The organism is Kitasatospora sp. NPDC127035 (genome assembly GCF_042726075.1).
GTDB lineage: Bacteria > Actinomycetota > Actinomycetes > Streptomycetales > Streptomycetaceae > Kitasatospora.
Map to the genome: position 1 here is coordinate 1 of NZ_JBHXDN010000039.1, position 57,198 is coordinate 57,198.

Consider the following 57,198-nt stretch of genomic DNA (forward strand, 5'->3'; position numbering starts at 1 on the left):
CGGCTTGGATTTCGTGGGCGTCGGGGTGGGGGGGGGCGGGGGGGGGGGCGGCGCCGCGGTGGGCGGGGGGGGCGCCCCCGGCCGCCCAGGACCGGGGGGACCGGGCGGGCCGGACCTCCCGTCAGACGTCGGCGGCGACGGGAGCGGGGGAGGCGGGGGCGGCGTGCTGCTCGTCCTCGGGGCGGCCCTTCGCGGGCAGCAGGAAGGTGATGGCGAGGAACGCGGCCAGCAGGCACATCTGGACGACGAGGGCGTTCCGGAAGCCGCCGGTGAAGTCACCCTCCCCGGCGCGGTCGAAGAAGACCGAGCCGAAGACCGCGACGCCGACGGAGCCGCCCACGGACTGCACCGCGGAGAGGACACCGGAGGCGGAGCCGATCTCGTGGTCGTCGACGGCGGCGAGGAGGAAGCTGAACAGGGCGGCGATCACCATGCCCGATCCGATGCCGGCCACGACCACGCCCGGGGCGATGTCCAGGACGGAGAAGGAGTCGGTGCCCCGGCCGTCGAGCTCGAACCAGAGCAGGACCGCGCCGAGGAACTGGACGAGCGGGCCGATCTGGAGCACCTTGCGCCCGATCCTGTCGGCGAGGAACGCTCCGCTGACCGCGCCGCCGATCGCGGTGCCGAGGGCGAGCGGCAGGTTGCCGACACCGGCCTCCCCGGCGGTGAAGTGCCGGCCGATCTGGAGGTAGAGGGTCAGGACGAGCTGGGTGCCGACGAGCCCGGCGAAGAACAGGGCGATGCCGCCGAGCCCGACGGTGAAGGCGGGCTTGCGCAGGAGGCCGGGGGTCACCAGCGGCTCGCGGCCGGCGGCGGCCGTCCGGCGCTGGTGGAGGGCGAACAGCGCGAAGCCCAGGGCGGACCCGGCCATCGACAGCCAGGTCCAGAGCGGCCAGCCGTCCTCCTGCCCCTGGTTGAGCGGCAGGACCAGCAGGGCGCAGGACGCGACGATCAGCCCGGCGCCGACCAGGTCGACCCGGAGGGTCCGGTCGCCGGGCTTCGTCGGGATGAACCGGGCCGCGACGACCAGGGCGGCGATGCCGATCGGCAGGTTGACGAGGAAGACCGACCGCCAGCCCAGTCCGAAGAGGTCGCTCTCGATGAGCCCGCCGCCCAGGACGGGGCCGATGATGCCGCCCAGGCCGAGGACGGGGCCGAAGATCCCGAAGACCTTGGTGAGCTCCGCGCCGGAGAAGTTCTCCCGCAGCAGGCCCAGGCCCTGGGGGAGGAGCAGCGCTCCGGCGGTGCCCTGGAGCAGGCGGAAGGCGATCAGTGAGCCGATGTTCGGCGCGAGTGCGCAGAGCAGCGAGGTGGCGGTGAAGGCGGCCAGGCCGAGCAGGAACATCCGGCGGCGTCCGTAGCGGTCGCCGAGCCGGCCGCCGAGGACCAGCCCGGCCCCCAGGGTCAGGGCGTAGCCGCCGATCACCCACTGCAGGCCGACGGGGGTCGCGCCGAGGGACTCCTCCAGGGCGGGCCCCGCGACGTTGACGATCGAGGCGTCCAGGAGATCCATGATCTCCGCGACGAGCATGACCACGAGGATCAGCCACCGCCACCGGTAGGGCCCGGTTCCCTCGCGGGTGGTGGGGGACGGGTCGAGCATCGCGATACCTCCATGGTGAAGTAATTCCATGATGAAGGTAAAGTGAGGGCGGTAGGTTGTCAAAGCGACCGCCGACGCGGACCGTGCGACGGGAGAGGAAGGGTGGCTGGCCGATGGCGGAACCGGCACGCGAGGAGAAGACGGCGCAGCACGAGCGACTGATGGAGGGGCTGCGGATCTACGGCGGCCACTACGCGGAGCTGAGCCGGCGCTTCGCCGCCTGGCTGGGCCTGCACTCCACCGACGCGACCGCGGTCCTGGAGATCGCCGCGGCCGAGGAGCGGGGCGTCCCGCTCTCGCCGGCCCGCCTGAGCGAGCGCATCTCGCTGTCCACGGGCGCCACGACCGCGCTGCTGAACCGCCTCGAAGCGGCCGGCCACATCACCCGCACCCGGGAACACACCGATCGGCGCGTCGTGACCCTGCGCGGCGGCGACCACATCCAGGACCGGGCCGACGAGTTCTTCGGCCCGCTCGCCCACCGGATGGGCGCCGCCATGGACCGGTACCCGCCGGACCTCCTGGACCGGTTCGAGTCCTTCGTGGCGGACCTGAACGCCACCATGGACGCCCACCTCGCCGAGCCGGGCGGCGACGTCTGACGGCCGCCCGCCCCTCGGCGGACACGGCGGACACGGCGGGCACGATGGGCACGGCGAACACGATGGACGCGGCGGCCCGGTGAACGACACGGGCCCGGTGCACCGGGCCCGCGACCCGGTGTGCGGGATCAGCCGGGGTAGGGGTCGTAGCAGTCGGGCACGGGGTTGTAGAGGGCGTTCCAGGTGGCCGGGCCGACGATCCCGTCCCTGGCGAGGCCGTGACAGCCCTGGATCCACTTGATCTTGGTGCGGGTCGCGGGGCCGAAGACGCCGTCCACCACCAGCTTCGGGACGCCGCCCCAGACGTTGGTCAGGCACTGCGCCTGCTTGACGGCGGCGCCGGTCGAGCCCTGGCTGAGCACCGGGCGGTGGCTCGACGAGGTGTGGGCGCAGCCTCCGGGGACGGCGGCGGCTGCGCCCTGGGGCGCGATGAGACCGGCCGTGCCCAGGGCGAGCACGGCGGTGAGGGCGGCGGCGACGGTTCGGCGTTGCACGGGCGGTTCCCCTTCGTCGGCGCGGGCCGCGACGGACCGTCACGGCCATGCGCTCCCACCCTAGGAACCGAGGCGCCGGCCGGGCAGGGCGTGAAAGGACGCGCACGGAGCGTGCCCCGGGCGCGGGACCACCGGACCGCCTGCCCCGCCGTCGACCGCCCCGCCGTCGACCACCCCGCCTCGAACGCCGCCCGCCACCGGGTCGGGGCCGGGCGAGGGTCAGGTGGGTGACGCCGCTCGGGCCGGCACCCGATCCGGACCGCACCCGCGCTCCGGGCGACTCCGACCTCGGACCCCGCCTCCCTCCGGGCACTCCGCGCGGGTACGCCCCGGGCCGCCGCGGTACGGGTGCGGTGTCACTCGTCCTCCTGCTCCGGGCCGCGGGGGCGCAGGTGCAGGCGCCACGGGTCGGTCGGCTCCGACGTCCTCAGGACCAGCAGGCCGGGACGGGGCACCGCGACGGTCCGCATGGCCTCGCCGCTCGCACTCGCGAACGTCGAACCCCTGCTGGTCCAGCCCGGCGGAAGCGGGCACTTGCAGGTGCCGTACCGGTCCGCCCGCCAGCAGCCGCAGACGAACCTCACCTGCCAGGAGGAGGAGTTGACGTGGACGACGAGCTCGGCGGGGGCGTCCGGGCGGACCATGAGGACGGCGTCGCCGGAGCCGTCGCGCTCGCGGAGCAGCTCGTCGATCTCGGAGGGCCCGAACAGCCGGACGGACCACTCGCAGTCGCCGCTGCTCTCGACCTTGAGGTGGGTGACGTCCCGCGACACCACCGTGCGCGCCGTGCCGCGCTCGGTCGCGGAGTAGTGGAACAGCAGGTTCGCATGGGTCTCCACCCGGGTCGGGGTGCGCGTCATCGGGGTGATGGTGACGTGCCCGTGCTCGGCGGAGGCCTCGACCAGGGCGATCGTCACGGCCTCGGGTTCGGGCCGTTCGATGGGGAACTCCCGTTCGGTCGGCTTGTCCCACACCCCGGAGTAGTGGTGCCGTTCCCCCTCCCGGCGCCGGGGCACCGGGCCCGGCCGGTCCCGCGGGACGGGGACGCGGTCGAGCCGGGGCAGCCCGTCGTCCGTGACCGGGGAGTCCTCGGGGGGCGGTGACTCCGCCGCCGGCTCGCTGCTCCCGGCCCGCGCGGGCCTGGGTTCGGAGGCGGGCGCGGGCGCGGGCTTGGGGGCCTTCGCGGGCGCGGCTTTGGACGCAGGTTCGGAGGTGGGCTTGGAGGTCGGCCTGGTCGTCGGGCTCACCGCCTTGCCCGGCGGGGTCCTGCGACCCTTCACCGGCGCGGGCTGCTGCGCCGCAGCGGCTGCGGCGGCCGACTCGGCGGCCGAACGGGCGGCTGCGTCGGCCGACTCGCCGGCCCGCCGGGCAGCGCCGACGGCCTGGTTCCGCAGCACCGCCGCCGCGACCAGACACCCCAGGGCGAACCCCAGGATCCCGACAGTGGCAACCGTCATCGTCCCCCCAGAGATACCTGCACCCTCGGGGTGAGGTTATGCCCCGCCTGCCGCGACAACCAGTGGTCGTGCGGGAGGAGTCGTGGCGGTGGCCGTCGCCCTCACCGCCGGATCAGTCCGGTCAGGAGGCTCCACCAGCCGCGTCGCTGCCGCGGGACGGGGGCCGACGCGGTGGACGCCGGTGACAGCCCGTCCCCGGCCGGCGAGGCCGGCTGCACGGGCACCCCGACGTGCGCCCGGACGTCCGCCGTCGCGCCCTCGGTGCCCCCGGTGCCCCCGGTGCTCTCTTCGCTCCCCGTGCCGGTGGGCGACGCAACCCCGGCGGCGGTCCCGGCGGCGGTGGCGGTCGTCACGGGCGCGGTCACGGGCGTGGGGGCCAGCGGCTCGGGCAGGTCGGTCCGCGGGGTGAACTCCACGGGCAGCGCGACCAGATGGCGGGAGAGCCACGCCGAGGTCCACGTCAGCTCGGACTCGTCGACGGCGAGCTGGAGGTCCGGCAGACGGGTCAGCAGGATGTCGATCCCGGTGTCGGCGATGGCCCGGCCGACGTCCTGTCCGGGGCACTCGTGCGGGCCGCTGCCGAACGCCAGGTGGGAGCGGTTGCCGTGCAGCGGCTTGGCCAGGTCGGGGCGGACGACAGGGTCGACGTTCCCGGCGGCGAGGCCCAGCAGCAGCATGTCGCCGGCCTTGATCCGCTGGCCGCCGAGCTCCGTGTCGCCGGTGGCCCAGCGGCCCGCGACGAGCGACATCGGGGCCGAGTCCCAGAGGACCTGGTCCAGGGCGTCCGGGACGGTCATGTGTCCGCCGGACAGGTGGGCGCGGAACCGCTCGTCGGTCAGGATGAGCTTCAGGGTGTCCGCGATCAGGTTGACGGTCGTCTCGTTCGCCGCGAGCAGGACCACCCGCAGGTGTTCCAGCACCTCGTCGTCGGTGAGCCCGGCGGGGTGGGCCATCAGCCGTGAGACGAGGTCGGGGCCGGGGGTGATGCGTTTGCGCTCCATCGTCCGGCGCAGCGAGGCCACGACGTAGTCGTTGCTGGCGATGGCCGTCTCGGTGCCCTTCATCAGGTCCCGGGCGGCGTCGACCAGACGCGGTCCGTACTCCTCGGGCATCCCGACCAGCTGGGTCAACACCAGCATCGGCAGGTGCTCGGCGAACCGGGTGACGAGTTCGGCGTGCCCGGCCGGGCCGAACTCCCGGACCAGTTGGTCGGTGAACCGGGTGACGTAGCGGCGGATGCCGCGCCGGTCGAAGCCGTTGAGGCCGTCGTTGAGGGCCTCGCGCAGGCGCCGGTGCTCCGCGCCGTCAGCGAACACGCAGAGCGGTTGCCAGGCGATCACCGGCATCAGCGGGGAGTCGGGTGCGACCAGGCCCTCCTGGAACGCCGTCCAGCGGCGGGAGTCCCGGGAGAACCGGGAGGGGGTGCGCATGACGGTGAGGTTGGCGGAGTGGCCGAGGACCAGCCAGGCCGGGAGGTCGCCGTGGAGGAGGACGGGAGCGACCTCGCCGTGTTCGGCGCGCAGCCGCTCGTACAGGCCCGCGGGGTCCGCCTCGGCCTCCGGGCCGTAGAGCCGCCGGAGGCCGGCGGGGGCGAACGCCCGGAGCCCGAGGTCCCGCAGTCCGCGGTCCGGCGGTCCGGTCTGCTGCAGCCCGAGGCTCTCGATCCCGAGGTCCTGAAGGCCCTGGGAGCCCTGGACGCCCTGGGGGTCCGGGACGTCCAGGACGCCCGGGAGGTCGGAGCCGGGCCGGTGGGCGGGGCAGCCGCTCGGCGGGGCGAGGGCGGCGTCGTCGGGGAACGGGCTGGTCACGGTGGCTCCGGGAGTGGTCGGCAGACGAGGAGGGGGCGGTGGCGGGGAGCCGGCGACGACGGGCGGCGGTCCGGCCGGTCCGGGCGGTGAGCACCCGGCCGGACCGGCGCGGTCATCGCACCGGCGACGGGCCCGCGAGGTCGTACAGGTAGTGCATCAGGGCGAGCAGCACGTCCCGGCCGGATTCGCGGACCCGCGCGTCGCAGGCCACGATCGGCACGTCGACCGGCAGGTCGAGTGCGAGCCTCAGCTCCTCCTGCGCGTACGTGGGCGACTCGGGGAAGACGTTGGCCGCGACCACGAAGGGCACGCCGCGGTCCTCCAACCGCCCGATCACGTCGAAGCTGATCTCCAGTCGCCGGGTGTCGACCAGGACGACGGCGCCGAGCGCACCCTCGAACAGGCCGTTCCACAGGAACCAGAACCGTTCCTGGCCCGGGGTGCCGAACAGGTACAGCACCAGTTCCTCGCTGATGCTGATGCGGCCGAAGTCCATCGCGACCGTGGTGGAGGACTTGCGCTCGACGCCGGCGATGTCGTCGACGTCCGCGCCGGCCTCGGTCATGGTCTCCTCGGTGGTCAGCGGGCGGATCTCGCTCACCGAGCCGACCAGGGTGGTCTTGCCGACGCCGAAGCCGCCGACGACCACCACCTTGACCGCCGCGGCGGCCGAGTCCGGGAGCAGATCGGCGCTCGCCGGCCCCAGCACCGTCTCAGAGCCTCTGAAGTCCATGCATCACCGCCTCCAAGAGGGCACGGTCGGGGAGAAGCGCGGCCGGGACGGAGGCGCGGGCCTCGATCCTCTCCTCGTCGAGGAGGTCCGCCAGCAGCACGGTGACCGCGCTGACCGGCAGCCGCAGGTAGGCGGAGATCTCGGCGACGGACAGCGGCGACCCGCAGATCCGCAGGATCGCGGCGTGCTCCGGCGGCATGGTCGGCGTCGGCTCCGAGCGGGAGACGATCAGGGTGACCAGGTCGAACGCGGTACGTCCGGCCGGACCACCGCGGCCGCGCGTGATCACGTAGAGGCGTTCCGGGGCCTCGTCGCCCCAGTCCTGGTCGGCTGTGCTCATACGACGGGCTCACCCCTGCGCGGAGGCGTACTGAGATGCTCGCCGATCCGGGCGACCAGGTCCCGCATCCGCTGGCCCATGAGGCCGGCGTCGACGCCCTCGTCAGCCAGCACCGCCAGGTACGCCCGGGCGCCGGCCGCCATCAGGTAGAAGAACCCGCCGCCCATCTCGATCACGACGAGCCGCATCCGGCCGTCGCCGTGCGGGAACTCGTGCCCCACGGCGGCGGCGAGGCTCTGCAGACCCGCGCAGGCGGCGGCGAGGCGGTCGGCGGTGTCGGTCTCGGTCCCGTGCTGGGCCATCCGCAGACCGTCGGCGGAGAGCACGACGACGTTGCGGACGTGCGGCACCTCCTCCGCCAGTTGCTTCAGCATCCAGTCCATGTTGGTTCGTTGGCTGATCACCGCTCGTCCCTCCCCGCCGACTCGTCGCTGCTGTGGCCCGCCGGTCCGGCGGACGGTGAGGTCCCGTTCACTCCGTCGTGGAAGGCGGCGAGCCACAGGCCGGGCTGCACCGCCCCGCCCGGGGGTTCGGCGGCCGCCCGGGGAGGTGGTGGGGGAGCGCCGCCGGTGCGGGAGGCCGCGGGGACCCCGTTCCGGGACGGTGCGGGGGCGGCGCCCCGGACGGGGGCGGGGGTGACGGTCCGGGAGGGAGCGGCGTGGCGTCGCCGCCTGGGCAGGCCGTTCGCGGTCCGCTCGCTCACCACCGGGGCCTCGTCCCCCGCCGGGTACGCTCCGGACCCGGCCCGCCGGGCCGGCCCGGTGTGCGGCCGGCGGTCGTCCACCGGCGGCGGCCCGGAGGAGCCCGTGACGCCGATGCCGTGGGCGCGCCCGGTGGCGGGTGCGGTGGTGATCAGCTCCTGCGGCACGATCAGCACGGCGCGCACCCCGCCGTACGCGGACGGGCGCAGCGAGACCTGGAAGCCGTAGGCCCGCGAGAGCCGGCCGACCACGGCCAGGCCGAGCCGGGGGGTTTCGCCGAGGTCGTTGAGGTCGATGCCGGCCTGTGCCTCCCGGAGCATCCGTTCGGCGCGGGCGCGGCCCTCCTCGCTCAGGCTGAGGCCGCCGTCCTCGATCTCGATCGCGATGCCGGTCTGCACCTCGACGGCGGTCAGGTGCACGTTGGTGTGCGGCGGGGAGTAGCGGGTGGCGTTGTCCAGCAGTTCGGCGACCGCGTGGATGAGCGGTTCGACGGCCGGTCCGACGACGGCGACGTCGGACACCGGGTGCAGCTCCACCCGCTGGTAGTCGAGGATCCGGGACATGCCGCCGCGCAGCAGGCTGTACAGCGGAACCGCCTTGTTCCACTGGCGGCCGGGGCGCGCGCCGCCGAGGACGGCGATGCTGTCCGCGAGGCGGCCGATCAGCGCGTTGCCGTGGTCCAGGAGGAGCAGGTCGTCGAAGACGGCGGGGTCGTTGCCGTGCCGGTGCTCCATGCCGCGCAGCTCGTGGGCCTGCCGGTGGACGATCGCCTGGACCCGGCGGGCGATGTTGACGAAGGCCCGCTGGGCGGACTCGCGCATGCCCTCCTCGGTGTCGACGGTCTCCAGCACGGCGCGCAGGAGCGTCTGTTGGGCGACCCGGAACTCCGGCCCGACGAGGATGTCCTGCGGTTCGTTCGCGGTGACGACGTCGTCCAGGGACTCGCCGCGCTGGAGGCGGACCACCGCGTCGGGCAGGCCGATCCGGGCCAGCCGGACGGTCTCGGCCTCCTGCCGGGACAGCCGGCGGCGCAGCTCGTCCTCCCGCTGGGCGCACCGTTCGCGCAGGGCCTCCGTCGCCCGGCCCCGGCGGACGGCCTCGGCGGCCACCAGGGCCACGGACAGCGTGCCCACCGCCGCGCACCAGCCGACCGCGATGCGGGAGCCGGGGGAGGCCGTGGACACGGCGAGGACGGCGACGGTCGCCGTCACGAGGGCGGGGACGAGCCAGACGAGTACGGGAGCGGAGCGCCGGCCTCCGGGTGACGATCCAGCACCAAGCATTCGGCATCCTCTAAACGGTCGGAAGGGTAGGGGGCGGGACGTGCGGGGCCGGCGCACCGCGGACCGGCCCGGGTTCCGGCGTCCGGGGCGGTGTTGGCACCAGGTTTACCGTGCCCCGGCCCCACCGAACCGCAGGCCGCGCGCAGTTCGCCAATGCGGGCGGTATCCCGGAGAACCCGTCACGCGGAGGGGGAGGTTCGTGCTAACGCGGCTGCCGCCGAGAGGTCTCCGGGCCGTGACCGCGGGCCCCGTCGGGGCGTCCCGCCGCCGCTCCCGTCGCCGCTCCCGCACCCGCTGACGCGGCGGAACTGCCGGTCCGGGTGTCTCGTCGCGGAGGCCGCTCGTCCGTATGATCGGGCTTCCTGCCGTCGGGGCTTGTGGGGGACGGGAGTTGTGCTGCCCGGCAATCGTGGGCGGTACCGGTGGAACGGGCGGTCTCCAGCAGTCATCAGCAGTCACCGGGAGCCTCGCCGGGCCGGGTGGACCGGTCCGGCGAGGCCCGAGGGAGGGGCGGGAGCATGCGATTCGCGGGTGTGGGTCTGACGCGGGACGGCTATCGGATCGCCGTGCTGGACACGGCGGTCAGCCGTCCGGCGACGGTCGAGGTGTACGAACACTGCGTCCTGGAGAGGCCGGTGGCGCGGCTGGTCGAGCTGGCGCAGCTCGCGCCGGACGGTTTCGCGGTGGTCGTCGACAGTGGCAACGGGATCTTCGACGGTTCCCTCGCCGCCGCCGGGGTCACGGTGTTCCGGGCCGACCCGCCGGTCCTGACGGACGGTCGGGTGACGGCGGAGGCACTCGCCGAACTCGGCCGCTCCCGGCCGGAGGCGCTCGTGGCGCTGGGATCCGGGGGCTGGACGATGAGCGGGCGCGAGGAGGGGATCACCGCCGCGGAGAGGGCGTCCGGTCCGGTCGAGCGGCGGCTCGCGGCGGAGGGCCGGCTCCTGCTGGGCGGACCGGTCCGCCGGACGGAGGCGGACGGTGGGGCCGCCGGGACCGGGGCCGGGTCCGCGCCGATGGTGGCGCTGACCTTCGACGACGGCCCGGACCCGGAGTTCACCCCGCAGGTGCTGGACGTGCTCCGCCGGTACGACGCCCCGGCGGCGTTCTTCTGCATCGGCCTGCACGTGCTGGCCCACCCGGGCGTGGTGCGCCGGACCGCCGCCGAGGGCCACACCCTCGGCAACCACTCCTGGTCGCACGCCTACCTGCCCGACCTCGGCCCGATCGGGCTCCGTGAGCAGCTCGGCCACACCTCCGAGGCGCTCGCCGAGGCGGCCGGTCTGGACGGGCCGGTGGGCTGGCTGCGCCCCCCGTACGGCGGCCGGAGTCCCGAACTGCTGGACACGGTGGCGGATCTGGGCCTCACCACGGTGCTGTGGGACGTGGAGACCAACGACTGGGCGCTGCCCGGGCCCGAGGTGATCGCCGAGCGGGTGTTCCGGCAGGTCCGTCCCGGTTCGGTGGTGCTGATGCACGACGGCGGCGGGGACCGCGCGCAGACCGTGGCGGCGCTCCCCACGGTGATCACCGGGCTGCGCGAGCGCGGCTACCGGCTGGTGGGTCTGGGCGAGTTGCTCGCCGCCCGGGTGCCGGCCGGGCGCGGCGTCGGGACGTAGGGCGGCGGGTAGACGTTCGCGGACGGCCCGGACCGGTCCCTCCGGTCCGGGCCCCCGGCGGGTGCCGGGCGGGTGCTAGAAGAGGGACGAACGGGTGCCCGCCCGTCGCCGATCCAGCCGAAGGGTTCCGTGATGGCAGAGTCCACGTCCTCCAGGTTCTCCCGTGCCGCCGGCCGCACCGCGCTGGCGGCCGCAGCCGCCCTCGCCCCCGTGCTCGCCGCCGCCCCGGTCGCGTCCGCCACCGCCTCGGGGCTGGACGACACCTGGTCCTGTTCCGTGCCGACCGGCTACGTCTACGACCAGATCGTCGCCTCGTCCTCCTGCGGGACCCGGCCGCTGTACCACCTGCGCACCCCGGTGGACGGGCTCGTCTCGTGCGTCACCGAGCGTGGTTTCGTCTACGACACCGCCTCGCAGACGTCCAACTGCAGCATGGTGAAGAGCTCCAAGTCGGCCTCCTACCGGCTGCGGATCCCCGGGGACCTGGTCACCTCCTGCGTGACCGCCACGGGCTTCGTCCACGACCTGGTCACCGCGCGCGCGGAGTGCAGCATGAGCCCCGGGTCGACCAACCCGGCCTACCGGCTCCGCACTCCGGTCGACGGCCTCTGGGCGTGCAAGGTGCCGGCCGGGTGGACCTACTCGGCCACCGTGACCGACCGGGACTGCAGCCACAGCATCACCTCCACCGCCACCAAGTACCGCCTGAAGGCCTGACGGTCCGCCGCCCGTCGCGGGCCGCCCGCGGCTCCGGTCAGCCGCAGGTCGGACAGGGCTGGCAGGCCTGGACCTGGACGTTGTCCACGACGGGTCCGGCGCTGCTGCCGGCGGTGGTGCTCCGGAAGGCCAGCGTGGTCGAGGCGTTGGTCGCCACGAAGGTGAACTGCCGGGTCACGTACCCCATGGCGGCGCGCGTCTTCCCGGTGACGTCGAAGGAGAACGCCTGGAACTCCTGGCCGTCCACGCGCGCCTGACCGGTCTTCAGGACGGGGGCGCCGTCCGGGTTGCCGGCGATGGAGTAGGTCACCGTGTAGGCCGTGCCGGGCGTCGTCGTGAAGGTCTGCGAGACGGTCCCCGCGTTGGACCCGTTGAGGTCCACCGACTGGTCGCCCTCGGCGGCCTGCCAGAACCCGGCGCCGATCAGGTCCACCGAACCGGCGGTGACCTGCCACGGCCCGATGGTCTGTCCGGCCGAGAGGGTCTGGAAGGTGTTCGCCGCGACCTTGGGCGTCTCGAAGCTGCCGTCGTCGAAACGGCTGAGCGCGCGGGTGGCGCCGGAGGCGGTCCCGCTTCCGGCGAGGAGGGCGGCGACGGCGGCGGTGGCGACGGCGGTGACGGCGGTCGTGCGGAAACGCTTGATCGACATGGGGTTCTCCCAGGTGCGGGCCCTGCTGCGGGCCGGTGATCGGCCGGACACCTGAGATCGTCCGGGGCCGGTGGGGTCGGCGCCAAGGGTGGGGCACCGGCGCCCCGTGGTACGGGCCTCCGTCGTCGGGCCCCCGCACGCCGGTTTGACGGGGCGGTTCTCCGGTGCCGGGCGTGCAGGTCCACCGGCTGAGCCTGTGACCTGGTCGTTTCTTCGTGGGATCGGGCCGGCGGCGGGCGGGTGCCGGGCCGGCCGGGCCGGTGGGCAGCGGTCGCGGGGTGACGGTTCCGTGGTGCACGAAGCTTCGTGCGCCGTCGATCGGCTTCGTGGGCGCCCCGGCGTGCGCGGACGGCGCGGGCGGGACGCGGCGCCGTCCCGCCGGGCGGTCGGGCGACCGGTCGGGCGGGTGTGCTTCGAGCCGGGGCAACTTGGGGATTCGGCGCCGAACCGTCCGTGCGCGCCGGTAGCCTCTCGACGGGTGTCCGGCAGGTGCCCCGCGCATCCGCACAGGTTCGAGGAGGCGTCCGTGGAGAGGACTTCGGCAGGGCGGGTGGACCCCCGGCCTCGGTCGGCCGCGCAGTCGGGCGCGCCCGGCACTCCGAGGCCGTTCACCGTCCCGAGGCGGGCCGGCACTTGGCGGGACATGCGGTCCGACGCACGGAAGGACGCCCTCCGATGACTCTCCCCTCCCCCCGCAATCCCTCCTCCCCGGCCGGCGGCGACCCGCGCCGGGGCGTGCTCGACGCCGCCCTGGTCGACCGCGTCACGGACGCGGTCCTGTTCGCCGGCCTGCCGGTCGCGTTCGGCGACCAGGGCCCCGGTGTCCGCATCCGTCCCGCGGAGGCGGTCGACGCCGCCGACCGGTGCGAGGGCCTGGCGGCCCTCGACTGGCTGCCGTCCCGGCGCCTGGCCGACGCGGCCGCCATGGAGGATCCGCAGCACGCGGCGGGTTCGGCCCGGCAGGTGGTCGGGGTGAGCATGGTGAACGCGCTCGCCGAGTTCCTCCCCGCCTTCGGGCTGGACGTGAGCCGGGACCGCTCCGGCCGCGAGCTGCGGGTGGGCGGAGCGGCGGACAGCGGACTGCGCGTGCCGCCGGACGTCCTGGTCCGGCGTCCTGCGGGGGCCACACCGGCCGAGCTCGGACTCGACGCGGAGCTCGTCGACGCCGTCCGCCGCAGCGCCGCACTGGCGGGGCTCCCCGTCGCCGGGCACCTCGGCGCCGCCGGTGTCACCCTCGGCCCGTGGCCGACGGGGGAGGACGGAACCGGTGGCGACGGGGGTGCGGACATCGGCTGGAACCCTTCGCGCCGGCTCTCCGACCTTGCCGACAGCGGCTCCCCGGCCGCCGGGCTCGCGGCGGTCGCCCGCACGTCCGTCCACGCGGCGATGCTCCACGCACTCGGCACGATCCTCGGGGCCTGCGGGACGGAACTTCGCTGGTTCCACGCCCGCAACCGGCTGCGGGCCCTCGGCGAGTCCACCCCCGCCATCCGGCACTGACACCGGCCCCGGGGAGCGGCCCGGCGCGGCCCGGAGCCGCCCGGAGCACCCCGGAGCCGGTTCCGCAGGGCCGGCCACCGCGTGTCGGCGGGCTCCTGCGGCGGGGTGCTGGTCCAGACCACAGGTGAATCTGGTCCAGACCATTGACGGTCGGCGGGGCGATGCCTACGGTATGGGGCACTTACCTGGCGCAGGCATGCCAAGATCCGCACGGCTGGCGCACCCCCCCACACGCGCTTTCCTGCGTCGGGCGCACTCCCCACCCCCCACGGAGGAGAACCATGCGCAAACGCCACATGGTGGGCGCGGCCCTGGCCGCCCTCGCCGTCCCGCTCGCGATGGCCGTTCCGGCCCAGTCGCACGGGTTCATCAACCTGCCGCCGAGCCGCGCCGCGCTCTGCGGTGCGGGCGTCGTCACCAACTGCGGTGACATCCAGTGGGAGCCCCAGAGCGTCGAGGGCCCGAAGGGCTTCCCGACCAGGGGACCCGCCGACGGCACCATCTGCGCGGGCGCCGACTCGCGCTGGGCGCCCCTGGACAACCCGCGCAACGGCGCCTGGCCGACCACGAAGGTGACGGCCGGCCAGCAGCTCACGTTCACCTGGGAGATCGAGGCCAGGCACTCGACCACCAACTTCCGGTACTTCCTCACCAAGCCCGGTTACAGCGCGACCCAGAAGATCACCCGGGCCGGTCTGGACCTCACCCCGTTCCTGACCGTCCCGTACAACGGACGGCAGCCGGCCGCCACCACCACGCACACCGCGACCCTCCCCACCGGTCGCACCGGACACCACGTGATCGTCGCGGTCTGGGACGTCGCCGACACGGCGAACGCGTTCTACTCCTGCACCGACGTGCTGTTCTGATCCAACCTGCACCACCGGGCCCGCCGACCTCCTCCCCGGGGCCGGCGGGCCCGCCGGCCGCTCAACTCCCGGACAGCAGCGCCGCCAGGGCGAGGGCCGTGTCCGGGTGGCGGCCGAGCAGCGCCGCGCCCGCCGGGCCGGACTCCGCGGGCGCCCACCCCCCGTCGCAGCCCAGCAGGCCGGCCAGCGCGTCACACGTCCCGGGGTGCGCCGCGAGCAGCGCGGCGCCGACCGGGCCGCCGCGCCGGGAGAGCCCGGCCGCGGGCGGCACCGGCTGCGCCCGCCACGGCGGGACCCAGGTGTCCAGCGCCCCCGGCCGGCCGGGGAAGATCCGCCCGGCCTCCCGGATCAGCAGCGGTGCGAGGTCGGCGCCGTCGGCGCGCAACGTGCCGATCAGGGTCGGCAGCCAGGGCAGCAGCACCGGGTCGGGCAGTCGTGCGAAGGCGTTGGAGACCGCCTCCACCACGAAGTCGGCCAGTCCGGGGGCCGGCTCCAACGCGTGCAGGAACCCGCTGAGGTACCGCGGATAGGAGGGCAGCACCAGCGGGTTGGCGAGCAGTTCGTCACACCGCTCCCGCAGCTCGGCCCGCGTCAGCCCGCCGAGCTGCACCCGGGCCGCCCAGAGCAGCGCCGTCCTGGACGGGTCCTGCGGGTGCGACTGCGCGACGGCGAGTTCCAGCTGCGTCCGGTCGCAGCCCAGGGACAGGGCCAGGTCCTCCATGCTGAGCAGGAAGCCCAGCATCGCCGCGACCTGGCGGACGGTCGCGTCCTCGTCGACGAACGCCGTCGGCAGCAGCGTGCAGTAGTGCGCGTACCCGGTCCTGACGAAGGACTCGATCCACCCGGGCAGGACCGGCTCGGCGGTCCGGTAGTGCGCCAGCAGCCGCCGGACCCGGCGCAGCACCTCCGGTGCGCCGTCGACCCCGCGCTCGGTGGCCAGCACCTCCAGGGCGCGGGTGCCCAGCTCCTCGGCGAGGCGCCGGCTGCGCAGGTAGAGGGTGGCGTCCTCGACCGTCCGCAGGACGGTCCCCGCCGTGGCCTGCGGCGCGTTGGCGGCGCGCCGCAGGCGCTGTTCCAGGACCTGTTCGACGCTGACGCCCTCGTAGCCGAGCTCGATGAGCGCCCGCTGGTGGGTGCCGATCGCCACGTCCCAGGACTCCTGGATGGGCCGTTCGCCGAGCCGGCGCTCGCCCATGATCGGTCGGGCGGCCTCGTGCGGCAGCAGTTGGCGCAGGATCCAGAGGAGGTCGGAACACCGCTCCAGCTCGGGGCGGGACGCGACGTCGAGCAGGGCCCGCTTCACGCCCCGCTGCTCCAGGTTGAGGCCGAGCGGGGCGAGGCGGTCGTGGACGTCCCGGGCGAGGGGCGGCAGCGCGTCGTAGCCGACCTGGCCGACCCGGTCGCCGCCCATCATGATCTCGACCAGCCGGGCGACGTCGCGCCGGCCCGGCACGGTGTCCTTCTCGATGCAGGTGACCGCCGCGTCCTGGAAGTCGTACGGCGTGGGCCTGGCCCGGTCGCGCAACCCGGCCAGCAGGATCGACGTCTCGAACACCGCGATCGCGTCGGCGGTGGAGGCGAGGTAGCCGTTGCGGCGGGCCGCGCGCACGATCTCCACGGACCAGCCGAGGAGTTCGGCCTCGTCCAGGGCGTCGAGGACGGGCGGGCGCTGCAGGAAGCCGGACAGCTGGTCGGAGGCCGGTGCCGAAACGGCGGGCGCGGGTGCGACCCCGCGGGCCTTGGCGGTCGACTTCCTCGCGCCGGGCCCGCCCGCCAGGCGGTACGGCTGCACCCGGGTGCGCTTGAGGTTCTTCGTCCACACCGTCGCGGCGATCGACACCGAGCCTGCGGCCAGGCCGAACTGGGCCTCGATCGCCGCGTGGCTGGAGGGGATGAGGCCGTGCCGCCACGTGGTGGCCGTGCGCGGGCCGATCTCGAACCCGGCACTGCCGTGGACGCCGAACTCGGCCACGCGGCTGGCCGCGTGGAACGCGCCGCAGACGTACAGGCAGTCGGCGGGGTCGGTGCCGGTGGCGGCCAGGTGCTCGCGCATCCTGGTCCACATGTAGCGCTCGCGGTCCTCGTCCACCCGCACCCGCCGGACGTCGCCCGGGGCGAGGCGCCGGAACAGGCTGCCGATCAGCAGCATGACCTGCCGGTACGTGTCGTGGTCGGCGTCGCCGAGCGGCAGCTCGACGTACTGGTGCCACCACTCCGACCAGTGCCGGACCTTGCCGTGGCGCAGCAGGTGCTCCTCCAGCTCGGCGAACCGGGGCCGCAGGTCGCCGATCTCCACGCCGACCGCGTCGCCGTGCAGTGCGGCTTCCGGTTCGGCCGCCGGCGCGTCCGGGTCGGCCGGCCCGTCGGCGGCGGCGTCGCGCGGCTCCCACTGGAAGACGTGGTCGCTGGAGCGGTCGACGAGGACGAGTTCGACACCGGGGGTGTCGAGGGCGTAGGCGATGGCCTGGTACTCGGCGGACGCCTCGGTGATCGGGGCGACCACCGACAGCGGCGCCCAGTCGGCGGGGAAGCCCTCGATCTCGCTCGCGAACGCCTGCACCGCCACCGGGAGCCGGCAGTTGCGCAGTTCGGCGAGGAGCGGCGCCATGTCCTCACACAGCTCCAGGTAGACCACCTTGGGCTGCTTCTCCCGGAGCCGCCGCGCCATCGCGACGGCCGAGGCGGGGGAGTGGTGGCAGACCGGGAAGATCTCCAGGGGTTCGCGCACCGCGCGGTCGATGTCGTCGACGAGGCCGAGCAGGATGCCCTCCAGGGCGTCCGGTCCGCCGGCGAACGACGCCGCGGCGTCCTGGAGTTGGGAGCGCAGTGCGTCGAAGGTCCCTTCGTCCGCGGAGCCCCCGCCCCGGGCGGGCGTGCCGGCCCCCGCCCCGGCCCTGGTCGTCGCGGCGGTCTTCGCGGCGCTCACGCGAGCGTGGCGATCGTGTCGCGGCCGCCTTCGAGGAACTCGGGCCAGGCCCCGCCCTCCGCCTTGCTGCGCGGCTCGACGACACCGTGCAGGTACTTGTTGAGGATGGCGAGGTCCTCCGGCTCGCGCCGGGCGAGCGACCCGACGAGCGAGGAGGCGAGGGTGCGGGCGGTCAGGGTGCGCTCGCCGAAGAAGGTGCCGTGCAGGACGGCGTCCTCCAGCACACCGATCTGCTCGGCGGTGGACAGCGCGGACTCCAGCTTCTCGTCGTCACTGCCTGCCGCAGCCGCGGAGGCGCGCAGGTCCGCGAAGGACTGCAGCAGGACGTCGAGCAGGGTGGGCGGCACGTCCAGGTCGATCTGGTGCCGGCGCAGCAGCTCCTCGGTGCGGAAGCGGACGATCTCCGCCTCGCTCTTCCGGTTGGTGACGACCGGGATGCGGACGAAGTTGAAACGCCGCTTGAGGGCCGAGGACAGGTCGTTGACGCCGCGGTCGCGGCTGTTGGCGGTGGCGATGATCGAGAAGCCGGGCTTGGCGAACACGATGCCCGCGTCGCCGGTGAGCTCGGGCACCGAGACGTACTTCTCCGACAGGACGGAGATCAGCGCGTCCTGGACGTCGCTCGTGGAGCGGGTCAGTTCCTCGAAGCGGCCGATCGCGCCGGTCTCCATCGCGTTCATGATCGGCGAGGGGATCATCGACTCCCGGGACTGGCCCTTGGCGATCACCATGGACACGTTCCACGAGTACTTGATGTGGTCCTCGGTGGTGCCGGCGGTGCCCTGGACCACCAGCGTGGAGTTGCGGCAGATTGCGGCGGCCAGCAGCTCGGCCAGCCAGCTCTTGCCGGTGCCGGGGTCGCCGATCAGCAGCAGTCCGCGGTCGGAGGCGAGCGTGACGACGGCGCGCTCGACGATGCTGCGCTCGCCGAACCACTTCTGCCTGACCTCCCGGTCGAGGCCGTCGGAGGGCTCGGAGCCGAGGACGAACAGCCGGACCATCTTCGGGGAGAGGCGCCAGGTGAAGGGCTTGGGGCCGTCGTCGATCGACTCCAGCCAGTCGAGCTCGTCGGCGTACTTGATCTCGGCGGGGGCGCGGAGCAGGTCGGACATCAGCGGACTGCCTTTCCGGGGTGTCGGTACGGGGTCGTGCGGGGGTGGTGCCGGTGGAGCGGGGAGGCGCTCGGCGCTACCCGAGGAAGTTCTTGAGCTCGTGGACGAGCTTGCGGATGTGACCCGAGATCACCGGCGTGCCCTGGTCCTTGAAGCGCTCCCGGAACCACGGGTTGACGCTGGCCCGGCCGGCGCTGGTCACCGAGCCGACCGGGATGAACTTCGCTCCGGAGCGGTGCACGGCGGCCATCTGCTCGAAGAGCTGCTCGCCGTTCCACTCGTAGAAGTCGGAGATCCACACCACCACGGTGTTGCGGGGCTCGGCGATCTTCGGCTGGGCGAGCGCCATGGCGACGGTGCCGTCGGTGCCGCCGCCGAGGTTGGTGCGCAGCAGCGTCTCGAAGGGGTCGTGCACCCACGGCGTGAGGTCGACCGCGCGGGTGTCGTACGCGACGAGGTGGACGTCCACCCTCGGCAGCCCGGCGAAGATGGAGGCCAGGATGGTGCAGTTCACCATGGAGTCGACCATCGATCCGGACTGGTCCACGACCACGACGAGGCGCTGGGGCGTGGTCTTGCGGGCGGTGTGACGGTAGTACAGGCGGTCGACGTAGAGCCGTTCCTGCTCCGGGTCCCAGTTGGTGAGGTTCTTCCAGATCGTCCGGTCGAGGTCGAGGTTGCGGAAGACCCGCTTCGGCGGGACGGACCGGTCCAGCGCGCCGACCGAGGCCTTCTCGACCTGGGTGCGCAGCACTTCGGCGACCTCGTCGACGAACCTGCGGATGAGCGCCTTGGCGTTGGCGAGGGCGACGCCGGACAGGTTGTCCTTGTCGCGCAGCAGCTGTTCGATCAGCGACATGCTCGGCGTCAGCCGTGCGGCGAGCCCCGGGTCCGCCAGGACCTCGCGCAGGCGCATGCGCTTGACCAGGCCCGCCTCGATGTCCGCGAGTTCGGGGCCGATCCACGGGATGAGCGTGGACAGGTCGGGGGTGCCACCGTGGCCGCCGGGGTTGGTGCCCGCCGCCGTCCCGCCGGGGCGGGTGCCGCGCAGTTCGCCGGGCCGGCAGCCCAGCGCGCGCTCCAGCCAGCCCGCGTCGGCCTGCCAGCCGGCCAGCTGTCCGGCGGTGACGGTACCGGAACCGGTCGCGAAGACGTTCAGCAGCACCTTCGACACCAGGGCCGCGCGGCGGACCTCGGCGGCACGGTCCCGCCCGTCGGGTTCGGACGCGGTCTCGGGCGTCATCAGGCCGTCGAACTCGCCGGCCAGCTCCGGATGGCGCTGCACGATCGAGTCGACCGAGGCGGCCGGGTCCAGCAGGGCGGCCGGCAGGCCGGACTCCTCGACGACGGCCAGGCTCGCCGACTCCAGCGCGGCCTGCTCCTCGGGGTCGAAGAGCCGGGCGAGCAGGCGCCAGTACAGGACCTGCCGGCGGTTGGCGTCACCGTCCGCCCCGGAGTCCGGCGTACGGTCCGGGCCGAGGGCGGGTTCGGTCGTGGGTCGGGTCATTTCCGCAGCAGCTTTCCGGCCCGCTCGCGCAGGGCCTGGACGGCGTCGAGGGCGGCCTTCTCCCCCTTGAGGCCGGTCTTGTCGGCCGTTCCGCCCGCCCACGCCCCGGCGTGCAGCGCGACGGTCTTCCGCTTCACGGTGGTCTCGACGGCGAGGGGCTGGACGCTGAACCCTCCGGCGTCCCAGCGCAGCAGCCCGATGCACGCGCTCGACGCCGCGACGGCCTGCGGGGTGAGCGGCCCCGCGGTCGGTATGCGGTCGGTGTCGACGGTGATCCGGTGCCCGGCGAGGGCGAGGGTCAGCGTCTCGCCGTCCTGCTCGACGGCGTAGCCCTCCAGGAGGACGGGCGCCGCGATCCGTGCGGGGTGCCGGTCCAGCGGCGCGGTGGGCGCGACGAGCGCCGTGGCGAGGACGACGCGGGCGGTGGCGAACGGGTCGGCGCCCGTACCCGGCCGGGCCGCCGCGTCGTCCCAGAGCAGGTCCCCCTCGGCGGTGACCGGCATGGCGGTCAGGTCCATCGAGAGCCCTTCGCCCGCGGCGGCCAGCAGGGACAGGTGGGGGCGAAGGAGCTGCCACACACCGGCACCGACGACCGTGTCCGGCTTGGGGACCGACACCCCGGCGCGGACCAGGCGGGGCGCGCCTCCGTCGGCGGGTTCGAACACCGCGTGGACCTGGACCTGTGCGGCGGTCGCGTGGGCGTGCAGGTCGACGCCCAGCGGCAGCAGCCGGCCCGTCACGACCGCCGGCGGTGCGGCGGCCGACGGGGCGCCGACGGCGCCCGGCTGCGTGAGCAGCACCGCCCGGGACCACAGGTCGGCCCAGCGGCGCAACGGCACCTGGTCCAGGGCGGCGCCGGGGCAGGACGCGGCGAGTTCGGCGGCGAAGCCGTCCAGCAGTGCGGCGAGGCGGCGCAGCCCAGGGTCGGGCAGCAGGGCGGAGACCACCGGTGCGGCGCCGGCGACCGACTCGTGGTCGATGCCCTGCCACCCGGCGCGGGCCAGGTCGGCCAGCCAGGAGCGGGCGGCGGCGAGCAGGTTGGCGGCCGGGCCCGAGCCCGCCGGGGACACCGCCGCCGGGCCCGCGGCCGGATCGCCGGCGGGAGGCCGGCCGGTCGCCTCGCCGATCCGGTCCGTCAGGGCGTCGTGGACGGCGCCCAGCAGTGCGGTGCGGGCCGCGGCGAGGACGGTGAGGTGCTCCTCGCCCGCCGCACCGGCGGCGGCCTTCCCGGCCGCTTCGGCGACCCGGTCGGCGAGCGGCGATCCGGTGACCGCGTCGGCGAGTGCGGCCAGGCCGGCGGCCTGGGCGGGGCCGGGCCGGCGCAGGCCGCCGACCAGGGCCCGGTCGAAGGCGTCGACCGCCGCCAGGGCCTCCTGGAGCCCGGCGACCGGTTCGGTGAGCAGGTCGATGCGCATCAGGCCACCGCCCGGCTCGACGGGAACCAGTGCAGCTCCGGCAGCGGCGCGGTGGTCGGCGCGAGTTCGAGGTAGGCCAGTTGGCGCAGGAAGCGGCTGAACACGCTCGCGGCGGCCGATCCGTCGGCCTTCGGCGGGCGGGTGCCGGTCATGGTGCGGGTGATCTCCGGGCCGCCCGGTTCCGGGGTGCCCGCGTCGACCCGCAGGTAGCGGGCGACGCGCTCGCCGCCGTACTGCAGCACCGCCTCGTCGACCAAAGCCGCCAGGTGCTTGCAGAAACTGCCGTACGCGCCGCCGCAGGGCCGGTTGTTGTTGGTGCTGCAGGTGAACGCGAAGTCGCCGGCCGCGACCGACGAGACGTAGACCCGCCCGATGTCCGAGCCGCTGGACACCACGCCTTGCAGTCGACCGTCCGTCAGTTCCACGAACGGGACCTTGGCGAGCTTGCGCGGCCGGGCGGGCGCGACCACCTGGGCCGTGCTCGACTCCTCCCGGGAAAACGACACACCAACTCCTTGCACTGAGAGGGTTTTCGCGCCGGAGCGGCGCTGTACGGAGGAACCTATCGGGGGCCACTGACAACGGCAGCCGCCCCCCTGCGCTGCGGAAACGTTCCCCCGCTCCCTCTCCGGCCTCCACTGCCCGCCTCCCGTTCCCGGCCGACGTTCGGGGGCACCCGGCGGGGCGGACCGGCGGAAAAGCCCTGTCGCCGAACGTGGTCGCGCGGTTATGGTGAGTGACATTCGGGTCGTGTGCCGGTGGGAGGACCAAGAGGGCGGGAGGTGCGGCAGTGGCGGTCACGGAGGTCAGGGTCGGTCGGGACAGGGTCAGGCTGGACGTGGAGGGGCTCTGCGGTGCCCGCCTGGCGCCGACCGGCTCGGTGGTGCTGCCGGAGCACGTCGAGGTCTACCGGATCGGGGTCGGCTGGGGCGAGCCGGTTCCCTGCTCGGAGGCCGACCGCGCGCGCTGGGAGGGTGCCCTGCGCACCTTCCTCGACCGCCTGTCGCGGGCCCTGGAGGAGGTGTACCGGGCGCACGGTGGCCGCAGCGCCGTCATCGACCTGGCCGAGGGCTCACGCGCCTGGCACGGCATCGGCCGCCCGCGCCGGTGGCCGGGCCGGCAGCGGCGGGCCACCGAACGGTCGGTGCACGCGCAACAGGTCTTCGCGCTGGAGCTGCACCGGGTCACCGAGCTGTACCGGCCGGTGCGGGCGGAGCTCGAACAGCGGGTGGCGGAGGCGCTGGTGGCGCGGAAGGCGGCCGAGGAGGCCCGCCGGCGGGAGGAGCGGCGGAGACGGGCGGTGCTCGACGGGGTCGCCGCCCGCGAGGTGTGGCTCTACCGGCCGGCGGGCCGGGGCGAGCCCGTCCGCATCCACCGCTCCGACATCCACCGCTCCGACCTGCCGGCGGCGGAGCCACCTGGGGCACCCGAGGGCCCGGAGGGCTCCGCGAGCCCCTCCCGGGGCCCTCTGACCGCAAGGGAACTGGCGACGGCTCTGCGGGAGCTGGTGCGCGCCCCTGACGGCAGCGGTGACTTCCGCTGGGACGAACGGGCCCGCGCCGCGACCGAGGAGGAGTGCCGTGCCCAGGACGTCGCCGTCACCTTCCACGACTGGTGGCGCGAGGTCACCGGGAACCACTGGCGCACGGGTCCGGAGGGCCCGCAACCGGTGGTCGCGAGTCCCGGCACGAGGGGGTCGAGCCGCAGCCACGGCATCGGAGGCACCGGTGTGTCCGGATCCGGCGGCTACTCCGGCGGCCACGGACTCAGCGGGTTCGGGGGCTTCGGCGGCTACTGAGTCCACGCCGGCACCCCGCCACCCCAGCCACGCCGGCTCCTACCGGTCGCGCTTCAGCACCCGCCAGCCACCGGCCCGGTTGTCGGCGACGATCTGCCGGAACATCGCCAGCAGCGCCGCCTCGTTGACCGCCCCGCCCTCCCGGACGGCCACCGTGCGGGCGGTCTTGTTGTCGTGGCCGCCGGTGACGATGCCCTCCGGGTCGGGCACGATGCCGCCGTCGTAGAGGAACACGTTGACGTGGTCCTTGGCCGCGAGCAGCGCGCAGATGTTGCCCTGGAGCACGAAGTACGGGACGACGGTCCGCTTGACGGTCTCCGCGACCTCCGGATCGGCCTCGTGGACGAGGTCCCTGACCCGCCGGCAGATCTCCTGCTGCCAGCCGGGCAGGGCGTCGATGTAGGCATCCACGCGGGGATCGGTCTCGTAGCGGGCCATGACGCTGCTCCTCGTGCCGGTGACGGACGCGCTGTCCCGGACGATTCTGCGCCCGGCACCGGCACGCGCCGGTGAACACCGCGCCGCCCCTCGGGTCGGTGCCGCGGCGGTCAGACCTGCGCCGCGTACCGGGTCAGCCCGGCGCGGACGGCGACGTCCACGGCCGGCTCCAGCAGCAGGGGCGGGCGCCCGTCGTCCCCGGTGCCCGCCGCGGCCAGCAACTCCGCCACCACGGAGGTGTCGACGGTACGGACCTCGGCGCGCCGCAGGTACCGGACGAGGGCGGCGGTGAACACCGGCTCGTCCGCGCGCTGCACGCCGGCCAGGCCGGTCGCCTCGTCGACGAACGCCTCCTCCGAGCCCAGCCATGCGGCGGCCCCGGACAGCCCGTCGTCGTGGACGGCGGCCGGGTAGGGGATCCGGTGCCAGGCACCGTCCTCCCACCAGTAGAGGAACCCGAAGAGGTTGCCCCGGGCGTCCTCGCGCAGCTGCTCCGAGGGCAGCCAGTCCGGGCCTCCGGCGAGGAAGTCGATCTGCCGGCCGTCGACGTGGGTCACGCTCCCGTCGGAGTCCTGGCCGCAGAAGACCGCGTGGCCGTCGTCGAGCACGGTGACACGCCACCAGTAGGACCCGCCGGTGGCGTCGCACCACACGCCGTGCTCGTCCAGCCAGTAGCCCTCGGGGTCGCCCTGGGCGGCCTCCAGCAGGGCGAGGGCGACGGCCCGCGCCCACACGGCGTCCGCGTGGTGCAGGTCCTCGGGCCGGCTCGGCCTGTACATGGTGGTACGTCCCCTCCGTCGGTGACGCACAGCCTGCCACACCCCTTTCTCCGGCGGTCGGCCCCGGACCGGGTGGACCCGGGTTCCCGCAGGTCGACGAGGTCGACCAGAATGGCGGTGTGGACGAAGTGGACTACCAGGTGCTGTTGCACGAGGCGATGGAGGCGGCCCGGCGGTCGCCCCTGCGAGGGCGGGTCGCCGACTACATTCCGGCCCTCGCGAAGGCCGACCCGGCGGCGTTCGGGATGGCGATCGCCACCGTCGACGGGGAGGTGTTCGGGGCGGGGGACTGGCGGCACCCGTTCTCGATCCAGTCGGTGTCGAAGCTCTTCACCCTGGCGCTGGCACTGGCCGAGGGCGACGACGGACTCTGGACCGGCGTGGGCCGCGAGCCGTCCGGCAACCCGTTCAACTCGCTGGTGCAGCTGGAGTCCGAGCAGGGCATCCCGCGCAACCCGTTCATCAACGCCGGCGCCCTGGTCGTGACGGACCGGCTGCTGAAGCTGACCGGGGACGCGGTCGGGGCCGTCCGGGACTTCCTGCGCACCGAGTCCGGGAACCCGGCCGTCGCGGTGGACGACTCGGTGGCCTCCTCGGAGGCGCAGCACGGTCACCGCAACGCCGCGATGGCACACTTCATGGCGAGCTACGGGAACCTGCGCAACCCGGTCGACAGCGTTCTCGCGCACTACTACGCGCACTGCGCGATCGAGGCCAGCTGCCACGACCTCGCGCTGGCCGGACTCTTCCTCGCCCGCCACGGGGTGCGGGCCGACGGTTCGCGGCTGCTGTCGCGCAGCGAGGCCAAGCGGATCAACGCGGTGCTGCTCACCTGCGGTACCTACGACGCGGCGGGCGAGTTCGCCTACCGGGTCGGCCTGCCGGGCAAGAGCGGGGTCGGCGGCGGGGTGCTGGCGGTGCTGCCGGGCCGGGGCACGGTCTGCGTCTGGAGCCCGGGCCTGGACGCCGCCGGGAACTCGGTGCTCGGCGTCGCGGCCCTCGACGCGCTGACGACCGCGACCGGCTGGTCGGTGTTCTGATCCGGAGGCCCGCACCGGGGACGGCGCGTGCGCCGATGGTGCGACCGCCGGCGCACGGGTGTGCCCGTCCGCGTCGCAGCCAGGGGAACGGCGCCCCTGCGGCGCCGTCCAGGTGGCGTCCGCACGGCGGTCGACGATCAGGACGCGGTTGTCGGCAGTGCCGAGGGCGACGACGTCGCCGCCGACCGGCGCCGGGCCGACCCCGGTGGCGGTGACCTCGCATTCCCCGCCGTGCCGCCGTGCCGCCCTGCGTCCCCGCTGCCGACAGGCGGCGGTCGCGCGTCGGGCCGGTGGCGTCGGCCGCACGGGGCTCACGCCGGGCGGACCGCCCGGGGGCCGACGACGTCGGCGCCGAGCGCGGTGACCCTGGCTCGCAGTCCGCGGTCCGCGGTGACGACCAGGCACCTCCGCCGGGTCCGGTCGGTCAGGGCGTTCTCGACGAGGTCGACGATCCGGTCGTCGCCGCTGCCGGACGCGGCCTCGACCCGAACTCCGGGGACCGGGGCGACGCCGCGCGCGGCGCCCTCCACGACGAGGACCACCTCCAGCGGCCCGGAGTGCGCCCACGCCGGGCCGCCGGCAGGTGACACCAGCCCGCCGTCCGCGATGCCGGTCAGGGAGTCGCGCAACCGCTCCGCGGCGCCCCGCCGGTCGCGCCACCAGCCGTCGGGCACCGACCCGACGACGTTGGCGGCGTCCACCACCAGCAGGGGCACCTGCCCGCTGCTCTCGTCCGTGTCGCCCTCGTCCATGGTCCGAAAGTCTTCCACGGCGCGCCCCGACGTCTCCGTCCGCCGCCCGACTCCGCCGGAACCTCACCCGTCGGCCGCCCGCACCGAGTGCCCGCACGACTTCTCGGACGCCACGGACCGGCGGTCGGACGAGCCCGTCCGGGGCGCGGCGGCGCCCCGAACGCGGTCTCACCCCGCTCCCGCCGTCGCTGCGGGCGGCTGCTCCGGGCCCGTGAACGGTCCGGCGAGGGCTTCGAGTTCGTCCGGGTGGAGGACGAGGTCGGCCGCCGCCGCGGAATCGCGGATGCTGGCCGGGCGGCGGGCACCGGGGATCGGGACGACGACGGGGGAGAGCGCGAGGAGCCAGGCGAGGCCGACCTGTTGCGGGGAGACCCGCCGTGCGGCGGCGATCCGGTGGAAGGCGGTGCGGGCGGCGGTGTCCTCCGAGGGGTCGTCCAGGACGCTGCGGGCGAGACCGCCGAGCGGGCTCCAGGGGAGGAACGCGAGGCCCAGCCGTTCACAGAGCCGCAGTTCGGGCTCGCCGCCGCGTACGGCGGGCGAGAACCGGTTCTGCACCGAGACCAGGTCCGGGCCGAGGACGTCCCGGGCCGTCAGGATCTGCCGCTCGTCGACGTTGGAGATCCCCGCGGCCCTGATCTTTCCGGCGTCCAGCAGTTTACGTACGGCACCCACCGACTCGGCCCACGGGACCCGGGGGTCCGGATTGTGCAGCTGGTAGAGGCCGAGCGCCTCGACACCGAGGCGGCGCAGCGAGTGCTCGCAGGCCCGCCGGAGGTGTTCGGGCCGGCCGTCGACGCTCCACGAGCCGTCCCCGGGCCGGCCGCGTCCGCCCTTGGTGGCGACCAGCACCGCCGCCCGGTCGGCGGCCGGCCGGGCGGCCAGGGCCCGGGCGACCAGCCGCTCGTTGTGGCCGACCTCGTCGGCGTGCCAGTGGTAGGAGTCGGCGGTGTCGAGCAGGGTGACGCCGGCGTCCAGCGCGGCGTGCAGGGTGGTGAGGGCGGCGTCCGTGTCGGGCCGGCCCTCGACCGAGAGCGGCATCGCGCCGAGCCCGATCGCGCCGACCGTCCGGTCGCCGAGGGAGCGCTGTCGCACGGTCACGCCGCCCTTCCGCCGGACACCCCGGCGCCGTGGCCGTCGCGGCCGTGGCGCTCCTCGGGAGCGTAGGAATCCCCGCGGTCCCCGAGCCCTCCGAACTCCCCCAGCCCTCCGAGGGCCCCGAGGACCTCGCCCACGGCGCCGTCCAGCCACTGCGCCGTGGGGGAGAACCGCAGCCCGAGGCCGGCGGCGCGCCGGTTGTCCATCGGGTACCAGCGGTCGAAGGAGAACGGCGAGCGGTCCGTCTCCCCGGCCCGGCGGTAGCGCGGGGTGGTGCCGAGCCGTTCCGCGATCAGCTCGCAGAGCGCGACCGCGTCGACCGGCCCGTCCGAGCAGGCGTTCACCGCGGCCACGCCGCGCTCGCCGGATTCGAACTCCGGGTCGCGGGCTCCACCACCGACTACTTCTTCGCCCGGTCCCTGGTGGCGGCGGGCGTGGGCGTGTCCCTGGTGCCGTACGTCGCGCTCGATCCGGCACTCCCCGGCACCCGGGTGGTTCCGGTGAGACCGCCGCGTCCCGCCCGCCACTTCGGGATCGCCCGGGCCCGGCGCAGCCGCCCCCACCCGTACGCCGAGGCCCTGGCCGCCCTCCTCCGCGAACACGCCGCCCCGGCCTCCCCGGGCGAGGCCCCCCCGGCCCCGGCCGCGTCCGGCGCCGTGCCCCGGACGTCCTGACGCCCCGAGCCGAGGCCGTCCGGCTCTGCGGCCGGATGGACGGCACCGTCGGGTACGACGGCCCGGCACCTCCTCCGCCGGCACGGACCTCGCCCGGTACGGACTCTGCTCGGTACGGACTCTGCTCGGTACGGACTTCAGTCCGGTGCGGCGCATCGACCGGTGCCGGCGGGGGACCGGCGTCCGGGCGCACGACGGGTCGAACCGCCGTGCGCCCGGTTCCGGGTCAGTCGCGCCGGTCGAACAGCCGGACCGGGATGGGTTCCGGCCGAGGGGCCGGGCGACCCGAGAGGGAGGACTCCTGCGGGGAGAGCATGAGGGCGATCCCGCCGAGCGCGAGGAGGACGAGCACCGCCACCGCGAGCGGGGTGATGAACTGCGAGGCGGGCAGGCCGGCGGTCGGCGTGCGGCCGTCCAGCACGACCGAGACGGCGGCCATCCCGGTGTAGTGCATGGCGACCACCGCGACGCCCGCGATGAGCGCGGAGGCCAGCGAGGCCAGCAGGCCGGTGATGTTGAGCGTCATCCACAGCGCGGCGGTGGCCGCGAACACCGCGATCGCGATCGAGGCGGCGACGACGAGCGGCTGGTACGAGACCTGCCCCTGCACGTGCATGGCGGCCATGCCGAGGTAGTGCATCGCCGCGACGCCGAGACCGGTGACCGTCCCGCCGATCAGCAGGGTCCCGGCACTACGCGGTCGGTAGCCGACGTAGAGGATGCCGAGGCCGACCACGCCGATCGCCAGCAGCAGGCTGCACAGCGTCAGGGGCACGTTGTAGAGGATCGTCGATCCGGTGACGTTGAATCCGAGCATCGCCAGGAAGTGCATCGTCCAGATGCCGCAGCCGATCTCGGTGGCGCCGAGCAGCAGCCAGCCGAGGCGCCGGCGCGGCGGCAGGTCGAGGGCGCGGACGGTGCACCGAAGGCCGAGAGCGGCTCCGGTGCAGGCGACCAGGTAGGAGAGGACCGGGTTGATCCAGCCGTAATGGAAACCGTCGATGGGGGCGGTGTGGAGGTGCATGCGGTACCTGAACTGACGTGTCGCTGATGGATGGTGGGAGGGCACGCGCGGCGCGCGACCCGGCGGTTCCGGGGGACCGGAGAGGCGCGGGAGGCGAGGGAGGCGTACGGGAAGGGCGGGAATCCCGAAGGGAACCGGAGTCGGCACCGGCACCGGTACCGACTCCGGTATCCGGTCCGGGCCGGGGCGGTCCACCGGCAGCCGGTGGAGCGGGGCCGGACGCGCGCAGGCGTCCGGCAGGCTGCGATCCGGGCACGGTTCTCCTCGACGACGCTGATGACCCCGGCGGCCCGTCAGGCGTCGAGGGTCACGAGCGCCGCGGAGTGTCGGCAGGCGGGAGCGGGCTCCGGAACGTACGGAGCGGACACGGTGCGACGTTCGTCGTCGGACGGGCGCCGTGACGGGAAGCCGTCTGCCGGGCCTCACGTGCGGGTACATACTATCGACCCGCCGGTCAAGGGCTGTACGGGGGGTGCGTCTACGGACGATGTCGCGCGGGCGTGCCGGTGCGACCGCGTCCGCGGCGCGCCGAGCGGGCCCCGGTCGGCCTGCCCCGTGGCGCCCGCACGCCGCCCCGACCGTCGAACGTGCGGTCGACGCCCCGGCCGGTCGGTCCACCGGCCGGTCCACCGGGCCTGCGCTCCGGATGGTGAAGCTGCGGGAACGGGACACGGGCGGCCCGGTCTTGGGACATGATCGGAGGGTGTCGACCCAGAGCCAGTCCCCGCCGCCCCCGACCGCCTCCCTGGTCTTCTGGGCCGGGCGGTGCGACCACCACGCCCGGACCGTCGAGCTCGAACTCGCCCGGTGGGGGCATGAGTTCCCCGACGGACCACCCGACGCGGAGGACTCGCTGATCCTGCTGCGCCGTACCGTGGGGGAGCTGCGGTCGGACGCCGGGGCGGACGCCCTCCATGCGGACGGTCTCCGGGCGGAGGCCCTCGGTGCGGACCGCTTCCGCGTCGCGGATCTCCTGGAGCGGGCCGCCGGTCCGTTGGAGGCGGCGCGGCAGTTCACGGCCCGCACGCTCTCTCCGGCGTTGCTGCCCCTGATCGCCCACCACCTGCGCACCGCGGGCGCCGCCCTCGCGGCAGCCCGGACCTCCGTGCAGGCGGGTGCTCCGGCGGCGGGTCCGTTCCCGCCGCGGCCGACGCCGTAGGGCGGTCACGTCCGGCCGGTGACGCCGGCGGACGGGAGGGCGGAGGCCGTGCACGGGCACGACGTCGCGGGCCCCGCCCTGCGGGTGGGCAGGACGGGGCCGGGAGCGGCACGAACCTCAGAACCTCAGGAGCTCAGTACCGCAGGACCGCGGCGATGTGCCCCATGCCGCTCAGCTTCCCGTCCGGGACGAAGTCGACCTGGGCCCCGCCGTCCAGCGCCTTCTCGATGATCTCGTCGACGATGTCCTCACGGGCACCGGCCTCTCCGTCGGTGGCCGGCACGAGGTGTTCGCCGTCGTCGCGGACGGTGGCGCGGTAGTCGTCCTCGACGACCAGCCGACCGATCCGCCCGTCGCCTGTGGTCTGCCATACCTCGTCGAGCCCGGCGGCCAGCAGCTGGCGGCCGCGGGCCTGGTCCAGCTCGGCCTCCGCGTTCGCGGCGGCCCGGTCGGCCTGCTGGGCGAGGGCGGGCCGCACCGCCTCCCGGAGCGCCTGGGCGGGCCCTTCGGCGAGGCCGCCCACCGCGACCGTCGCCACGGGGCCGGGGGTGGCGGTCCAGAGGTCCTGGAAGAGGGACAGCGCGTGGGCCTCGCCCACCAGGTGGAACGGGCGGGGGTCCTCGGCGAGCACGTCCCGCAGGCCCGCCTCCGCCTCACGGAAGAACTGGCGGGTGGCCTCGTCGCTGAAGGTGCTCGGCAGGTCGCCGATCCGCTCCTTGCGCTCGGCGTCCGGGTCCTCCAGGCTCCGGGTGAAGGGGAAGCTGCCGGACTGCGCCTCCAGGCGGTCGCCCGTGCCCGCCCACAGGCTGATGCGGTCGGCGGCGAGCGCCAGGACCCAGTAGGGGCGGTCGGCCGCACGGGCGGCGACCAGGTTGCGGGTGAGATAGGAGTCCGACACGACCGTGCGGGCCGGCACGGCCCGGGTCAGCGACCACACCTGGTGCTCGCCGGGCGAGACGAACAGGGCGAGGCCGTCCTCCGCGTGCACGAGGTCGACCTCCTTCAGCGCCTGGTCGAGCTGGCCGGTCACGTCGAGCCGGTCGGCCCGGGAGATCGCCTGGTCCTCGTCGATCCTGGCCCTCGCCTCGGCGACGAGGTTCCGCAGGAGAACCGGGTCCTGGGCGTTGTCGGGCTCCCGGCGGTGGGTCGGCATCAGGATCGAGACCGCCGGGTACGGGCGGGGACGGCGAAGCTCGGCGAGCGTCGCGGTGGTGAGATCGGAACGCATGGGGGAGTACCTTTCGTCAGAACCCGTCCGGCGGGCGTACGCGCGCGGCGGTCCGCGGTCCGCGGTCCGCCGCGGACTCAGTACCTCTGGGCCTTGACCACGACCGGGGTCAGCGGCAGGTCGCCCGGTTGGCGGCTGAACGCGATCGGGTCGGCCTTGCCGCCGGCCGGGATGTTCTCGGCGCCGACCACCGCGGTGTCGACGGTGTTGCCGGACGCGTCGGTGAAGTCCACCCGGACCGCGTAGGAGGCGGTCTCGCGCGTGCTGTTGACGATCGTCACCACGGCCGCGTGGAGGCCGCCGGTGGTGCTCCGCGGTACACCGGTGAGGGTGACGTCGGAGAGCGCGTTGCCGCTGCCCGCCACGCCCTGGAGGACTTCGGTGGCCTTCTGGCGGCTCTGCGCGGCCTGGGCGTCCGCCGACGCCTGGAAGGACGACGCGGCGGCCTGGGCCGAGGCCGAGCGGGAGGAGGCCTCGGCCAGGGCGGACTCCGCCTTCGAGGCGAGTGCGGAGGGCGGCTCGCCGGAGAACGTCGACGGGTTCGGTGCTTCCGTCAGGGTGGGGCGGGCGGTGTCGGTCGGCGTCGCGGGCGCCGACGAGCTGCTGCACGACGCCACGGTGAGGACGACCGCTCCCGCGACGGCCGCGAGGGCCGCCGCAGTTCGCGCCGGCCTGCTTCCTCTGATGCGGCAGGGGTAGAGCGTTCGCATCCCGTGCAACCTTTCAGCCGTCCGTTCGGCCGCCGGTGGGGGCCGTTCCCATGCTCGGCTCCGGGCGGCCGGGCGACGAACGCTGCTGGCCCATTGGAGTTGCCTCCGCGGAGTCACCTCCGTCCGTCGGGCTCCGCACCGCACGACGGCACCGGAACGACGGCACCGGAACGACGGCACCGGAACGACGGCACCCTCCCACCGGCCGGCCGGTGGGAGGGTGCCGGACGGTCAGCCGACGACCCCGCCGGAGGGGCGCTCCCCTCGGAGGGGCCCGGCGCCGCCCGCGCAGGGGAGCCGGTGAGCCGCCGGGTCCGCCGGCCGGATCGGTCACCGGCCCCGCTGCGGGCCGGTCTCCTCGGTGACCCGGGTACCGGGGTGCAGCAGCGCGCACAGGAACGCGACGGCGAGCGCCGCCGCCATGCCGTACAGCACGGGCCCGTTCGCCTCCGCGAAGTCCGCCCGGATCGCGTCCGTCATCGCGGCCCCGACACCGGCGGGGGACTGGCCGCCGGAGCCGTGGCCGGTGATGCCCGCGGTCACCGTGTCGGCGACCTGGTGCGCGGTGTCGGCCGGGACACCGTCGGCGACGAGGGTCTCCCGCACGTTCCTGGTGGTGGTGTGGAGCAGCACGGTGCCCAGCACGGCCAGCCCCAGGCTCGCGGAGTAGTTGCGCACGGTCTGGGTGATCCCGGTGACCTCGCCGTAGGACGCGTCGATCGAGCGGTTGACGGCGTCCGTCGACGCGGGCGTCAGCAGCAGCCCGATGCCCGCGCCCGCCAGCACGATGTACGGCCACTGCGCGCCGAGCGAGAGGTCGGTGATCTTCGAGGCCCACAGGGCGAACCCGACCGCGGACACCGCCGTGCCCAGCAGCATCGGCGGGCGCGCGCCGCGCCGGTCCAGCATCCGTCCGCCGATCTGCGAGCCGGGGGCGAAGCCGGCGAAGAACACCAGCAGGTAGAGGCCGGCCTCGTTGGGGGACTGGTCCAGCGCCACCTGGGCGTAGACCGAGGCGAAGAAGAACACCGGGACGAACGCGATCATGGCGAAGAACAGCACGGCGTTGTCGGCCGCGAAGGCGCGGTCGGCGAAGACCCGAAGCTTGATCAGCGGGTGTTCGGTGCGCAGCTCCAGCACGCAGAACACCACCAGCACCGCCAGCCCGCCGACGATGCAGAGCCAGGTCGCCCAGCTGCCCCACCCCCAGGTCGCCGCCTGCTGGAGCCCGAGCACGCTCAGCCCCATCCCGGCGGCCACCAGGAGCGCGCCGGTCCAGTCGACGGGCTCGCGGCGCGGGGTGTTGCGGATCCGGGCCAGCACGGTGAGCACGATCGCGATCACGGCCACCGGCACGTTCACCCAGAAGATCGCCCGCCAGGTCCAGGAGGTCAGCCAGCCGCCGAGCACCGGGCCGATCGCCGTGAGGCCGCCCGCGACCCCGAAGAACAGCGCCAGCGCCCGGCCGCGCCGCTCCAGGGGGAACACCTCGACCACCACCGCGAGCGCCGCCGGGAACATCAGCGCCGCGCCGAGTCCCTGGACCGCGCGGAAGCAGATCAACCAGGACTCCGCGGCGCCGCCGGACGGCACCGCGCCGCACAGTGCGGAGGCGATCACGAAGGTGAGGGTGCCGATCAGCATCATCCGCTTGTGGCCGAGGACGTCGGCGAGCCGGCCGCCGAGGGCGAAGAACGCCGCCAGGGAGAGCAGGTAGGCGTTGACCACCCACTGCATGCCGACGGCCGACAGGCCCAGCTCGCGGATGATGTCGGGTGCGGCGATCGAGACGATCGTCTGGTCGATGAAGGTCATCGAGACCGCGAACAGCATGGCCGCCAGCGCGAGCCGCCGGCTCGTCTCGGCGGGCACGGCCGATGCGGCGGGCGCGGGATCCGCCGGGGTGGGGTCGGGCCGCTGGCTTCCCATCCGTTCCGTCCTTCCGCCCTACGGGCCTTCCGGCGCTCGGGCCTGGTGGTGCGCGGGACCGGGCGTGGTGGCGGGGCGGGGGAGGATCCTTGTCGCTCCGGCCGTCACCGGTCGGGCCCGGGCTGCCGTCCGGGCCGAACACCGACCATGCCCGGGCGGCGTTCCGGTGGGGCGCTGCGCCGCGTTCCGGTGGCGGGGATGTCATCCGTGCGGCGGATCGGCCGTACGGTCACGCGGTCGGCCCCGCACCCCGGTCCCCGTCGCGGTCCGGGTCCGGGTCCGGGGCGGGAGCGGTGGCGGGGAGCGGGTGCGGGTCCAGGCGTGCGAGGTCGTGGGTCAGGCCTTCGAGCCAGGCGGCCACCTCGTACAGGAAGGGCGCGCCACCGGGCGGTGGCGGCGGCGGTGGCGGGGGAGGGGTGGCCGGGCCCGGTGCGGGTGTGCTCCGGCGGCGCCGGTCCGCGAGCCGTGCCGCCGCGGCCGTGTACCCGCCCGCCACGTGGTCACCGGACCGCAGCAGCCAGGCCCGCTCGGCCGCGTCCGGCCCGGGCCGGACCGGACGCTCCAGGAGCCGGGTGCTGCCGCGACGGGCGTGGTGGCCGGCGATCAGCGCGGCCTGCCAGTCCGGTCCGGGCAGGTCGGCCACGGGCCGGGGCTCGTCCTGGAACTGCGCGTACGCCGACTCCACGACCGGCAGGGCGTGCGTCACCGCCGCGGTCGGGTCCCGCGCCGTCCCCGGGGTCGCCCCGGGTACCGGGAGCGGGCCCGACGCCGGAGCCCCCGCGAGAGCCGCGGTGGTGGCCGTCACCGCCGCCGCGACCGCGTCGAGCAGCATCGCGGTGTCCCGCGGCAGGACCGTCCGCGCCCCGTGCGGCCAGGCGAGCAGGCCGCACAGCAGACCGATCAGGCTGCCGGTGAGGACGTCGAGCAGGCGGACCTCGGCGAGCTGCCAGGAGGCCGGGGCGAGCTGGCCGAAGATCGCGGCGACGACGACCGTGAACAGCGCCTGGGCCCAGCCGACCCCGAGCAGCGGTCCGAGGAAGAACGTGACGGCCATCAGCGGTGGCAGGAGCACCGCGTACACGACGCCGTGGTGGCCGACGACGGCCAGCAGCGTCCCGGCGGCGGCCGCCCCGACCACCGTGCCGGTGAGGGCCAGCCGGATGGTCCGTCCGGTCTGGACGAAGGTCGTCCGGGTCAGGCTGAGCGCGGCGAGCATCGCCCAGAAGCCGTGCGGGAGGGAGACCGCGCCGGCGACCGCGCGCGCCACCGCCAGGGCGAGGCTGATCCGCAGCGCGTTCTGGAAGTACACCGACCGGGGGCCGGCGTGACCGGCGATCCGCCGCCAGTACAGCCTCCCGGTGCTCTGACCGGCGTACGCGAACGCCGGTCCCCCCACCCACCCGGCGGTCACCGCGCTCCGGCCGCACACGGCCAGGCGGGCCGCCGTGGACAGGGCCACCGCGGCCTCGGCGGTCTCCGCGAGCGCGGCGCGGCGACGGGGCGCCGCGGCCGTGTCCGCGCCGTCCCGGCCGCGCGGGCCGCCCGCCCCGTCCGGGGCTCCCCCCGCGTCCGTCGCGTCGGGCGGTGTGCTCCGGAACGCGCGCAGCGACCGTTCCAGGCGCCGTGGGGCCGGCTCCTCGCCGGTGGCCAGGAGGTGTGACGACTGGGCGGCGCTGCGGGCGATCTCCGCCAGCAGTCCGGCCTCGGCCCTCGGCACGGACCCGGCGCCGGCCGGCGGCCGGGGTGCGGCCGTCAGCCGTGCGAGCAGCGCCCGGGCCGCCCAGCCGGCGTGGGCCTCCGCGCGGTCGCGCAGGCCGGGGCCGGCCGGGCGTTCCGCCGCGGGCACCCGCCGGGCGCGCAGCGACTCGCCGGCGGCGGTCGCGGCGCGGGCCGACGCACCGGAGAGCGGCCCGGGGCCCCGGGCCAGCGCTGCCGCGGTCCGGGCGGCGGTGGCGGCGGCGTCCGCGGTGAGCAGCCGGTAGGGCCGGGCCCGGGGCTCGGGCAGCAGCACCGCCTCGGCGGCGACGAGCAGCCCGAACCCGACCGCCGTCCCCACCAGGCGGGCCGGCAGCTCGTCCGGCGCGTACGGGGGGAAGCACGGGAGGATGTACATCAGCTGCAGCCCCGGGGCGGCGCCGGCGAGGCGCGGGCCGGCCACCGCGGCGAAGGCGAGGACGAAGCCGACCGCCAGCATGCCCGCCACGGCCGTCCAGGTGCGGCCCGCGAGGGCGGTGCCGACGGCCACCAGCAGCCAGGCGACGGGCAGGACCCGGAGCAGGACGGCGGCCCGCTGGCGGCCGGTGCCGGGGATGCGGGAGAGCGCCGCCATCGCCACCGAGGAGAACAGGGCGTAGAGCGCCGCGACCGGCTCGTCGAGGCCGTACAGGCAGACGAGGAACCCGGTGGACGCGGCCAGCGTGACCCGCAGCGCCCGCCGACCGGCGAGCGCCGCCTCCCCGTCGCCGGTGCGCAACCCGTCGACGGCCCGGCGTAGCGCCCGGAGCGGGCCACGGGGCGGCGGGGCGTCCTCGGACATCGGCTGCCTGCCCCTCGGATCGGCTGAGGCCCCCGTCCCTTCCATCCTGCCCACGGCCGGGGGAGGCTGCGAGCCCGCGGTCCCGGCGGTGGGGGCCTCGGGGCCGCCGTCGGTCCCGGAGCGGTCCCGTGTCCCGCCGCGCCGGCCCGCGGTGGCAGGATGCTTGCGTCCGGTGTCGTCCGGGTCAGGCCCGTGCGGGGCGCACGGCGGTCCCGGGAAGCGAAGGAGGCCCGATGGGCCGCAGGAACCACCACGTCGCCGTCCTCGTGCTGGAGGGCGCGAAGCCGTTGGACGTGGGCATCCCCGCGCAGGTCTTCTCCAGCCGGCCGAGCATGCCGTACACGGTGCGGGTCTGCGGCGCCGCCCCCGGGCTCGTGACCGGTGGGGACGGCCTCTCGTACCACGTGGCCGACGGTCTGGAGGCCGTGGCGGACGCGGACACCGTCTTCGTCCCCGGCTACCGGGACCCGGTGACCACGGAGCCGCCGCCGGCCGTCGTCGAGGCGCTGGTGGCGGCCCACGCGCGGGGCGCCCGGCTGGCGGCCATCTCGACCGGGGCGTTCGCGCTGGCGGCCACGGGCCTGCTCGACGGGAAGAAGGCGACGACCCACTGGCACTACACGAAGGCCCTGGCCGAGCGGCACCCGCGGGTGCGGGTGGACGAGAACGTGCTGTTCGTGGACGAGGGCGAGGTGCTGACGTCGGCGGGCGCGGCGTCCGGGATCGACCTGTGCCTGCACCTGGTGCGGCGCGACCACGGGGTCGGGCTCTCCAACCACGTGGCGAGGCGGCTGGTGGCCGCGCCCTACCGCAGCGGCGGGCAGGCGCAGTACGTACCGCGCAGCGTGCCCGAGCCCTTGGGCGACCTCTTCGCGAGCACCCGGGAGTGGGCGCTGGCCCACCTCGCCGAACCGCTGACGCTCGAAGCGCTCGCCCGCAACGCGCGGGTGTCGGCGCGCACCTTCTCCCGGCGCTTCGTGGAGGACACCGGCTACACGCCGATGCAGTGGGTGCTGCGGGCCCGCCTCGACGTGGCCCGCGAGCTGCTCGAACGCACGGACCTGGGGGTGGAGCAGATCGCGGACCGGGTCGGGCTGGGCACGGGCGCGAACCTGCGCCTGCACTTCCACCGGGTCCTCGGCACCTCGCCTACCGAGTACCGCCACACCTTCGCGGCCCGCGACGCCTGAGAGCGGTCTCCGGAAGCGATTCCGGCCGCGTTTCCGGCGGCGGAGAGGCGGCGGAGAGGGCGTGGCGGGATCCTTGCGCCCGGTGGCGCTGATCGTGGCGGGATCCTTGCGCACCGTGTCGATCAGGCCCCTGTCCGGCCGGTTCCCCGGATCCGATCATGGAGGAGCAACGAAACGACAAGGGAGCCGCAATGACCCGCATCGCCATCAACGGTTTCGGCCGCATCGGACGCAACAGCCTCCGCGCGCTGCTGGGGCGCGGCAGCGACCTCGAAGTGGTCGCCGTCAACGACCTCACCGCGCCCGACTCGCTCGCCCACCTGCTCAAGTACGACAGCGCGCTCGGCCGCTTCGACCGCTCGGTCGCGGTCGACGGGAACGACCTCGTGGTCGACGGCCGCCGTATCAAGGTGCTCGCCGAGCGCGACCCCGCCGCCCTGCCGTGGGCCGAGCTCGGCGTCGACATCGTGCTCGAAGCCACCGGCCGGTTCACCGCGGCCGACGCCGCCCGCGCGCACATCGAGGCCGGCGCCCGGCGGGTCCTGGTGAGCGCGCCGTCCGACGGCGCCGACGTCACGCTCGCCTACGGCGTGAACACCGACGCCTACGACCCGGCCTCGCACGTGATCGTCTCCAACGCCTCGTGCACCACCAACGCCCTGGCCCCGCTGGCGCAGGTGCTGGACGACCTGGCCGGCATCGAGCACGGCTTCATGACGACCGTGCACGCCTACACGCAGGAGCAGAACCTCCAGGACGGCCCGCACCGCGACCTGCGGCGCGCCCGCGCCGCCGGCGTGAACATCGTGCCCACCACCACCGGCGCCGCCAAGGCCATCGGCCTGGTCCTGCCGAACCTCGACGGCAAGCTGTCGGGCGACTCGATCCGCGTGCCGGTCCCGGTCGGCTCGATCGTCGAGCTGAACACGACGGTCGCGCGGGACGTGACCCTGGACGAGGTGCTCGCCGCCTACCGCACCGCCGCCGACGGCCGGCTCAAGGGCATCCTCGACTACGCGGACGAGCCGCTGGTCTCGGGCGACATCACCGGCGAGCCGGCGTCGGCGATCTTCGACGCGGCCCTCACCCGGGTCGACGGCAAGCACGTGAAGGTCGTCGCCTGGTACGACAACGAGTGGGGCTTCTCCAACCGCGTCGTCGACTCGCTCGAGCTCCTCGCCCGCGCCTGAGCCCCCGCGCCGGCGCCCGCCGGGGCCCCCGCCCGAGCCTCGCGCTCGGGCCTGGGCCGAGCCCCCGCCCGAGCCCCCGCCCGAGCGCCGTCACGGCGCTCGGGCGGGAGCCGTTCGGGGGACGTCCGGTGCGTGTCGCCCGGGCCCGTGCGGGGGGCCGCCCGGATAGTGGCCTGGTCCGTCCGGCACCGGGCCGGGCGCAGGAGGGGAGCGGACGCATGGCCGGAACGCCCGCGGAATCGAACGGCGGGTCCCCCCGGCGGTGGACCGCCATGACCGGTATGTGCGTCGCGGCCGGCATGGTCTGGCTGTCGTTCGCGGACTTCGGAGTCGCCGTCCCGACGATCTCCGACGAGCTGTCGGTCTCGCTTCCCGCACTGCAGTGGGCCAACAACGCCTTCAGCCTCACCACCGGCGCCCTGGTGCTCGCGGCCGGGAAGCTGGGCGACGTGTTCGGCCGCAAGCGCGTCCTGGAGATCGGCCTGGTCCTGCTGGGCGTGTTCTCCCTGCTGGCCGCGTTCACGCCCGGGGTGGAGGGGATGATCGCCGGGCGGGCCGCGATGGGCGTCGGAGCGGCGCTGATCCTGCCCGCCACCCTGGCGCTGATCCCGCCGATGTTCCCCCTGAGCGAGCAGCCGCGCGCGTTCGGCGCCTGGATGGCGGTCGCCTGGGTCGGCCAGGCCGCCGGACCGGCCGTCGGCGGGGTGCTGACGGGACTTCTCGGCTGGCGCTCGACCTTCTGGATCAACGCTCCGCTGGCGGTGGTCGCCTGGTGGCTCGTGCGCCGGTCGGCCGAGGAGTCGACCGACCCGAACGCCGGCCGGCACATCGACCTGGTCGGCCTGGTGATCAGCGCCGCGGCGGCGTTCTGCCTGCTCTACGGGTGCACCGCCGGCCAGGAGGACGGCTTCGACGACCCGGTGATCATCGGCCTGCTGGTCGGGTCGGTCGTCCTGGCGGCGCTGTTCGTGCTGGTCGAGCGGCGGGTCCGGGACCCGTTGCTCGACCTCCGGCTGTTCTCGTCGCGGCCGTTCTGCGGGGCGCTGGTGGCCAACTCCGTGATGAACATCGTCTTCGCCGGTGTCAGTTTCCTGCTCACCCTCTACCTCCAGGAGGTCCGCGGGTACGGCCCCGTCGCGGCCGGCCTGTTGCTGCTGCCGTCCACGGTCACCATCCTGCTGTTCAACCCCTTCGGCGGCCGGGTGTCGGCGCGGCGCGGGGCGCGGCTCCCGGTGGTCCTCGGCCTGCTCCTGCTGGGTGCCGGCACCCTGGTGGCGGCCGTCCTCGGCCACTCCTACCACTACGCGGTCCTGGCCGCCGGGCTGCTGGTGCTCGGCGCGGGTCTGGGGCTGATGTCGATCCCGCTGTCGGACACCGCGGTGGCCGGTCCGCCGGAGGAACTGGCCGGGACCGCCTCCGGGATGTTCAAGGTCACCAGCATGCTGGGCGGCGCCTTCGGTGTCGCCGCGACGGTGGCGGTCCAGCAGGCGGTGGAGACCGACCAGGCGATCAGCCGGGCGCGGGCGGCGGGGCTCTCCGAGTCCGACGCCCAGCAGCTGGGGAACGCCGTCACGGACTCCAAGCTCGCCTCCCAGATCCTCGCCTCGGTCGACCAGGCCACGGCACAGGCGATCACCGCGGCCTTCCGCGAGGTCCAGGCGGTCGGTACCGGCCGGGCGATCGGCCTGTCCGGGCTGCTCGCGATCCTCGCGGCCGTGGTCCTGCCGTTGCTGTGGCGGCAGCGGCCCTCCCGCCGGGCGCCCGACCCGCAGCGCTGAACGCCTGGGCGAAAGGCAGTGCCCCGGGGCGGACGGCTTTACGGACGCTCGCCCTCCGCTCATCTGACGGAAACTCAAAAACCGCACAGTACGGGACAATTGTCGGCTCTTACGTCACGTTCGGCCCGGCAATTTCCCGATGTCCCTTGATCGGGCAACTGTACGATGGCTACCGTCAACCTCCGTGAAATCGTTAGCACCTAGAGCCTCTTTGGCAACTGATGCATCATCAGGCCGCCTTGACGTGCCGGTTCTCGGCGCGAGCGGGAGTCCGGTACCGCTGCACGTGGACGAGGACGACCCCTGTTTCTTCGATCATCCGCTCGACCACGTCCCCGGCATGCTGCTGGTGGCGGCCCTGCTCGACCTGATCCGCGCCCGGATGCGGGAACAGGCGGACGCGGGCTTCGGACGGCTCCGGATCTCGCTGAGCTTCGACCGGATCTGCGAACGCGACCGGCCGGTGCTGCTGCACTGCGACCCGGTCCCGGCCGACGACGGACCGGCCTGGCGGCTGCTGGCCGACCAGGACGGCGAGACCGTCTGCCAGGCGGTCGTCGGCCTCGGCCGGACCGCGGCACCCACCGGGCGGCGCACCGCCACGGGCACTGCCGGGCCGGACGGTGACCTCCCCGCCGACGCCGCCCTGGTGCACCGGCGCCTGCCGGAGAACATCCTGCTGGGCACGGCCGTGCGCACCGAGCGGGCCGCCGTCCTCGTGCCGTCCGACGGGCACCGGCTGCAGGGGGACGCCGAGGGCCTGCACACCCCGGACGCGCTGATCGAGTCCGCCCGCCAGATGGCCACCATGCTCGGGCACACGGCGCACGGACGCGATCCGGACGCCCAGATGCTCTGGCTCAGCCTCGAAGCCGACGTGCCGACCGACCTCCCGACGTCCGTCCCGCTGGCGCTGCACTGGGAGTTCACCCCCGCCCGGGGCGCGCGGGCCGCCTACCCGATGGTGCTGGTCGACGCGGAGAGCGGCGCGCCGCACGGCCGGATCGAGATCGTCGTCCACTCCCTCGACCGAGCCCGCTACGAGAGGCGGAGGGCCGCCAAGTGAGTACCGCGAAGTCCGTTGCCGGAGACGGCCCTTCCCTGGCCGTCCAGGCACCCCGTCTGCTCTTCCTCTGCGCGGTGGCCGCGGTCGGCACCGGCGCGGTGGTCCACCTGCGCCACCTCGACCGCACGGTGGACCTGGTCGCCGGCCTCCTCGCCGTCTGCTACCTCGCGTGGCTCGCGGTCGAGATCCCCGTGACGTTCCGCAGGTCAGCGGCCCCGCCCAGCGAGTCGGCCACCCTGCTGCTCTACGCCGCGGCCCGGATCGCCACCGCCGGCACCGCCGTGCTGGGCCCCGTGCCGTGGGACGGCTGGTCGTGGGCGCTGCTCGTGCCGGCCCTCGTCTTCGTCGGCGGCGTCACCCTGCGACAGGTGGCGATCCACACGCTCGGCCGCTTCTACTCGCACCACGTGATGCGCCAGCAGGACCACCAGATCGTCACCTACGGCCTGTACCGGTTCATCCGGCACCCCGCGTACGCGGGGATGCTGCTGGCGCACGTCGGGTTCGTCGGCTTCTTCCTGAACCCGGCGAGCGCCGTCCTGCTGGTCACGCTCGCCGCCGCGATCACCTGGCGGATCCGCACCGAGGAACGGATGCTCATGAACATCCCCGGCTACGGCGCCTACGCGGCCGGCCACGCCCGACTGGTCCCGGGGCTCTGGTGACCGCGCCCACGGAGGTGCGGGAGGGCCGGCTGCTGCTGACGCCCGACGAGCTGCTCACCACGACCCGGACCGTCCGCCGGCGGCTGGACCTGTCACGCCCGCTCGACCTCGCGGTCGTCAAGGAGTGCCTGGAGATCGCCCTCCAGGCACCGAACGGCGGCAACACCCAGCACTGGCACTGGCTGGTCGTCACCGACCCGGACCTGCGGAGGCGGATCGCCGCCGTCTACCGCCGGGTGTTCGACGCCCGCTACCCGTCCGGCGAACGCCCCCCGGCCACCCCGGAGGAGGAGGCCACCGCGCGCATGGTGGCCAGCGGCCGTCACCTGGCCGTACACCTGCACGAGGTGCCGGTGCTGGTGATCCCGTGCCTGCGGCTGCGAGGCGGGCGCCTTCCGGCCGGCAGCCAGGCCGGTCTGTGGGGATCCCTGCTGCCGGCGGCCTGGAGCTACATGCTCGCCGCCCGGTCCCGCGGGCTGGGCACCGCGTGGACCACCGTGCACCTGGACGCCGAGCAGGAGGTCGCCGCCCTCCTCGGACTCCCCGACGACGTGCGCCAGGGTGCCCTGATCCCGACCGCGCACGTCCTCGGGGAGGGCTTCCGGCCGGCTGCGCGCCGGCCCGTGGAGAGCGTGCTGCATCTGGACGGCTGGGCCGGTCGAGCGTGGGGCGGTGGATCCGATGACTGACCTCGTGGTCACGGCGGAGGCCGGCGACGTCCTCGCCGACGCCACCGCGGTGGGGAACAAGTTCGCCCGTCAGGAGCTGCTGCGCCGGGCGGGCTTCCGGGTGCCGGAGTTCTTCTGCCTGTCCGCCACGGCCTTCGACCGGGCGCTCGACGAAGTCCGGCCGCTCCTTCCGGACCTGCCGCCGGACACCGGCGACGAGTCCGCGGTCGTCGACTGGTGCGCGGCCGCCCACAAGGCCCTGACCGACCTGAGCGTCCCGCCGGCCCTGGCCGAGCGGATCCGGGCGGAGTTCACCTCCCTGGTCGGCGCCGACGGCCTGGTCGCGGTCCGCGCCTGCGTGGTCCCGGTCGCCGGCTCCGGGCCCGGGGGCGCCGGGGCCGGCGCGGGCGGCCCGGGCGGCACCACGGACGACGCCGTCGGGGAGGACAGCGCCGTCGACCCGTTCGCCGGGATGAGCGACAGCTTCCTGTACGTCGACCTGGCCGGGCTCGCCGACGCCGTCGTCCGCTGCTGGGCGTCCGCCTTCAACCCGCAGGCCGTGCGCTACCGCGCGTTCCGGGGACTCGACCCGACGCGCGCCCGCGTCGCGGTCGGCGTCCAGCGGATGGTGCTCGGCACCCGCTCGTTCGTCGCGTTCACCCGCGACCCCCGGGACGGCTCCCGTCGCCACCTGATCGCGGCCGCGCACGGCATCGGCGAGGGCGTCGTCCAGGAGAAGGCCGACATCGACCACTTCTTCCACGACCCCGCCACCGGCCGGGTGACCGCGCAGACCGTGCGCAAGCGCTGGTCGATGGGCCTGCCGGAGGACGCCGTCGCCGGAGCGCCGGTCCTGCTGGCGGTGCCCGCGGACCTGGCCGACCCGCCGGTCCTCGACGACGCGGAGGCCCGCACGGTGGCCGAACTGGCCGCCCGGGTGGAGGAACTGTTCGGCACCCCCCAGGACATCGAGGGCGCCATCACCCCCGACGGCGTCATCCACCTGGTGCAGGCCCGGCCGCTGGTGACCGCCCCCGCGGCGGGCGCGCCCGCCGCGCCGGACGGCGCCGGCCCCACCGTGTACTGGGGCAACCACAACATCACGGAGAGCTTCCCCGGGGTGTCGGGCGCGCTCACCTACTCCCAGTCGCGCGAGTTCTACCGCCGGTCCTTCGGCGACCTCTACCGGCGGATGGGCGTTCCCGCACGGCTCCTGCGGGAGAACGCGCACCGGCTCACCCGGATGGTCGGCTACCTGGAGGGCCAGGTCTACTACCGGCTCGACGACTGGCACGAACTGCACGGCCAGATGCCGATGTTCGACATCGTGCGCGGCCTCTGGGAGCAGGGCATGGGCATCACGGGCCCGGCCCGCGGCACCCGCCGCCGGTCGCGGGCCCGGGTGGTGGGTTCGGTGCCGGGCCTGCTGTGGCGCACCGCCGCCCACCCGTGGGAGGTGAGCCGCTTCCTCCACTGGTGGGACCGGCAGATGACGGAGGCGAACGCCGTCGGTGACACCCCCGAGGAGCTGATCGCCCTCTACCGGCGGATCTGGGACCGGGCCGAGCGCAAGTGGGGCGTCACCCTGGTCAACGCGCTCATCGCCCTGCTCGTCCTGCGCTCCGGCACCGCCCTGCTGCGCCGGTGGACCGGCCTCGGGCCGCAGGCGTTCGTGGCACTGCTGGTCGGCGGCAAGGAGAACCGGTCGCTGGAGGCCGTCCGCGCGGCCATGGCCCTGGGCGAGCTCGTGGGCACGATTCCCGAGCTGCGCCGCGCCGTCGTCGAGAACGACGACCCGCGGCAGGTGTGGACGGACCTGACCGCCGGCCGCTACGGCGAGCCCGTCGCCGACGCCGCCCGGTCGTACGTCGCGCGCTACGGCGACCGCGCCCTGCACGACCTCAAGCTGGAGGAGCCCACCCCCCGCCAGCACCCGTGGGCCGTCGTGCCGCTGATACGCCCGCTGGTCCGCCAGGGGGCGACCGTCGCCGCCAACCGGGCGGAGGAACGGGCCGCCGCCGAGCGGGCCCGCGCGAACCTGCGGGAGGTCTGCCCCCGTCCGGTGCGCCGCGCCGTGCTCCTGGCGCACGCGGCAGTGGCCCGGGACCTCGTGCGTATCCGTGAGGACACCCGGTTCTGCCGCACCCAGCTCTTCGGGATCTCGCGCGACGTGATGTGGCGCCTCGGCGCGGAACTCGCCCGCACCGGCGTGCTGGACGACCGGCTGGACGTGGCGGACCTGACGGTGGAGGAGGTCATCGGCGCCTTCGACGGCACCGGGACCGTCTCCGACCTGCGCGCGCTGGCGGCGCTGCGCCGGGCGGACCGCCTGCGCTGGACGGAGTCCGAGCAACGACCCAGCCTGCTGGGCGTGCCCGGCAACCTGCCGCTGGTCCGCGCACTCCCGTACGCCGCGCCCGTCCTGGGCGACGACGCCCGCGACGACCGGGTGCTGCGGGGGATCGGCTCCAGCGGGGGTGTGGTCCGGGGCCGCGCCACGGTGGTGCTCGACCCCGGCGCCGGTACGGACGTCGACGGCCGGATCCTGGTGGCCCGGGAGACCGACCCGGGCTGGCTGTTCCTGATGATGTCCGCCAAGGGCCTGGTGGTCGAACGCGGCACGCTGCTGTCGCACACCGCGATCACCGGCCGCCTCCTCGGCGTCCCGACGGTGGTCGCCGTGCCGGAGGCCACCAGGGCGATCCCGGACGGTGCGTGGATCGAGATCGACGGGAGCGCCGGCACGGTCCGGCTGCTCCCCGACCCGGCGAACGCCGAGCCCGCCGAGCCCGCCGAGCCCGCCGAGCCCGCCGAGCCCGTTGAGAACACCGGGCCCGACGGGCCTGCCGAAGACGTGGCGAACGCCGATCATGCGACGGGCCCCGCGAACGCGGCGGGCGCCCGGAAGACCGAGGGGGCCGAGAACGATGACTGACCCGGTACGTTTCCCCTTCCCCCCGGAGGCCGGTGTCTGTCCGGCCGCCGAGTACCACGAGCTCCTGGCCACCGGAGAGCCGTACCCGGTCAGGCTCTCCAGCGGCCGGCCGGCCCTCGTGATCACCCGTCACGAGGACGTCGCCGCCGTCCTCAACGACGACCGCTTCAGCCGGGCCCGCTACGTGGAACTCGCCCGCCCGCTCCTGGCCCGCAAGGCGGACTCGATCCTGCTCGCCACCGCCGACGCGCCGGACCACACCCGCCGCCGCCGCGCGATCCTGCCCGACTTCACCGCCCGGCGGGTCCGTCAACTACGGCCCCGACTGGAGGAGTTGGCCGAAGAGCTGCTGGACGGTCTGACCGCCGGCGCCGACCACGGCGAGGCGGACCTGGTCGACGGGTACACCGTGCCGTTCGCGATGCAGCTGATCTGCGAGCTCCTCGGCGTCCCGCGCGAGGACGGCGCCCGGCTGCGCCGCGAGGTGGACGTCCTCATGTCGACCTCCGGCCACACCCCGGAGGAGGTCGCCGCGACGCAGGCCCGGATGGACGCGTACTTCGAGGAGCTCGTCGCGGGGAAGCTGCGGGCCGTGGAACGCGGCGAACCGGCCGAGGACCTGCTGACCAGGATGGCGACCCGGCCCGAGGAGGATCCGGCCCTGCGGCTCTCGCCGAAGGAGATCGTGTCCCTCGGTTCGGGCATGCTGATGGCGGGCTACGAGACCACCGGCAACTCCTTCGCGATGTGCGTCCTGCTGCTGCTCGGGCATCCCGGTCTCGCCGAACGGCTGCGGGCGGAGCCCGGGCGGATACCGGCCGTGATCGAGGAGATGCTCCGCTGGAGCTCGCTCAACAACACCGGCGGCGCGCCCCATCTGGTGACGCAGGACACGGAGTTCGGGGGCCGCCCGGTCCGGGCCGGTGAGATCGTGGTGCCGGTCACGGCCGCCGCCAACCGGGACCCGGCGAGGTTCAAGGACCCGGACACCTTCGACCCGGACCGGCCGGACGCCACCGGACACCTGGCGTTCGGCCACGGCCGGCACCTGTGCCCGGGGGCCGAACTCGCCCGCGCCGAGCTGCAGATCGGCATGGCCGCGCTGCTGCGCCGGTTCGAGGTGCTGGAACTCGCCGTGCCCGAGGCGGAGTTGAAGTGGCGCCGGACGATGTTCATCAACGGCGTCTGGGAGTTGCCCGTCCGTTGGTCGACCCGTCCGAGGCAGTCGGCGCGGCCGAAGCCGTCGAAGCCGTCGGGGCCGTCGGCGTGATCCGTCGTCTCGGCCTCTTCGTGCGGGGCAGCTTCCCCCTGCCGCTGTCGGTGGTGTTCGGCGCCCTCTGGGCGGTGGGGGTGACGGGGCTCTACGCCGCCGTCCACCCGCACGCCCAGCACTGGCGGCCGGGGTGGGGCACCGTCCTCGCGGCGGTCACCGTCGTCGTCGACCTGCTGCTGCTGCGGGCCGCCGACGATCTGCGGGACCTGCCGTACGACCGGCGGCACAATCCGGGCCGCCCGCTGGCGCGCGGCGCGGTGCTGCCCCGCGACCTGGTGGTGCTGCTGGGCGTGGGCGCGGCCGTCCTGCTGCTGCTCAACACGGGGAACCGGCCCGCGCAGCTGCTGCTCGCCGCGCAGTTCGGGTACCTCGTCCTGCTGGTGGGGGCGGAGCTGCGGTTCGGCTGGCCGCCCGGGGACGCGGTGGTGCTGAGCGTGCTGTTGAGCGCTCCGGTCCAGATCCTGCTCAACCTCTACCTGTACGCGGTCTTCCTCGGCGACACCGGTCTGTCCGCGGACCGGCACGTCCTGGCGGTGCTCGCCGTGGTGATGCTCGCGGCCACCCACCACGAGCTGGCCCGCAAGCTGGTCCGGGCCCCCGGGGAGCGGGAGCGCACCTACGTCCACGCCTTCGGGGTCCGGGCCACCACCGCGCTGGCGGTGGGGTTCGCGGTCGCCTCCGCGGTGGCGGCGCTGGCCGTCCTCCGTCCGTGGGAGGCGGGGGCCGGGGCGGCCTGGGGGTGGCTGGTGGTCCTTCCGGTGGCCGTCGTCCTCCGGGCGGCGTGGAGCTTCGTCCGGGGCGGGGCGCCGCGCTGGCCGCTGCGCGCGGTGGTCGGCTACCTGCCGGCCGCCTTCACCTGCTACCTGCTGATCGGCATGGGGGTCACGGCATGAGGACGGAGAACCTGTTCATCGCGGGCCTGGGCACCTGGGTCCCGGGGTTCGAACCGGTGGCGGAAGCCGTCCGCGAGGGCCGGTACGACGCGGAGCGGGCGCGGGCCGAGGGCTGGACCGGCGTGGCGTTCGCCGGGGACGTGTCGGCGCCCGAACTCGCGGCCGGGGCGGGCGTGGAGGCCCTCAAGCGCTCGGGCCTCGACGCCGACCGGATCTCGCTGGTACTGCACGCCGGCACCTTCCACCAGGGACCCGACGGCTGGTACGCCGCGAACTACGTCCAGGACAAGGTGGTCGGCACCGCGGTGCCGGCGATCGGCCTGGACCAGGGCTGCACGGCGATGCTGGACGCGCTCCACCTCGCCCACGGCCACCTGGCGGTGGGTCCCGGCGGCGGCGCGGTGCTGGTGACGGCGGCCGACAACTTCGGTGCCCCGCTGGTCGACCGGTGGAAGTACGCGGACGGCTGGACCGCCGGCCGGGGCTCGGTGCTCGGTGACGCGGGCTGCGCGGCGGTCGTCTCCACCGAGGGCGGGCCGCTGCGGATCCGTTCGCTGGCGCTGTCGTCGCTCTCCAGGTGGGAGCACCTCTACCGGGGGGAGGACCCGGTGTTCCCGCCCAGGCCGGGCCTCACGGTCGAGACCTCCCTGGGGCGGCGGATGGCCGCCCACGCCGACCGGCTCGACCGGGACGGCGGCCACGACGCGGAGGGCGGGGCGCGCCGGGCCGTCGCCGGTGACCTGGTGCGGGCGCGGACGGCCCTGGCCCGGCAGGCGATGGAGGAGGCGGGCATCGGTCCGGCCGACGTCACCCGGGTCACCCACGTGTTCTCCGGTCACCCCCGCTACCTGGAGACCCTGCTGGAGCCGCTGGGGATCGACCCCGGCCGCGGCATGCTCGACCTCGGCCGTGCCCACGGTCACCTGGGGGCGGGCGACCAGTTCCTCTCCCTCGCCCACCTCGTGGAGACCGGCGCCGTGTCGCCGGGCGACCACGTCCTGATGATGGGCAACGGCGCGGGCATCTCCCTGGCCTGCTCGGTGGTCGAGGTCCTGGAGGACCCGGGCTGGTGAGGTCGACACCGACCCGCCCCGCGCACCCGTCACGCCGCCGCGGCGTGACGGGTGCGCGCGTCACCGGTCCGGGGGGATGTGGGCGAGCATGCGTTCCATGCCGCCCACCCAGTTGGCCCTGAGCGCCTCGGTGGCGCCGGTGAGGTCGCCGTCGAGGAGTCTCCGGGCGATCTCGCAGTGCTCCTCGGCCTCGCGGGCGACCGGCTGGTCCTCGGCGACGACGAGGTTCTCGTAGCGGCGCATGCCGGCCTTGATGCGGGCCAGCAGGTCGAGCAGGCGCTCGTTGGGGCAGCCGCTCAGCAGGAGGCCGTGCCACTCGTCGTCGCGCCGGTCGACGGTCGCGTGGTCGGCGACGGGGTCGGGGAACTCCCGGGCCATCTCCAGGAGCCGGGGGGCGATGCCCCGCAGGTGCGCGGGGTCGGAGGACTCCAGTGCGAGGGACTCCAACGAGGCGACGATCGCGACGAGTTCACGGAACTCGGTACGGCTGACGGGCGCGAAGCGGAAGCCGCGGCCCTGGTTGCTCTCCAGGACCCCTTCGCCGGTGAGGGTGATCAGCGCCTCGCGCAGGGGGGTGCGGCTGACGCCCAGTTCGGCCGCCAGGACGGCCTCGTTGACGTCGGTGCCGGGGGCGAACTCGCCGCGGGTCAGACGGTCCATCAGCTCGTCGCGGATCTGTTCTCGCAGCGGGCGGCGCTCGATCGCCATCGGGTCCCCAATCCTCGGATTTCCACCATAGCCCTTGACCGGATGCAGAGTACTGCACTATGCATTCTGAATACAAAATGCGAACCGGGTGGACGGGAGGCGGCAGATGAGCCTGACGCGGGTGCCGGGGATGCTGTTCGGAGGTGACTACAACCCCGAACAGTGGCCCGAGGAGGTGTGGGAGCAGGACGTCCGGCTGATGGCCGAGGCCGGGGTGAACGTCGTGACCGTCGCGGTGTTCTCCTGGTCGCGGCTGGAGTCCGCGCCCGGGGTCTTCGACTTCGGCTGGCTGGACCGGGTCCTTGACCTGCTCCACGCCCACGGGATCGCGGTGGACCTGGCCACCGCGACGGCGACGCCGCCGCCCTGGCTGGTGCGGGAACACCCCGAGATGCAGCCCGTCGACGCGGGCGGGACCCGCCTGGGGTTCGGTTCCCGGCAGGGCTGCTGCCCCTCCTCGCCGGTGTTCCGGGCGGGCACCGTGCGGCTGGCGCGGGCGATGGCGGAGCGCTACGGGGAGCACCCGGCGCTGGTCATGTGGCACGTCGGCAACGAGTACGGCGACCACACGGTCGAGTGCTTCTGCGAGGAGTCGGCGCGGGACTTCCGGCGCTGGCTCGCCGACCGCCACGGGAGCCTGGAGGGCCTCAACACCGCCTGGGGGACGTCCTGCTGGGGCCAGCACTACACGGAGTGGACGCAGGTCGAACCGCCCCGGAAGGCACCCGGTCCGGTCAACCCGGCCCAGGTCCTGGACTGGCGGAGGTTCTCCAGCGACGCGCTGCTCGCCTGCTTCGAGGCCGAGCGCCGGGTGCTCAAGGACGTCACCCCGGACGTCCCCGTGACGACGAACTTCATGAGCATCCTGCACCACCTCGACTACTGGACGTGGGCGGCGGCCGAGGACGTCGTCAGCGACGACGCCTACCCCGACCCCGCCGACCCGGCGTCCCACGTGAAGGCCGCACTCAGCTACGACCTGATGCGCTCGCTGAAGCGGCAGCCGTGGCTGCTCCTCGAATCGGCGCCCGGCGCGGTGAGCTGGCGGGAGGTGAACGTCCCCAAGGAGCCGGGCCTCATGCGCCTGCACAGCCTGCAGGCGGTCGCCCACGGTTCGGACGGGGTGATGTTCTTCCAGTGGCGCCAGGCCGCGTACGGGCCGGAGAAGTTCCACTCGGCGATGCTGCCGCACGGCGGGACGGACACCCGCCAGTGGCGCGAGACGCTCGAACTGGGGGCGGACGTGCGGCGGCTGGCCGAGGTCGCGGGGGCCACGACGTCGGCCGACGTCGCCCTCGTCCTGGACTGGGACAGCTGGTGGGGGCTGGAGGCGCCGGAGTCGCTGCCGTCGAACCGGCTCGCGCTGCACGCGCTCCTCCTCTCCTGGTACCGGCCGCTGCACGCCCGCGGCATCGCCGTCGACCTCGCGCCGCCCGGCCGGGACCTCTCCTCCTACAAGGTCGTCGTCGTCCCCAACCTCTACCTGTGCACCGCGGAGCAGGCCGCGAACCTCGCCTCCTTCCCGGGCCGGCTGGTCGTCGGCCCGTTCAGCGGGGTCGTCGACGCCGCCGACCAGGTCCACGAGGGCGGCGCGCCCGGGCCGCTGCGGGAGCTGCTGGGCGTGCGCGTCGAGGAGTTCTGGCCGATCCCCGACGGCCTGACCCAGCAGGTGGTGACGCCGGACGGCACCCGGCTGACGGCCCGGACCTGGAGCGAGTGGCTGACCGTCGACGACGCGCAGGTGGTCGCGCGCTACCGCGGCGGTCCGCTGGACGGGCGCGCGGCGGTCACCCGGCGCGGCCACGCCACCTACCTCGGCTGCCTGCCCGACGACCTGACCCCGCTGCTCGACGAGGTGCTCGCCGGCGCCGGCGTCACCGGCGTCACCGGGACGGACCTGCCCGCCGGCGTCGAGGCGTGCCGCCGCGGCGCGTACCTGTTCCTGCTCAACCACGGGGCCGCACCGGCCACCGTCACCCTGCCCGCCGCCGGGACCGACCTGCTGACCGGCCGTCCCCTGCACAGCCACGTGGTGCTCGCGCCCCGCGACGCCGTGGTCCTGAAGCCCGAGGAGATCTCGTGACCCATCCCTACATCCCCAACGCGGGGCCCGAGGCCCGGGCGGCGATGCTCGCCGAGATCGGTGCGTCGAGCGTCGCCGAGTTCTACGGCGACATCCCCGCCGACCTGCGGCCGGGCCGCCCCCTCGACCTGCCCGCCCCGTTCGCCGACGAGCCCGGCCTGGTGCGGCACATGCGCGGCCTGCTGGCCCGCAACACCGACACCACCGAGGTGCTGAGCTTCCTCGGGCACGGCTGCTACCCGCACCACGTCCCGGCGGTGTGCGACGAGGTGAACGGGCGCGGCGAGTTCCTGACCGCCTACGCGGGGGAGCCCTACGAGGACCACGGCCGGTTCCAGGCCCTCTTCGAGTACGTCTCGATGATGGCCGAGCTGCTCGACATGGACGTCGTCAACGTGCCCACCTACGACGGCTTCCAGGCGGCGGGGACGGCCCTGCGGATGGCCGCCCGCCGCACGGGCCGCGGTCGGGTGCTCGTCAGCGGCGCGATCGCGCCGGACAAGCTCGCCAAGATCCGGGACTACCTGGCCCCGGACGTCGAGGTCGTGCTCGCCCCGGTGGCCGGCTCGGGGGAGGTGGGCGAGATCGACCTGGACGACACCTTCGCCGCGCTCTACCTGGAGACGCCCAACGTCTACGGCGTCATCGAGACGCGCGGGCGCGAACTGGCGGACCTCGCCCACGGCGCCGGCGCCCTCCTGGTCGTGGGGACGGACCCGATCGCGCTCGGCGTGCTCGCGCCCCCCGCGTCCTTCGGCGCGGACCTGGTCTGCGGGGACATCCAGTCGCTCGGCATGCACCAGCAGTACGGCGGCGGCCAGGCGGGCTTCATCGCGAGCCGGGACGACGAGCGCCTGGTCGCGGAGTTCCCCTCCCGCCTGTTCGGCATCGCCCCGACCGCCGTCCCCGGTGAGTACGGCTTCGGTGACGTCTTCTACGACCGGACCTCCTTCGCGCTGCGCGAGGAGGGCAAGGAGTGGGTCGGCACCGCGGCCGCCCTGTGGGGCATCACCGCCGGCGTCTACCTCTCGCTGATGGGCCCGCAGGGAATGCGCGAGATCGGCGAGACGATCCTGGCCCGGACCCGGTACGCGATGGGGGCCCTGGCCTCGGCCGGTGCCCGGGTCCGTCACCAGGGGGCCTTCCACTTCCGCGAGTTCGCCGTCGAGGTGCCGGACGCCGGCGCGTTCCTCGCGGCGCTGCGCCGCCGGGACATCTTCGGCGGGGTGCGGCTCGGCTCCCGGGAGGTCCTGGTCTGCGTCACCGAGCGGCACTCGATCGCCGACATCGACACCCTCGCGGCGGCCGCCAAGGACGCCCTCTCAGCCATCGGAGGCACCAAGTGAGCTCGCACGGAGAATCGTTCGCCACCCTGCCCGTCGCACCCAAGCCCGCGCTGCGCCGTTTCCACCAGGCCCGCTGGGACGAGGAGATCATCTTCGAGCTGTCCCGGCCCGGCCGGCGCGGGGTGGGCGTGCCCGCCCCGGACGCGCCGCCGGTCGAGCTGCCCGAGGGCGTCGGCCGCCGCACCCCGCCGGCGCTGCCCGAACTGTCGCAGAACCAGGTGGTCCGCCACTACCTGCGCCTGTCGCAGGAGACCCTCGGCGCCGACCTGAACATCGACGTCGGCCAGGGCACCTGCACGATGAAGTACAGCCCCAAGGTCAACGACACCTTCGTGCGGGATCCGAAGATCGCCGAACTGCACCCGCTGCAGCCCGAGGACTCCGTCCAGGGCGTGCTGGAGATCTACTGGCGGCTGGAGCAGATCCTCAAGGAGATCTCCGGCATGGCCCGGGTGTCGCTGCAGCCCGGCGCCGGTTCCGCGGCGATCTACGCCAACATCGCGATGATCCGCGCCTACCACGCCTCCCGGGGCGAGGGCGGCCAGCGCGACCAGGTCGTCACCACGATGTTCTCCCACCCCTCGAACGCGGCGTGTGCGAAGGTCGCCGGGTACGAGGTGATCACCCTGATGCCGGACGCCGCCGGCAACCCGGACATCGAGGCGCTGCGGGCGGCCGTGGGCCCGCGGACCGCGGCGCTGCTCATCACCAACCCGGAGGACACCGGGATCTTCAACCCGAGGATCCGCGAGTTCGTCGACCTCGTCCACGAGGCGGGCGGCCTGGCCTGCTACGACCAGGCGAACGCCAACGGCATCCTCGGGATCACCCGGGCCCGTGACGCCGGCTTCGACCTGTGCCACTTCAACCTGCACAAGACGTTCTCGACCCCGCACGCGTGCGGCGGGCCCGCGGCGGGGGCGTGCGGCGTCTCCGAGGCGCTGGCGCCGTTCCTGCCCGGACCGGTCGTCGAGCGCGCCGGGGCGTCGTACACGCTGGCCTCCCCCGAGCGGTCGGTGGGGAAGATCCGGCCGTTCCTCGGGGTCACGCCGAACGTGGTGCGCGCCTACGCGTGGGTGATGGCGCTCGGCGCGGACGGTCTGCGGGAGGTCGCGGAGACGGCCGTCCTCAACAACAACTACCTGATGCACAAGGTCCTGCGGATCCCCGGCGCCTCCGTCCCGTGGGCGGACCGGCGGCGGGTGGAGCAGGTCCGCTACTCCTGGCAGGACCTCACGGAGGAGACCGGGGTGCACTCCGAGGAGATCGGGATCCGCGCCGCCGACTTCGGCGTCCACTACTGGACCAGCCACCACCCGTACGTGGTCCCCGAGCCGTTCACCCTGGAACCGACGGAGTCCTACTCCCGCGAGGACCTGGACGAGTACGCCGCGATCCTCGCCCAGGTGGCCTCCGAGGCCCGGGAGGACCCCGAGTTCGTGAAGAACGCGCCGTACCACCAGACCGTCCACCGGATCGACCCCACCTCGCTGGACGACCCCGCGCAGTGGTCGCCGAGCTGGCGCGCCTACTGTCGCAAGCACCGCCGGTGATCGTCGGCCTGGTCGTGAACCCCGTGGCGGGACTCGGGGGTCCGGCCGCGCTCAAGGGCAGCGACGGCCCCGACGTCCAGGCCAGGGCGCTCGCCCTCGGCGCCGTCCCGCGTGCGGGGGAGCGGGCGGCCGCCGCGCTGGCGGCGCTCCACCGCCTGCGCCCGGACGTCCGGGTGCGCACCGTGGCGGGGGCCATGGGGGAGGACAGCGCGCGGGCGGCCGGCGTCCCCCACGAGGTCGTCCACCGCCCCCGGGCCGGTGCGGGGGCCGCCACCACGGCCGGCGGCGCGGTGACCGTGACGACCGGCGCGGCGGACACCCGGGCGGCGGTGGCGGTGCTCGGCGGGGCGGACCTGCTGCTGTTCGCGGGCGGGGACGGAACGGCGCGGGACGTGCTGGACGCCCGGCCCCGGGGGCCGGTGATCGGCGTGCCGGCCGGGGTGAAGGTCTACTCCGGCTGCTTCGCGGTCAGCCCGTTCGCCGCCGCCGCGACCGCCGCCGCGTTCGACGGGACCACCCTGGACGCGGAGGTCGTCGACCTGGACGAGGAGGCGTACCGGTCGGGGCGGGTGGGCGCCCGGCTGTACGGGACCCTGCGGGTGCCCGCGGCCAGGACGCGGCTCAGCGGGCGCAAGAGCGGGTCGTCGGGGGCGCCGCCGGGATCGGCGGAGTCGATCGCGCGCGAGGTGGTGGCGTCGATGGTGCCCGGCGAGGCCTACGCGCTCGGCCCCGGGGCGACGACGCTCGCGGTGGGCCGCGCGCTGGGTCTGGACCTGACGCCGCTGGGGGTCGACGTGGTCCGGGACGGCGTCCTGCTCGCCCCCGACGTCACCGAGCGGACCTTGCACACCCTTGCCATGTCACAGGTGACACATGGCGTGCTGTCCGTGATCGGCGGGCAGGGGTTCGTGATCGGTCGCGGCAACCAGCAGTTCAGCCCCCGGGTGCTGGACCGGCTCGCCGGGATCGTCGTGCTCGCCACCCAGCAGAAGCTCGCCGCCCTCGGCGGCCGGCCGCTGCTCGTGGACAGCGGCGACGCCGCGGCCGACGCCGCGTTCGGCGGCCACACCCGGGTCGTCACCGGGTACCGCGAGTCCGTGATGTACCGCATCCAGTCAGCGAACGAGGAGCTATGAACACGTTGCAGAACAAGGTCGCCGTCGTCACCGGCGGAGCCTCCGGCATCGGCCGGGCCACCGCCCGGCTGTTCGCCGCCGAGGGAGCGGCGGTGGTCGTCGCCGACCTGGCGGACGCCTCCGCCGTGGTCCGCGAGATCGAGGCGGCCGGCGGGCGGGCCGTGTCGGTACGGGCCGACGTCTCCTCCGAGGTCGACTGCGAGCGGATCGTGAACATCGCCGTCGAGCGGTTCGGCGGGCTGCACGTCCTGTTCAACAACGCCGGGATCATCCGGCGCCAGACCGCGCTGGAGATCTCCGCCGACGACTGGGACCGGGTGATGGCCGTCAACGTCCGGTCGGTCTACCTGATGTGCCGTTTCGCGATCCCGGCGATGACGCAGGGCGGCTCGATCGTCAACACCGGTTCCGGCTGGGGGCTGAAGGGAGGCGGCAACGCCCTGTCCTACTGCGCCTCCAAGGCCGCGGTCGTCAACATGACGCGCGCCCTGGCGATCGACCACGCCGCCGCGGGGATCCGGGTCAACTCGGTCAACCCCGGCGACACCATGACGTCGATGCTCCGCGACGAGGCGCGTCAGCTGCAGGTGGAGTGGTCGGCCTTCGAGAAGGACGCCGCCGACCGGCCGATGGGCCGGGCCGGGTCGCCCGAGGAGATCGCGAGCGCCGTGCTGTTCCTCGCCGGCGACGCGAGCAGCTACATCACCGGGTCCGCCCTCGTCGTCGACGGCGGCGGCCTCGCCTGACCCCCTGCTCCACCCCGCTCCACCACCCCCGCTCCACCACCCCCGTTCCACCTTTCCGTACCGCTCCGGCGCGCTCCACCCACCCACCCCCCCCGCGAAAGCTCCTCGGAGGCATCTGATGTCTGCTGTGAAGAGAAGGACGGTCCTGGCCGCCGTCGCCGCCGCCGTCGCCCTGTCCGTGTCCGTGTCCGCGTGCAGCGGGAGCGGCGGCGCGGGCTCCACCGGCGACGCGAAGGACGGCAAGGTCACCCTGCGCTGGTCGACCTGGGGTTCGGCCGAGGACATGGCGGTCTTCAAGGCGTTCACCGACGAGTTCACCAGGAAGTACCCGAACATCACGCTGAAGCTGGAGCCCGTCGCCTCCTACGAGGACTACCACCCCAAGCTGATCACCC

49 protein-coding genes and 1 pseudogene (1 of these 50 only partly in view) are annotated in these 57,198 nt (G+C 74.7%); 25 read left to right on the top strand and 25 right to left on the bottom strand.

The genetic code is table 11. The features are described from left to right. Positions 1-121: 121 nt before the first annotated feature. The gene (locus ACFWIC_RS24915) at positions 122-1,606 is read right to left on the bottom strand and encodes an MFS transporter (protein WP_380520037.1); all 1,485 of its coding nucleotides are present in this window, start codon (positions 1,604-1,606) and stop codon (positions 122-124) included. Positions 1,607-1,719: 113 nt separating this feature from the next. Between ACFWIC_RS24915 and ACFWIC_RS24920 the strand changes: the two genes are divergently transcribed. Beyond that, a complete protein-coding gene (locus ACFWIC_RS24920; protein ID WP_380364446.1) occupies positions 1,720-2,208 on the top strand; it encodes a MarR family winged helix-turn-helix transcriptional regulator in 489 nt (162 codons plus the stop codon). 128 nt (positions 2,209-2,336) lie between these two features. On the opposite strand, the gene ACFWIC_RS24925 is transcribed toward ACFWIC_RS24920, so the two are convergent. The 7 genes from ACFWIC_RS24925 to ACFWIC_RS24955 form a co-directional block, all read right to left on the bottom strand. Then, a complete protein-coding gene (locus ACFWIC_RS24925; RefSeq protein ID WP_380359802.1) occupies positions 2,337-2,702 on the bottom strand; it encodes a peptidoglycan-binding protein in 366 nt (121 codons plus the stop codon). A 356-nt stretch (positions 2,703-3,058) separates the two neighbouring features. After that, on the bottom strand, positions 3,059-4,159 hold the full coding sequence (locus ACFWIC_RS24930) for a hypothetical protein (RefSeq protein WP_380359800.1): 1,101 nt from the start codon (positions 4,157-4,159) through the stop codon (positions 3,059-3,061). Between the two features lie 101 nt (positions 4,160-4,260). Continuing rightward, positions 4,261-5,778, bottom strand: a complete 1,518-nt coding sequence (locus ACFWIC_RS24935; protein WP_380520064.1) for a cytochrome P450 — start codon at positions 5,776-5,778, stop codon at positions 4,261-4,263. A gap of 301 nt (positions 5,779-6,079) precedes the next feature. After that, positions 6,080-6,700 carry an ATP/GTP-binding protein gene (locus ACFWIC_RS24940; protein ID WP_329876462.1) on the bottom strand — a complete coding sequence of 207 codons (621 nt, stop codon included), beginning with the start codon at positions 6,698-6,700 and terminating at the stop codon, positions 6,080-6,082. Further along, entirely contained in the window at positions 6,681-7,040 is a 360-nt protein-coding gene (locus ACFWIC_RS24945) for a DUF742 domain-containing protein (RefSeq protein WP_329876465.1), read from the bottom strand. Before ACFWIC_RS24945 ends, ACFWIC_RS24940 begins: the two co-directional genes overlap by 20 nt. After that, positions 7,037-7,444 carry a roadblock/LC7 domain-containing protein gene (locus tag ACFWIC_RS24950; RefSeq protein ID WP_355405750.1) on the bottom strand — a complete coding sequence of 136 codons (408 nt, stop codon included), beginning with the start codon at positions 7,442-7,444 and terminating at the stop codon, positions 7,037-7,039. Before ACFWIC_RS24950 ends, ACFWIC_RS24945 begins: the two co-directional genes overlap by 4 nt. Continuing rightward, positions 7,441-9,024 (bottom strand): ATP-binding protein, encoded by a 1,584-nt coding sequence (locus tag ACFWIC_RS24955; RefSeq protein WP_380520038.1) that lies wholly within the window; start codon positions 9,022-9,024, stop codon positions 7,441-7,443. Before ACFWIC_RS24955 ends, ACFWIC_RS24950 begins: the two co-directional genes overlap by 4 nt. A gap of 518 nt (positions 9,025-9,542) precedes the next feature. Between ACFWIC_RS24955 and ACFWIC_RS24960 the strand changes: the two genes are divergently transcribed. Both ACFWIC_RS24960 and ACFWIC_RS24965 read left to right on the top strand, forming a co-directional pair. Further along, on the top strand, positions 9,543-10,643 hold the full coding sequence (locus ACFWIC_RS24960) for a polysaccharide deacetylase family protein (RefSeq protein ID WP_380520039.1): 1,101 nt from the start codon (positions 9,543-9,545) through the stop codon (positions 10,641-10,643). 132 nt (positions 10,644-10,775) lie between these two features. Next, positions 10,776-11,360 carry a hypothetical protein gene (locus ACFWIC_RS24965; protein WP_329951220.1) on the top strand — a complete coding sequence of 195 codons (585 nt, stop codon included), beginning with the start codon at positions 10,776-10,778 and terminating at the stop codon, positions 11,358-11,360. A gap of 37 nt (positions 11,361-11,397) precedes the next feature. Here the strand turns inward: ACFWIC_RS24965 and ACFWIC_RS24970 are convergent, their stop codons facing one another. Continuing rightward, positions 11,398-12,009 carry a choice-of-anchor C family protein gene (locus tag ACFWIC_RS24970; protein WP_329876475.1) on the bottom strand — a complete coding sequence of 204 codons (612 nt, stop codon included), beginning with the start codon at positions 12,007-12,009 and terminating at the stop codon, positions 11,398-11,400. 675 nt (positions 12,010-12,684) lie between these two features. On the opposite strand from ACFWIC_RS24970, the gene ACFWIC_RS24975 reads away from it, so the two are divergent. Together ACFWIC_RS24975 and ACFWIC_RS24980 are read left to right on the top strand one after the other, a co-directional pair. Further along, entirely contained in the window at positions 12,685-13,509 is an 825-nt protein-coding gene (locus tag ACFWIC_RS24975) for a hypothetical protein (RefSeq protein WP_380520040.1), read from the top strand. Positions 13,510-13,790: 281 nt separating this feature from the next. Next, positions 13,791-14,378: a lytic polysaccharide monooxygenase gene (locus ACFWIC_RS24980; RefSeq protein ID WP_380520041.1), complete on the top strand. Its 588-nt coding sequence runs from the start codon at positions 13,791-13,793 to the stop codon at positions 14,376-14,378. 61 nt (positions 14,379-14,439) lie between these two features. On the opposite strand, the gene ACFWIC_RS24985 is transcribed toward ACFWIC_RS24980, so the two are convergent. From ACFWIC_RS24985 to ACFWIC_RS25005, 5 genes are all read right to left on the bottom strand, one after another. Next, on the bottom strand, positions 14,440-17,205 hold the full coding sequence (locus ACFWIC_RS24985; protein ID WP_380359808.1) for a hypothetical protein: 2,766 nt from the start codon (positions 17,203-17,205) through the stop codon (positions 14,440-14,442). A gap of 95 nt (positions 17,206-17,300) precedes the next feature. After that, positions 17,301-18,416 (bottom strand): AAA family ATPase, encoded by a 1,116-nt coding sequence (locus ACFWIC_RS24990; RefSeq protein ID WP_329876481.1) that lies wholly within the window; start codon positions 18,414-18,416, stop codon positions 17,301-17,303. Between the two features lie 76 nt (positions 18,417-18,492). Beyond that, complete coding sequence (locus tag ACFWIC_RS24995; RefSeq protein WP_380359792.1) at positions 18,493-19,923, bottom strand: VWA domain-containing protein; 1,431 nt, start codon at positions 19,921-19,923, stop codon at positions 18,493-18,495. Next, positions 19,920-21,368, bottom strand: a complete 1,449-nt coding sequence (locus ACFWIC_RS25000; protein WP_380520065.1) for a hypothetical protein — start codon at positions 21,366-21,368, stop codon at positions 19,920-19,922. The genes ACFWIC_RS24995 and ACFWIC_RS25000 overlap by 4 nt, the downstream gene beginning before the upstream one ends. Next, positions 21,338-21,844 carry a hypothetical protein gene (locus ACFWIC_RS25005; protein WP_329876608.1) on the bottom strand — a complete coding sequence of 169 codons (507 nt, stop codon included), beginning with the start codon at positions 21,842-21,844 and terminating at the stop codon, positions 21,338-21,340. The genes ACFWIC_RS25000 and ACFWIC_RS25005 overlap by 31 nt, the downstream gene beginning before the upstream one ends. 284 nt (positions 21,845-22,128) lie before the next feature. Here ACFWIC_RS25005 and ACFWIC_RS25010 point away from each other — a divergent pair, with 284 nt between their 5' ends. Continuing rightward, positions 22,129-23,136, top strand: coding sequence for a hypothetical protein (locus tag ACFWIC_RS25010; RefSeq protein WP_380520042.1), 1,008 nt, complete (start codon positions 22,129-22,131; stop codon positions 23,134-23,136). Between the two features lie 39 nt (positions 23,137-23,175). Here the strand turns inward: ACFWIC_RS25010 and ACFWIC_RS25015 are convergent, their stop codons facing one another. Beyond that, positions 23,176-23,574: a DUF1801 domain-containing protein gene (locus tag ACFWIC_RS25015; protein WP_329876487.1), complete on the bottom strand. Its 399-nt coding sequence runs from the start codon at positions 23,572-23,574 to the stop codon at positions 23,176-23,178. A 110-nt stretch (positions 23,575-23,684) separates the two neighbouring features. Continuing rightward, positions 23,685-24,353, bottom strand: a complete 669-nt coding sequence (locus ACFWIC_RS25020; RefSeq protein WP_380520043.1) for a hypothetical protein — start codon at positions 24,351-24,353, stop codon at positions 23,685-23,687. A gap of 128 nt (positions 24,354-24,481) precedes the next feature. Between ACFWIC_RS25020 and ACFWIC_RS25025 the strand changes: the two genes are divergently transcribed. Beyond that, on the top strand, positions 24,482-25,393 hold the full coding sequence (locus ACFWIC_RS25025) for a glutaminase (RefSeq protein ID WP_329876610.1): 912 nt from the start codon (positions 24,482-24,484) through the stop codon (positions 25,391-25,393). A gap of 311 nt (positions 25,394-25,704) precedes the next feature. On the opposite strand, the gene ACFWIC_RS25030 is transcribed toward ACFWIC_RS25025, so the two are convergent. From ACFWIC_RS25030 to ACFWIC_RS25040, 3 genes are all read right to left on the bottom strand, one after another. Then, complete coding sequence (locus ACFWIC_RS25030; protein ID WP_380520044.1) at positions 25,705-26,145, bottom strand: NTP pyrophosphohydrolase; 441 nt, start codon at positions 26,143-26,145, stop codon at positions 25,705-25,707. A gap of 168 nt (positions 26,146-26,313) precedes the next feature. Further along, the gene (locus tag ACFWIC_RS25035) at positions 26,314-27,237 is read right to left on the bottom strand and encodes an aldo/keto reductase (protein WP_380520066.1); all 924 of its coding nucleotides are present in this window, start codon (positions 27,235-27,237) and stop codon (positions 26,314-26,316) included. 2 nt (positions 27,238-27,239) lie between these two features. Further along, on the bottom strand, positions 27,240-27,593 hold the full coding sequence (locus tag ACFWIC_RS25040) for a hypothetical protein (RefSeq protein WP_380520068.1): 354 nt from the start codon (positions 27,591-27,593) through the stop codon (positions 27,240-27,242). Between ACFWIC_RS25040 and ACFWIC_RS25045 the strand changes: the two are divergent. Continuing rightward, positions 27,591-27,914: pseudogene (locus ACFWIC_RS25045) on the top strand (LysR substrate-binding domain-containing protein); the annotation flags it as partial. The gene ACFWIC_RS25040 and the pseudogene ACFWIC_RS25045 sit on opposite strands and share 3 nt — an antisense overlap. A 226-nt stretch (positions 27,915-28,140) precedes the next feature. Here ACFWIC_RS25045 and ACFWIC_RS25050 read toward each other — a convergent pair. Continuing rightward, positions 28,141-28,938, bottom strand: a complete 798-nt coding sequence (locus ACFWIC_RS25050) for an MHYT domain-containing protein (protein WP_329876493.1) — start codon at positions 28,936-28,938, stop codon at positions 28,141-28,143. Between the two features lie 703 nt (positions 28,939-29,641). Between ACFWIC_RS25050 and ACFWIC_RS25055 the strand changes: the two genes are divergently transcribed. Further along, complete coding sequence (locus ACFWIC_RS25055; protein ID WP_380359787.1) at positions 29,642-30,097, top strand: hypothetical protein; 456 nt, start codon at positions 29,642-29,644, stop codon at positions 30,095-30,097. 133 nt (positions 30,098-30,230) lie between these two features. Here the strand turns inward: ACFWIC_RS25055 and ACFWIC_RS25060 are convergent, their stop codons facing one another. The 4 genes from ACFWIC_RS25060 to ACFWIC_RS25075 all read right to left on the bottom strand — a co-directional run bounded on the left by ACFWIC_RS25060 (position 30,231) and on the right by ACFWIC_RS25075 (position 36,500). Then, entirely contained in the window at positions 30,231-31,325 is a 1,095-nt protein-coding gene (locus ACFWIC_RS25060) for a chemotaxis protein (protein WP_329876502.1), read from the bottom strand. Positions 31,326-31,402: 77 nt separating this feature from the next. After that, on the bottom strand, positions 31,403-32,035 hold the full coding sequence (locus tag ACFWIC_RS25065) for a hypothetical protein (protein ID WP_329876504.1): 633 nt from the start codon (positions 32,033-32,035) through the stop codon (positions 31,403-31,405). Between the two features lie 330 nt (positions 32,036-32,365). Further along, positions 32,366-33,964 carry an MFS transporter gene (locus ACFWIC_RS25070; protein WP_380520045.1) on the bottom strand — a complete coding sequence of 533 codons (1,599 nt, stop codon included), beginning with the start codon at positions 33,962-33,964 and terminating at the stop codon, positions 32,366-32,368. Positions 33,965-34,193: 229 nt separating this feature from the next. Then, positions 34,194-36,500, bottom strand: a complete 2,307-nt coding sequence (locus ACFWIC_RS25075) for an FUSC family protein (protein WP_380520046.1) — start codon at positions 36,498-36,500, stop codon at positions 34,194-34,196. Between the two features lie 233 nt (positions 36,501-36,733). Between ACFWIC_RS25075 and ACFWIC_RS25080 the strand changes: the two genes are divergently transcribed. The 10 genes from ACFWIC_RS25080 (at position 36,734) to ACFWIC_RS25125 (ending at position 49,231) form a co-directional block, all read left to right on the top strand. After that, complete coding sequence (locus ACFWIC_RS25080) at positions 36,734-37,690, top strand: DJ-1/PfpI family protein (protein WP_329876508.1); 957 nt, start codon at positions 36,734-36,736, stop codon at positions 37,688-37,690. A 191-nt stretch (positions 37,691-37,881) separates the two neighbouring features. Next, positions 37,882-38,880 (top strand): type I glyceraldehyde-3-phosphate dehydrogenase, encoded by a 999-nt coding sequence (gap, locus tag ACFWIC_RS25085; protein ID WP_329951233.1) that lies wholly within the window; start codon positions 37,882-37,884, stop codon positions 38,878-38,880. A 272-nt stretch (positions 38,881-39,152) separates the two neighbouring features. Then, positions 39,153-40,658 (top strand): MFS transporter, encoded by a 1,506-nt coding sequence (locus tag ACFWIC_RS25090; RefSeq protein ID WP_329876512.1) that lies wholly within the window; start codon positions 39,153-39,155, stop codon positions 40,656-40,658. Positions 40,659-40,902: 244 nt separating this feature from the next. Beyond that, positions 40,903-41,724 (top strand): AfsA-related hotdog domain-containing protein, encoded by an 822-nt coding sequence (locus tag ACFWIC_RS25095; RefSeq protein WP_380520047.1) that lies wholly within the window; start codon positions 40,903-40,905, stop codon positions 41,722-41,724. Then, on the top strand, positions 41,721-42,389 hold the full coding sequence (locus tag ACFWIC_RS25100) for a methyltransferase family protein (RefSeq protein ID WP_380520048.1): 669 nt from the start codon (positions 41,721-41,723) through the stop codon (positions 42,387-42,389). Before ACFWIC_RS25095 ends, ACFWIC_RS25100 begins: the two co-directional genes overlap by 4 nt. After that, positions 42,386-43,078 (top strand): nitroreductase family protein, encoded by a 693-nt coding sequence (locus tag ACFWIC_RS25105; protein ID WP_329951237.1) that lies wholly within the window; start codon positions 42,386-42,388, stop codon positions 43,076-43,078. Before ACFWIC_RS25100 ends, ACFWIC_RS25105 begins: the two co-directional genes overlap by 4 nt. After that, complete coding sequence (locus ACFWIC_RS25110; protein ID WP_380520049.1) at positions 43,071-45,992, top strand: PEP/pyruvate-binding domain-containing protein; 2,922 nt, start codon at positions 43,071-43,073, stop codon at positions 45,990-45,992. The genes ACFWIC_RS25105 and ACFWIC_RS25110 overlap by 8 nt, the downstream gene beginning before the upstream one ends. After that, on the top strand, positions 45,985-47,262 hold the full coding sequence (locus ACFWIC_RS25115; RefSeq protein ID WP_380520050.1) for a cytochrome P450: 1,278 nt from the start codon (positions 45,985-45,987) through the stop codon (positions 47,260-47,262). The genes ACFWIC_RS25110 and ACFWIC_RS25115 overlap by 8 nt, the downstream gene beginning before the upstream one ends. Next, positions 47,259-48,158 carry a hypothetical protein gene (locus tag ACFWIC_RS25120; RefSeq protein ID WP_329951240.1) on the top strand — a complete coding sequence of 300 codons (900 nt, stop codon included), beginning with the start codon at positions 47,259-47,261 and terminating at the stop codon, positions 48,156-48,158. Before ACFWIC_RS25115 ends, ACFWIC_RS25120 begins: the two co-directional genes overlap by 4 nt. After that, positions 48,155-49,231: a ketoacyl-ACP synthase III family protein gene (locus ACFWIC_RS25125; RefSeq protein WP_380520051.1), complete on the top strand. Its 1,077-nt coding sequence runs from the start codon at positions 48,155-48,157 to the stop codon at positions 49,229-49,231. Before ACFWIC_RS25120 ends, ACFWIC_RS25125 begins: the two co-directional genes overlap by 4 nt. Positions 49,232-49,291: 60 nt before the next feature. Here ACFWIC_RS25125 and ACFWIC_RS25130 read toward each other — a convergent pair whose 3' ends face one another. After that, positions 49,292-49,939, bottom strand: a complete 648-nt coding sequence (locus ACFWIC_RS25130; RefSeq protein WP_329951242.1) for a GntR family transcriptional regulator — start codon at positions 49,937-49,939, stop codon at positions 49,292-49,294. A 106-nt stretch (positions 49,940-50,045) separates the two neighbouring features. On the opposite strand from ACFWIC_RS25130, the gene ACFWIC_RS25135 reads away from it, so the two are divergent. The 6 genes from ACFWIC_RS25135 to ACFWIC_RS25160 form a co-directional block, all read left to right on the top strand. Further along, entirely contained in the window at positions 50,046-52,022 is a 1,977-nt protein-coding gene (locus tag ACFWIC_RS25135) for a beta-galactosidase (RefSeq protein WP_380520052.1), read from the top strand. Next, the gene (gcvPA, locus tag ACFWIC_RS25140; RefSeq protein WP_380520053.1) at positions 52,019-53,368 is read left to right on the top strand and encodes an aminomethyl-transferring glycine dehydrogenase subunit GcvPA; all 1,350 of its coding nucleotides are present in this window, start codon (positions 52,019-52,021) and stop codon (positions 53,366-53,368) included. The genes ACFWIC_RS25135 and gcvPA overlap by 4 nt, the downstream gene beginning before the upstream one ends. Next, positions 53,365-54,921 carry an aminomethyl-transferring glycine dehydrogenase subunit GcvPB gene (gene gcvPB, locus ACFWIC_RS25145; RefSeq protein WP_329951244.1) on the top strand — a complete coding sequence of 519 codons (1,557 nt, stop codon included), beginning with the start codon at positions 53,365-53,367 and terminating at the stop codon, positions 54,919-54,921. The genes gcvPA and gcvPB overlap by 4 nt, the downstream gene beginning before the upstream one ends. Beyond that, positions 54,918-56,057, top strand: a complete 1,140-nt coding sequence (locus tag ACFWIC_RS25150; protein ID WP_380520054.1) for an ATP-NAD kinase family protein — start codon at positions 54,918-54,920, stop codon at positions 56,055-56,057. Before gcvPB ends, ACFWIC_RS25150 begins: the two co-directional genes overlap by 4 nt. Next, entirely contained in the window at positions 56,054-56,803 is a 750-nt protein-coding gene (locus ACFWIC_RS25155; RefSeq protein ID WP_329876539.1) for an SDR family NAD(P)-dependent oxidoreductase, read from the top strand. The genes ACFWIC_RS25150 and ACFWIC_RS25155 overlap by 4 nt, the downstream gene beginning before the upstream one ends. Before the next feature lie 118 nt (positions 56,804-56,921). Continuing rightward, positions 56,922-57,198, top strand: partial view of a sugar ABC transporter substrate-binding protein gene (locus ACFWIC_RS25160; RefSeq protein ID WP_355406657.1) — the start only. The gene runs 1,040 nt beyond the window's last position; only the first 277 of its 1,317 coding nucleotides appear in the window; it begins with the start codon at positions 56,922-56,924; the stop codon falls past the right edge of the window.

Coding starts and splice junctions, on each gene's coding strand:
- ACFWIC_RS24915 (WP_380520037.1), bottom strand. CDS start 1,606: ATGCTCGACCCGTCCCCCACCACCCGCGAGGGAACCGGGCCCTACCGG.
- ACFWIC_RS24920 (WP_380364446.1), top strand. CDS start 1,720: ATGGCGGAACCGGCACGCGAGGAGAAGACGGCGCAGCACGAGCGACTG.
- ACFWIC_RS24930 (WP_380359800.1), bottom strand. CDS start 4,159: ATGACGGTTGCCACTGTCGGGATCCTGGGGTTCGCCCTGGGGTGTCTG.
- ACFWIC_RS24940 (WP_329876462.1), bottom strand. CDS start 6,700: ATGGACTTCAGAGGCTCTGAGACGGTGCTGGGGCCGGCGAGCGCCGAT.
- ACFWIC_RS24945 (WP_329876465.1), bottom strand. CDS start 7,040: ATGAGCACAGCCGACCAGGACTGGGGCGACGAGGCCCCGGAACGCCTC.
- ACFWIC_RS24955 (WP_380520038.1), bottom strand. CDS start 9,024: ATGCTTGGTGCTGGATCGTCACCCGGAGGCCGGCGCTCCGCTCCCGTA.
- ACFWIC_RS24960 (WP_380520039.1), top strand. CDS start 9,543: ATGCGATTCGCGGGTGTGGGTCTGACGCGGGACGGCTATCGGATCGCC.
- ACFWIC_RS24965 (WP_329951220.1), top strand. CDS start 10,776: ATGGCAGAGTCCACGTCCTCCAGGTTCTCCCGTGCCGCCGGCCGCACC.
- ACFWIC_RS24970 (WP_329876475.1), bottom strand. CDS start 12,009: ATGTCGATCAAGCGTTTCCGCACGACCGCCGTCACCGCCGTCGCCACC.
- ACFWIC_RS24975 (WP_380520040.1), top strand. CDS start 12,685: ATGACTCTCCCCTCCCCCCGCAATCCCTCCTCCCCGGCCGGCGGCGAC.
- ACFWIC_RS24980 (WP_380520041.1), top strand. CDS start 13,791: ATGCGCAAACGCCACATGGTGGGCGCGGCCCTGGCCGCCCTCGCCGTC.
- ACFWIC_RS24990 (WP_329876481.1), bottom strand. CDS start 18,416: ATGTCCGACCTGCTCCGCGCCCCCGCCGAGATCAAGTACGCCGACGAG.
- ACFWIC_RS24995 (WP_380359792.1), bottom strand. CDS start 19,923: ATGACCCGACCCACGACCGAACCCGCCCTCGGCCCGGACCGTACGCCG.
- ACFWIC_RS25015 (WP_329876487.1), bottom strand. CDS start 23,574: ATGGCCCGCTACGAGACCGATCCCCGCGTGGATGCCTACATCGACGCC.
- ACFWIC_RS25020 (WP_380520043.1), bottom strand. CDS start 24,353: ATGTACAGGCCGAGCCGGCCCGAGGACCTGCACCACGCGGACGCCGTG.
- ACFWIC_RS25030 (WP_380520044.1), bottom strand. CDS start 26,145: ATGGACGAGGGCGACACGGACGAGAGCAGCGGGCAGGTGCCCCTGCTG.
- ACFWIC_RS25050 (WP_329876493.1), bottom strand. CDS start 28,938: ATGCACCTCCACACCGCCCCCATCGACGGTTTCCATTACGGCTGGATC.
- ACFWIC_RS25060 (WP_329876502.1), bottom strand. CDS start 31,325: ATGCGTTCCGATCTCACCACCGCGACGCTCGCCGAGCTTCGCCGTCCC.
- ACFWIC_RS25065 (WP_329876504.1), bottom strand. CDS start 32,035: ATGCGAACGCTCTACCCCTGCCGCATCAGAGGAAGCAGGCCGGCGCGA.
- ACFWIC_RS25070 (WP_380520045.1), bottom strand. CDS start 33,964: ATGGGAAGCCAGCGGCCCGACCCCACCCCGGCGGATCCCGCGCCCGCC.
- ACFWIC_RS25075 (WP_380520046.1), bottom strand. CDS start 36,500: ATGTCCGAGGACGCCCCGCCGCCCCGTGGCCCGCTCCGGGCGCTACGC.
- ACFWIC_RS25080 (WP_329876508.1), top strand. CDS start 36,734: ATGGGCCGCAGGAACCACCACGTCGCCGTCCTCGTGCTGGAGGGCGCG.
- gap (WP_329951233.1), top strand. CDS start 37,882: ATGACCCGCATCGCCATCAACGGTTTCGGCCGCATCGGACGCAACAGC.
- ACFWIC_RS25090 (WP_329876512.1), top strand. CDS start 39,153: ATGACCGGTATGTGCGTCGCGGCCGGCATGGTCTGGCTGTCGTTCGCG.
- ACFWIC_RS25110 (WP_380520049.1), top strand. CDS start 43,071: ATGACTGACCTCGTGGTCACGGCGGAGGCCGGCGACGTCCTCGCCGAC.
- ACFWIC_RS25115 (WP_380520050.1), top strand. CDS start 45,985: ATGACTGACCCGGTACGTTTCCCCTTCCCCCCGGAGGCCGGTGTCTGT.
- ACFWIC_RS25125 (WP_380520051.1), top strand. CDS start 48,155: ATGAGGACGGAGAACCTGTTCATCGCGGGCCTGGGCACCTGGGTCCCG.
- ACFWIC_RS25130 (WP_329951242.1), bottom strand. CDS start 49,939: ATGGCGATCGAGCGCCGCCCGCTGCGAGAACAGATCCGCGACGAGCTG.
- ACFWIC_RS25135 (WP_380520052.1), top strand. CDS start 50,046: ATGAGCCTGACGCGGGTGCCGGGGATGCTGTTCGGAGGTGACTACAAC.
- ACFWIC_RS25155 (WP_329876539.1), top strand. CDS start 56,054: ATGAACACGTTGCAGAACAAGGTCGCCGTCGTCACCGGCGGAGCCTCC.